General features: G+C 62.4%; 59 protein-coding genes and 1 tRNA gene (2 of these 60 running past the window's edge). 33 read left to right on the top strand and 27 right to left on the bottom strand.

The features are described from left to right. On the bottom strand, positions 1-243 hold the start of the coding sequence (locus tag ACSQ20_RS14590; RefSeq protein WP_436021099.1) for a glycosyltransferase family 2 protein. 567 nt of this gene lie to the left of the window's left edge; 243 of the gene's 810 nt are visible here — the first part of the coding sequence; its start codon is at positions 241-243; the stop codon falls past the left edge of the window. 167 nt (positions 244-410) lie between these two features. Here ACSQ20_RS14590 and msbA point away from each other — a divergent pair, with 167 nt between their 5' ends. After that, a complete protein-coding gene (msbA, locus tag ACSQ20_RS14585; protein ID WP_436023124.1) occupies positions 411-2,162 on the top strand; it encodes a lipid A export permease/ATP-binding protein MsbA in 1,752 nt (583 codons plus the stop codon). A 26-nt stretch (positions 2,163-2,188) separates the two neighbouring features. Here msbA and ACSQ20_RS14580 read toward each other — a convergent pair whose 3' ends face one another. Continuing rightward, the gene (locus ACSQ20_RS14580; RefSeq protein WP_436021097.1) at positions 2,189-2,515 is read right to left on the bottom strand and encodes a hypothetical protein; all 327 of its coding nucleotides are present in this window, start codon (positions 2,513-2,515) and stop codon (positions 2,189-2,191) included. A 44-nt stretch (positions 2,516-2,559) separates the two neighbouring features. Then, positions 2,560-2,709, bottom strand: coding sequence for a hypothetical protein (locus ACSQ20_RS14575; RefSeq protein ID WP_436021095.1), 150 nt, complete (start codon positions 2,707-2,709; stop codon positions 2,560-2,562). A 184-nt stretch (positions 2,710-2,893) separates the two neighbouring features. Between ACSQ20_RS14575 and ACSQ20_RS14570 the strand changes: the two genes are divergently transcribed. After that, on the top strand, positions 2,894-3,178 hold the full coding sequence (locus ACSQ20_RS14570; protein ID WP_436021093.1) for a hypothetical protein: 285 nt from the start codon (positions 2,894-2,896) through the stop codon (positions 3,176-3,178). 153 nt (positions 3,179-3,331) lie between these two features. On the opposite strand, the gene rng is transcribed toward ACSQ20_RS14570, so the two are convergent. The 9 genes from rng to upp all read right to left on the bottom strand — a co-directional run bounded on the left by rng (position 3,332) and on the right by upp (position 11,374). Next, positions 3,332-4,795, bottom strand: a complete 1,464-nt coding sequence (gene rng / locus ACSQ20_RS14565; protein WP_436021091.1) for a ribonuclease G — start codon at positions 4,793-4,795, stop codon at positions 3,332-3,334. 17 nt (positions 4,796-4,812) lie between these two features. Next, positions 4,813-5,448 (bottom strand): Maf family protein, encoded by a 636-nt coding sequence (locus ACSQ20_RS14560; RefSeq protein WP_436021089.1) that lies wholly within the window; start codon positions 5,446-5,448, stop codon positions 4,813-4,815. Between the two features lie 49 nt (positions 5,449-5,497). Continuing rightward, complete coding sequence (rlmH, locus tag ACSQ20_RS14555) at positions 5,498-5,968, bottom strand: 23S rRNA (pseudouridine(1915)-N(3))-methyltransferase RlmH (protein WP_436021087.1); 471 nt, start codon at positions 5,966-5,968, stop codon at positions 5,498-5,500. Between the two features lie 47 nt (positions 5,969-6,015). Beyond that, positions 6,016-6,516 (bottom strand): ribosome silencing factor, encoded by a 501-nt coding sequence (gene rsfS / locus ACSQ20_RS14550; RefSeq protein WP_436021085.1) that lies wholly within the window; start codon positions 6,514-6,516, stop codon positions 6,016-6,018. 2 nt (positions 6,517-6,518) lie between these two features. After that, on the bottom strand, positions 6,519-7,301 hold the full coding sequence (locus ACSQ20_RS14545; protein ID WP_436021083.1) for a nicotinate-nucleotide adenylyltransferase: 783 nt from the start codon (positions 7,299-7,301) through the stop codon (positions 6,519-6,521). Beyond that, complete coding sequence (hemF, locus tag ACSQ20_RS14540) at positions 7,298-8,227, bottom strand: oxygen-dependent coproporphyrinogen oxidase (protein WP_436021081.1); 930 nt, start codon at positions 8,225-8,227, stop codon at positions 7,298-7,300. Before hemF ends, ACSQ20_RS14545 begins: the two co-directional genes overlap by 4 nt. A gap of 141 nt (positions 8,228-8,368) precedes the next feature. Next, a complete protein-coding gene (purD, locus tag ACSQ20_RS14535; protein ID WP_436021079.1) occupies positions 8,369-9,643 on the bottom strand; it encodes a phosphoribosylamine--glycine ligase in 1,275 nt (424 codons plus the stop codon). 104 nt (positions 9,644-9,747) lie between these two features. Further along, entirely contained in the window at positions 9,748-10,476 is a 729-nt protein-coding gene (locus ACSQ20_RS14530) for a YebC/PmpR family DNA-binding transcriptional regulator (RefSeq protein WP_436021077.1), read from the bottom strand. A gap of 247 nt (positions 10,477-10,723) precedes the next feature. After that, positions 10,724-11,374 carry a uracil phosphoribosyltransferase gene (gene upp, locus ACSQ20_RS14525; protein WP_436021075.1) on the bottom strand — a complete coding sequence of 217 codons (651 nt, stop codon included), beginning with the start codon at positions 11,372-11,374 and terminating at the stop codon, positions 10,724-10,726. A gap of 135 nt (positions 11,375-11,509) precedes the next feature. On the opposite strand from upp, the gene ACSQ20_RS14520 reads away from it, so the two are divergent. The 10 genes from ACSQ20_RS14520 (at position 11,510) to ACSQ20_RS14475 (ending at position 22,731) form a co-directional block, all read left to right on the top strand. After that, positions 11,510-12,289, top strand: coding sequence for an SDR family oxidoreductase (locus tag ACSQ20_RS14520; protein ID WP_436021073.1), 780 nt, complete (start codon positions 11,510-11,512; stop codon positions 12,287-12,289). Positions 12,290-12,317: 28 nt separating this feature from the next. Next, positions 12,318-12,713, top strand: coding sequence for a methylglyoxal synthase (locus ACSQ20_RS14515; protein ID WP_436021071.1), 396 nt, complete (start codon positions 12,318-12,320; stop codon positions 12,711-12,713). 52 nt (positions 12,714-12,765) lie between these two features. Beyond that, positions 12,766-13,740: a quinone oxidoreductase family protein gene (locus ACSQ20_RS14510; RefSeq protein WP_436021069.1), complete on the top strand. Its 975-nt coding sequence runs from the start codon at positions 12,766-12,768 to the stop codon at positions 13,738-13,740. A 33-nt stretch (positions 13,741-13,773) separates the two neighbouring features. Next, positions 13,774-14,472: a two-component system response regulator KdpE gene (gene kdpE / locus ACSQ20_RS14505; RefSeq protein WP_436021067.1), complete on the top strand. Its 699-nt coding sequence runs from the start codon at positions 13,774-13,776 to the stop codon at positions 14,470-14,472. 135 nt (positions 14,473-14,607) lie between these two features. Then, a complete protein-coding gene (locus tag ACSQ20_RS14500; protein ID WP_436021065.1) occupies positions 14,608-15,225 on the top strand; it encodes a DUF4126 domain-containing protein in 618 nt (205 codons plus the stop codon). Between the two features lie 71 nt (positions 15,226-15,296). Further along, positions 15,297-17,861 carry an ABC transporter permease gene (locus ACSQ20_RS14495; RefSeq protein WP_436021063.1) on the top strand — a complete coding sequence of 855 codons (2,565 nt, stop codon included), beginning with the start codon at positions 15,297-15,299 and terminating at the stop codon, positions 17,859-17,861. Positions 17,862-17,905: 44 nt separating this feature from the next. Then, positions 17,906-18,316: a group II truncated hemoglobin gene (locus ACSQ20_RS14490; protein WP_436021061.1), complete on the top strand. Its 411-nt coding sequence runs from the start codon at positions 17,906-17,908 to the stop codon at positions 18,314-18,316. A gap of 83 nt (positions 18,317-18,399) precedes the next feature. Beyond that, positions 18,400-18,765, top strand: coding sequence for a DUF2946 domain-containing protein (locus ACSQ20_RS14485; RefSeq protein ID WP_436021059.1), 366 nt, complete (start codon positions 18,400-18,402; stop codon positions 18,763-18,765). Between the two features lie 80 nt (positions 18,766-18,845). Next, entirely contained in the window at positions 18,846-21,242 is a 2,397-nt protein-coding gene (locus ACSQ20_RS14480) for a TonB-dependent receptor (protein WP_436021057.1), read from the top strand. A gap of 19 nt (positions 21,243-21,261) precedes the next feature. Continuing rightward, positions 21,262-22,731, top strand: a complete 1,470-nt coding sequence (locus ACSQ20_RS14475) for a PepSY-associated TM helix domain-containing protein (protein WP_436021055.1) — start codon at positions 21,262-21,264, stop codon at positions 22,729-22,731. Between the two features lie 131 nt (positions 22,732-22,862). On the opposite strand, the gene ACSQ20_RS14470 is transcribed toward ACSQ20_RS14475, so the two are convergent. Next, on the bottom strand, positions 22,863-23,000 hold the full coding sequence (locus ACSQ20_RS14470) for a hypothetical protein (RefSeq protein WP_436021053.1): 138 nt from the start codon (positions 22,998-23,000) through the stop codon (positions 22,863-22,865). Between the two features lie 234 nt (positions 23,001-23,234). Further along, entirely contained in the window at positions 23,235-23,522 is a 288-nt protein-coding gene (locus ACSQ20_RS14465) for a DUF1488 domain-containing protein (RefSeq protein ID WP_436021051.1), read from the bottom strand. A gap of 489 nt (positions 23,523-24,011) precedes the next feature. Between ACSQ20_RS14465 and ACSQ20_RS14460 the strand changes: the two genes are divergently transcribed. Both ACSQ20_RS14460 and ACSQ20_RS14455 read left to right on the top strand, forming a co-directional pair. Then, positions 24,012-24,743, top strand: a complete 732-nt coding sequence (locus ACSQ20_RS14460) for an alanyl-tRNA editing protein (RefSeq protein WP_436021049.1) — start codon at positions 24,012-24,014, stop codon at positions 24,741-24,743. After that, entirely contained in the window at positions 24,740-25,396 is a 657-nt protein-coding gene (locus ACSQ20_RS14455; RefSeq protein ID WP_436021047.1) for a DUF924 family protein, read from the top strand. The genes ACSQ20_RS14460 and ACSQ20_RS14455 overlap by 4 nt, the downstream gene beginning before the upstream one ends. A 38-nt stretch (positions 25,397-25,434) precedes the next feature. Here ACSQ20_RS14455 and ACSQ20_RS14450 read toward each other — a convergent pair whose 3' ends face one another. The 10 genes from ACSQ20_RS14450 to ACSQ20_RS14405 all read right to left on the bottom strand — a co-directional run bounded on the left by ACSQ20_RS14450 (position 25,435) and on the right by ACSQ20_RS14405 (position 32,680). After that, positions 25,435-26,181 carry an SDR family oxidoreductase gene (locus tag ACSQ20_RS14450; protein WP_436021045.1) on the bottom strand — a complete coding sequence of 249 codons (747 nt, stop codon included), beginning with the start codon at positions 26,179-26,181 and terminating at the stop codon, positions 25,435-25,437. A gap of 17 nt (positions 26,182-26,198) precedes the next feature. Next, complete coding sequence (locus tag ACSQ20_RS14445; RefSeq protein ID WP_436021043.1) at positions 26,199-26,783, bottom strand: TIGR00730 family Rossman fold protein; 585 nt, start codon at positions 26,781-26,783, stop codon at positions 26,199-26,201. Next, the gene (locus ACSQ20_RS14440; protein WP_436023122.1) at positions 26,780-27,511 is read right to left on the bottom strand and encodes a TetR/AcrR family transcriptional regulator; all 732 of its coding nucleotides are present in this window, start codon (positions 27,509-27,511) and stop codon (positions 26,780-26,782) included. Before ACSQ20_RS14440 ends, ACSQ20_RS14445 begins: the two co-directional genes overlap by 4 nt. A 189-nt stretch (positions 27,512-27,700) precedes the next feature. After that, a complete protein-coding gene (locus ACSQ20_RS14435) occupies positions 27,701-28,177 on the bottom strand; it encodes a diacylglycerol kinase (protein ID WP_436021041.1) in 477 nt (158 codons plus the stop codon). After that, positions 28,174-29,205 carry a glycosyltransferase family 4 protein gene (locus tag ACSQ20_RS14430; RefSeq protein WP_436021039.1) on the bottom strand — a complete coding sequence of 344 codons (1,032 nt, stop codon included), beginning with the start codon at positions 29,203-29,205 and terminating at the stop codon, positions 28,174-28,176. The genes ACSQ20_RS14435 and ACSQ20_RS14430 overlap by 4 nt, the downstream gene beginning before the upstream one ends. Before the next feature lie 39 nt (positions 29,206-29,244). After that, a complete protein-coding gene (locus tag ACSQ20_RS14425; RefSeq protein WP_436021037.1) occupies positions 29,245-30,180 on the bottom strand; it encodes a UDP-2,3-diacylglucosamine diphosphatase in 936 nt (311 codons plus the stop codon). Between the two features lie 93 nt (positions 30,181-30,273). After that, the gene (locus ACSQ20_RS14420) at positions 30,274-30,828 is read right to left on the bottom strand and encodes an RDD family protein (protein ID WP_436021035.1); all 555 of its coding nucleotides are present in this window, start codon (positions 30,826-30,828) and stop codon (positions 30,274-30,276) included. Positions 30,829-30,913: 85 nt separating this feature from the next. Beyond that, positions 30,914-31,663 (bottom strand): DUF3106 domain-containing protein, encoded by a 750-nt coding sequence (locus ACSQ20_RS14415; protein ID WP_436021033.1) that lies wholly within the window; start codon positions 31,661-31,663, stop codon positions 30,914-30,916. 25 nt (positions 31,664-31,688) lie between these two features. Continuing rightward, on the bottom strand, positions 31,689-32,120 hold the full coding sequence (locus tag ACSQ20_RS14410; protein ID WP_436021031.1) for a DUF3619 family protein: 432 nt from the start codon (positions 32,118-32,120) through the stop codon (positions 31,689-31,691). Further along, positions 32,117-32,680, bottom strand: a complete 564-nt coding sequence (locus ACSQ20_RS14405) for an RNA polymerase sigma factor (protein ID WP_436023120.1) — start codon at positions 32,678-32,680, stop codon at positions 32,117-32,119. Before ACSQ20_RS14405 ends, ACSQ20_RS14410 begins: the two co-directional genes overlap by 4 nt. 380 nt (positions 32,681-33,060) lie before the next feature. Here ACSQ20_RS14405 and ACSQ20_RS14400 point away from each other — a divergent pair, with 380 nt between their 5' ends. From ACSQ20_RS14400 to pssA, 5 genes are all read left to right on the top strand, one after another. Then, positions 33,061-34,824 carry an acetolactate synthase 3 catalytic subunit gene (locus ACSQ20_RS14400; RefSeq protein ID WP_436023118.1) on the top strand — a complete coding sequence of 588 codons (1,764 nt, stop codon included), beginning with the start codon at positions 33,061-33,063 and terminating at the stop codon, positions 34,822-34,824. Positions 34,825-34,855: 31 nt separating this feature from the next. Next, positions 34,856-35,347, top strand: coding sequence for an acetolactate synthase small subunit (ilvN, locus tag ACSQ20_RS14395; protein ID WP_436021029.1), 492 nt, complete (start codon positions 34,856-34,858; stop codon positions 35,345-35,347). An 81-nt stretch (positions 35,348-35,428) separates the two neighbouring features. Further along, on the top strand, positions 35,429-36,445 hold the full coding sequence (gene ilvC, locus ACSQ20_RS14390; protein WP_436021027.1) for a ketol-acid reductoisomerase: 1,017 nt from the start codon (positions 35,429-35,431) through the stop codon (positions 36,443-36,445). Positions 36,446-36,582: 137 nt separating this feature from the next. Continuing rightward, positions 36,583-37,221 (top strand): phosphatidylserine decarboxylase, encoded by a 639-nt coding sequence (locus ACSQ20_RS14385; protein WP_436021025.1) that lies wholly within the window; start codon positions 36,583-36,585, stop codon positions 37,219-37,221. 24 nt (positions 37,222-37,245) lie between these two features. Then, positions 37,246-38,133, top strand: coding sequence for a CDP-diacylglycerol--serine O-phosphatidyltransferase (gene pssA / locus ACSQ20_RS14380; protein WP_436021023.1), 888 nt, complete (start codon positions 37,246-37,248; stop codon positions 38,131-38,133). 65 nt (positions 38,134-38,198) lie between these two features. On the opposite strand, the gene ACSQ20_RS14375 is transcribed toward pssA, so the two are convergent. Then, on the bottom strand, positions 38,199-38,825 hold the full coding sequence (locus tag ACSQ20_RS14375; RefSeq protein WP_436021021.1) for a hypothetical protein: 627 nt from the start codon (positions 38,823-38,825) through the stop codon (positions 38,199-38,201). A gap of 508 nt (positions 38,826-39,333) precedes the next feature. Between ACSQ20_RS14375 and ACSQ20_RS14370 the strand changes: the two genes are divergently transcribed. Then, the gene (locus ACSQ20_RS14370) at positions 39,334-40,878 is read left to right on the top strand and encodes a 2-isopropylmalate synthase (RefSeq protein ID WP_436021019.1); all 1,545 of its coding nucleotides are present in this window, start codon (positions 39,334-39,336) and stop codon (positions 40,876-40,878) included. Positions 40,879-41,325: 447 nt separating this feature from the next. On the opposite strand, the gene ACSQ20_RS14365 is transcribed toward ACSQ20_RS14370, so the two are convergent. After that, entirely contained in the window at positions 41,326-42,522 is a 1,197-nt protein-coding gene (locus ACSQ20_RS14365) for an EAL domain-containing protein (protein WP_436021017.1), read from the bottom strand. A gap of 607 nt (positions 42,523-43,129) precedes the next feature. On the opposite strand from ACSQ20_RS14365, the gene ACSQ20_RS14360 reads away from it, so the two are divergent. Beyond that, positions 43,130-43,459 (top strand): hypothetical protein, encoded by a 330-nt coding sequence (locus ACSQ20_RS14360; RefSeq protein WP_436021015.1) that lies wholly within the window; start codon positions 43,130-43,132, stop codon positions 43,457-43,459. 274 nt (positions 43,460-43,733) lie between these two features. Beyond that, entirely contained in the window at positions 43,734-44,465 is a 732-nt protein-coding gene (locus ACSQ20_RS14355; protein WP_436021013.1) for a hypothetical protein, read from the top strand. A 155-nt stretch (positions 44,466-44,620) separates the two neighbouring features. On the opposite strand, the gene ACSQ20_RS14350 is transcribed toward ACSQ20_RS14355, so the two are convergent. Continuing rightward, positions 44,621-45,130 carry a hypothetical protein gene (locus ACSQ20_RS14350; RefSeq protein WP_436021011.1) on the bottom strand — a complete coding sequence of 170 codons (510 nt, stop codon included), beginning with the start codon at positions 45,128-45,130 and terminating at the stop codon, positions 44,621-44,623. 191 nt (positions 45,131-45,321) lie between these two features. Here ACSQ20_RS14350 and ACSQ20_RS14345 point away from each other — a divergent pair, with 191 nt between their 5' ends. From ACSQ20_RS14345 to ACSQ20_RS14295, 11 genes are all read left to right on the top strand, one after another. Then, the gene (locus ACSQ20_RS14345; RefSeq protein ID WP_436023116.1) at positions 45,322-46,617 is read left to right on the top strand and encodes a branched-chain amino acid ABC transporter substrate-binding protein; all 1,296 of its coding nucleotides are present in this window, start codon (positions 45,322-45,324) and stop codon (positions 46,615-46,617) included. Between the two features lie 121 nt (positions 46,618-46,738). Further along, complete coding sequence (rpsO, locus tag ACSQ20_RS14340; RefSeq protein WP_436021009.1) at positions 46,739-47,008, top strand: 30S ribosomal protein S15; 270 nt, start codon at positions 46,739-46,741, stop codon at positions 47,006-47,008. Positions 47,009-47,583: 575 nt separating this feature from the next. Beyond that, positions 47,584-49,734, top strand: a complete 2,151-nt coding sequence (gene pnp, locus ACSQ20_RS14335) for a polyribonucleotide nucleotidyltransferase (RefSeq protein WP_436021007.1) — start codon at positions 47,584-47,586, stop codon at positions 49,732-49,734. A 133-nt stretch (positions 49,735-49,867) separates the two neighbouring features. Next, positions 49,868-50,884 (top strand): NAD(P)H-quinone oxidoreductase, encoded by a 1,017-nt coding sequence (locus ACSQ20_RS14330; RefSeq protein WP_436021005.1) that lies wholly within the window; start codon positions 49,868-49,870, stop codon positions 50,882-50,884. A 116-nt stretch (positions 50,885-51,000) separates the two neighbouring features. Then, positions 51,001-51,765: a triose-phosphate isomerase gene (gene tpiA / locus ACSQ20_RS14325; RefSeq protein ID WP_436021003.1), complete on the top strand. Its 765-nt coding sequence runs from the start codon at positions 51,001-51,003 to the stop codon at positions 51,763-51,765. Between the two features lie 80 nt (positions 51,766-51,845). Continuing rightward, positions 51,846-52,211 carry a preprotein translocase subunit SecG gene (gene secG / locus ACSQ20_RS14320; RefSeq protein WP_436021001.1) on the top strand — a complete coding sequence of 122 codons (366 nt, stop codon included), beginning with the start codon at positions 51,846-51,848 and terminating at the stop codon, positions 52,209-52,211. A gap of 122 nt (positions 52,212-52,333) precedes the next feature. Beyond that, positions 52,334-52,418 (top strand) — tRNA-Leu (locus ACSQ20_RS14315). A 167-nt stretch (positions 52,419-52,585) separates the two neighbouring features. Next, on the top strand, positions 52,586-52,945 hold the full coding sequence (locus ACSQ20_RS14310; protein ID WP_436020999.1) for an NADH-quinone oxidoreductase subunit A: 360 nt from the start codon (positions 52,586-52,588) through the stop codon (positions 52,943-52,945). 65 nt (positions 52,946-53,010) lie between these two features. After that, a complete protein-coding gene (locus ACSQ20_RS14305; RefSeq protein WP_006052903.1) occupies positions 53,011-53,490 on the top strand; it encodes a NuoB/complex I 20 kDa subunit family protein in 480 nt (159 codons plus the stop codon). Positions 53,491-53,510: 20 nt separating this feature from the next. Next, a complete protein-coding gene (locus tag ACSQ20_RS14300; protein WP_436020997.1) occupies positions 53,511-54,113 on the top strand; it encodes an NADH-quinone oxidoreductase subunit C in 603 nt (200 codons plus the stop codon). Between the two features lie 9 nt (positions 54,114-54,122). Further along, positions 54,123-55,303, top strand: the 5' portion of a protein-coding gene (locus ACSQ20_RS14295; protein ID WP_436020995.1) for an NADH-quinone oxidoreductase subunit D. It continues 73 nt past the right edge of the window; the window shows 1,181 of its 1,254 coding nt (coding positions 1-1,181); its start codon is at positions 54,123-54,125; the stop codon falls past the right edge of the window.

Below are 55,303 nucleotides of genomic sequence, written 5' to 3'. Positions count from 1 at the left end.
TTGCGGGCCGAACCCGGGCCATTGCGGCTCGACGATGACCCGCGCGCCGTGCGCCTGCGCGATGGCGACCGTCGAATCGGTGCTGCCGCCGTCGATCACGACGATGTCGTCGGCAAACGCAAGCGCGTCGAGACATTGCGCGAGCCGCGTTTCGCTATTGAGTGCGATGATGGCGACGCCGAGCGTCGCGCCGGAACCAGCAGCGGGCGTCGAGCGGGCGGTAGCGGTCGTCGTTGCGGACACGGCGTGTTCGGTCGCGGTTATGGAAAGTGAGCGGAGTATACAGGCCCACCTCCAGCGCGCGGCTATAATGCATCGTTTTTTCAAGGGCAAAACCGCGTTCGTCGAACGTGTTCGCTTGCCGGCAGCAAAGGAACCAGTTGGAAACCAAGAACACCCTGCGAAAGCCCATGGGCGCGACGGGCACCTCCCCCGCATCGGTCTGGAAGCGGCTGTGGCCCTTCATCAAGCCGAATCTGTGGGTCGTCGTGCTCGCCGTCGTGACGATGGGCGTGAGCTCGGCAACCGATGCCGGCATTCCCGCGCTGCTCAAACCGCTGCTCGATCACGGCTTCGGCGCGAAAGCAAGCGTCAGTACGAAATGGCTCGTGCCCGTTGCGGTCATCGGCCTCGCATTCATACGCGGCGCCTCGCAATACGCGTCGGGGTATCTGCTCTCGTACGTGTCCAACCGCATTTTGCTGCAACTCCGGTTGACGATGTTCGAGCGAATGATCCACACCGGCGCCTCGTTTTTTCAGCGCGAGACGGCCAGCACCGTCATCAACGCGATCGTCTTCGAGGTCAACCAGATTCTCGGGGTGCTGACCGGCGTCATGGTCACGCTCGTGCGCGATTCGCTGACGGTCATGTTTTTGCTCGGATACCTTTTTTATCTGAATTGGCGGCTGACGCTGATCGTCGCGGTGATCCTGCCGGGCATTGGCTGGATCGTCAGCAAAATCAACCGGCGTTTGCGTCGCCTCGGCCGCGAACAACAGACGCTGACGAACGAGCTCTCCTACATCGTCGAGGAGACGGTGGGCGGCTATAAGGTCGTGAAGGTTCATAACGGCGAGTCGTACGAGATCAACCGTTTCACCGCGATGAGCAAGCACTTGCGCGGCTACGCGATGCGGATGACGGTCTCCGGCGGGCTGGCCCAACCGCTCACGCAGTTTCTGGCATCCATCGCGCTTGCCATTGTCATCACGATCGCCGTCATGCAGTCGGCGAACGATCAGACGACGGTGGGTGGTTTCGTCGCATTCGTCACGTCGATGCTGCTCGTGATATCGCCGCTCAAGCATCTGATCGATGTCAATCAGCCATTGCAGCGGGGCATGACGGCGGCCGAACTGATTTTCGGATTGATCGACGAGCCCGCGGAGCCGCAAGGCGGCACACGCGCGTTGCCGAATGCGCGCGGCGAGATCGAGTTTCGCGATGTTTCGTTTAGCTACGGCACGAGCGAGCGCCCGATTCTCGACAGCGTCTCGATCAAGGTGGCGCCGGGCGAAATGATCGCGCTGGCGGGGCCTTCGGGCAGCGGCAAGACGACGCTCGTCAATTTGCTGCCGCGCTTTTTCGATCCGACCGACGGCTCGATTCTCGTCGATGGTGTGCCGATCGGCGAATACGATATCCACGCGCTGCGCAGCCAGATGGCGATGGTGAGCCAGGACGTCGTGCTGTTCAACGATACAATCGCGGCGAACGTGGCGTACGGGCAGACACCCGATCGCGAGCGGGTCGACGCCGCCCTGCAAGCGGCAAACCTCGCGGATGCCGTCGCGGCGATGCCCGACGGCATCGACACCGTCGTTGGCGGCAATGGCATGCGGCTATCGGGCGGGCAGCGGCAGCGTCTGGCGATCGCACGCGCGATCTACAAAGATGCGCCGATTCTGATTCTCGACGAAGCGACTTCGGCACTCGATTCCGAATCGGAGCGCCATGTGCAGGCCGCGTTGGAGACGCTGATGTGTGGGCGCACGACGCTCGTGATCGCGCACCGCTTGTCGACGATCGAGCGTGCCGACCGGATTCTCGTCATGGAGGCGGGCAAGATCGTCGAGCACGGCACTCATGACGAACTCCTGCGTCACAACGGCCTTTACGCGCATTTGCATCGCATCCAGTATCAGCAACAGGCTGCATAGCATAGCGAGGACGTCACAGCAGCGCCTCACACGCCGCCGGTGACGAGCGGCAATACCGTCAAATCCGGATGCGTGCCGTCGACGATCGTGCGGCCGATATGCACGGCCTCGTCCCATGCGGCGGTTTCGTTGTCGAACGTATCGTCGCCGTCAGCATGAAATGGCACGACATGGCCCGGGAGTTTGGGGTCCGCCCCTGGATGACAGACATAACCGACGTAGGTATAGCGTTCACCGGCCGGGGCCGGCGCATCGGCTGCGTGCGGATTGTCGTGCCGGACCTTCGACGTTGCCACGTGGATCTCGAAGCCTTCGTATTCGACCATCCGCCATGGAATATTTTCGTCTGACATGAGCGTCGCCTTAATCGGGGAGTGCGTTGGCATCGGGTGCGGGCTCAGTGACGATGTCGCACCTTGTCCCACAGGCGGTGTCCGTCGAGCCATCGTTCGCGGCGGCGCGCTCGCTGGCGATGCGAGGCAACGATAATGACGGCGGCGATGAGTATGACGAGTCCCGTCACGATGCTCTCGATCGATTCAGCCATCGAGACCTCCTTATGAATCGCCTGCATGAGGAAATTCTAGGCGATTTACGCTCGCATGCCGGCGGTATGCCAACCCGCGCGTGATGCACGGTACCCGAACCTTACGTTTGTTACCCGTCGACACAAACTCATTCCGAACGCAGTGACGCGTGTGACGATCTAACGTGTGTATAGGGGACATATCATGCTCAAATCATTCATTGCTGTCATGCTCGTCGGCGCACTGGCCGGTTGCGTGATCGATCCGGGGCCGCCTGCTTATTACTCGGGCTATTCCGGCTATTCCAGTTATTACGCACCGGGGTATTACGCGCCGGGGTACTACGCGCCTCAGCAGTACTACTATGCGCCGGGTTACTACGCCGGGCCATCGGTGGGCGTCGGCATTGGCTTCGGGGGAGGAGGCGGATGGCACGGCGGAGGAGGCGGATGGCACGGCGGCCATCACCACGGGTGGCACGGGCGGTAGGCGGCGCGCGGAGCGAAAGCGCTGACCGCGCGCTGGTGTGGTTCGAAAAAATCCGGAGAACCGATCGAATCTCAGCGCGCTTGCGAGGTCGAGAAAAGCGGCGGCGTCTGCGAGCGCGGTAGATGCGCGATAAGCATCGCGATCTTTTGTCGATCACATCAGCACAATATCGTACTGCTCCTGACTCAAATTCGATTCCACTTGCAGTGAAACAGGTTTGCCGATGAAGTCCATCAGCATCGCGAGATGCTGCGACTCTTCATCGAGCAACAGATCGATGACCTGCTGCGAGGCAATCACCCGAAACTCGCGCGGATTGAATTGGCGCGATTCACGCAGGATTTCGCGCAGTACGTCGTAGCACACGGTGCGCGCTGTCTTGACTTGCCCCTTGCCCTCGCATACCGGGCAAGGCTCGCACAGCACGTGGGCAAGCGATTCACGCGTGCGCTTGCGCGTCATCTCCACCAGCCCCAGTTGCGAAAAGCCGTTGACGGTCGAACGCGTGCGATCGCGCGACAACGCCTTTTTCAGCTCGCCGAGCACGGCATCGCGATGCTCCGCGTTCTCCATGTCGATGAAGTCGAGAATGATGATGCCGCCGAGATTGCGCAGCCGCAGTTGCCGAGCGATCGTATGCGCCGCTTCAAGGTTCGTCTTGAAAATCGTGTCGTCGAAATTGCGCGCGCCGACATAGCCGCCCGTGTTGACGTCGATTGTCGTCATCGCTTCGGTCTGATCGATCATCAGATAACCGCCCGACTTCAGATCGACGCGGCGCGACAGCGCCCGTTGAATTTCGGTCTCGATGTTGTAGAGATCGAACAGCGGCCGCTCGCCCGTATAGTGATGCAGCTTCGCGCTCACCGCCGGCGTGAACTCGGCGGCGAACTCGGAGAGCATCTGATATGTCTCGCGCGAATCCACTTGAATGCGCGCGATATCGTCGTTGACGAAATCGCGCAGCACGCGCTGCGATAAATTGAGATCTTGATAAAGCAGGCTGGTCGGCGGCAAACGTTGCGCTTGCGTGACGATCGTGATCCAGGTCTTGCGCAAATAGGCGACGTCCGCGGCAAGCTCTTCGCTCGTTGCATCCTCGGCAATCGTGCGTACGATGTAGCCGCCTTTCTCGTCGGTCGGCAGCACTGCCGATAAACGCGCGCGGATCGCCTCGCGCTCGGCTTCATCCTCGATCTTCTGCGAGATGCCGATATGAGGCTCTTGCGGCAGATAAACGAGCGTTCTGCCCGCAATGCTCACTTGCGTCGATAAACGCGCGCCCTTCGTGCCGATCGGATCTTTGATGACCTGCACCATCAGCGTCTGCCCTTCGAACACCGTCTTCTCGATCGGCTGCTGCGGCGGTGCATGTTCGCCGCTCAAACGCGGCTGCCAGATATCGGCGACATGCAAAAACGCCGCGCGCTCCAGCCCGATATCGATAAAGGCCGACTGCATGCCCGGCAAGACCCGCACGACCCTGCCCAGATACACGTTACCGACGCGCCCCCGGGACGCCGTTCGCTCGACATGAAGCTCCTGCACCACGCCTTGCTGGGTCAGCGCAACGCGCGTTTCCTGCGGCGTGACATTGATCAAAATCTCTTCGTTCATCTCGGCCTTTGGACGTCTTAAAAGTCGACGCGCGCTGCACGCAGTAACGTCGCTGTCTCAAAAAGGGGCAGACCCATGATACCCGAATAGGACCCCTCGATATGCGCGACGAACTCGGCCGCCCGGCCTTGGATACCATACGCGCCAGCCTTGCCGAGCGGCTCGCCCGTCGCGGCGTAGCGCCGCAACGCGTCGAGCGGGGCAGCAGCGAAGCGCACGATGGAGCGCGATAACGCGGGTGGCAAGATCCGTCCTGCGCCGTCGACTACCGCCAAGCCGGTCAACACTTCATGCTCGCGACCAGCCAGGCGCGCGAGCATGTCGATTGCATGCTCGACGTCGGTGGGCTTGCCGAGAATCGCGCCATCCAGCGTGACCGTGGTGTCCGCCGCGAGCACGGGCGCAGCCGGATGGCCGCTGGCGAGCAGCCTCGCACGGGCGGCTTCGGCCTTGGCAAGCGTCACGCGCCGGACGTATTGCTCGGCCGTCTCGCCCGCGCACTCGGCTTCGAGCGCTTCGGCATCCTCGTCGGGGCGCGGCAGCAGTAATTCGAAGCGCACGCACAGTTGACCGAGCAATTCCTGCCGGCGTGGGCTTTGGGAGGCGAGATAGACGAACGGATAAAGCGAAGGCTCAGGCGTCGGTTGAGGCATGTATCGTTCTCGTGTTGCGCCGCGGCGTGCCCCACGCGAGCGAGCTACGTCAGACGCGGTGATAAGGGTGATTCTGCGTGATGCTCCATGCGCGGTAAAGCTGTTCCGCAAGCAACACGCGCACCATGCCGTGCGGCAGCGTGAGACTGGACACGCGCAGCAGCCATTCGGCGCGCGCCTTGAGCCCGGCGTCGAGCCCGTCGGCTCCGCCTATGACGAAGGCGATGTCGCGCCCGTCGCGCTGCCAGTCGGGCAGGGCTTGCGCAAGTTGCATCGTGGTCCAGTCGCGCCCACGCTCGTCGAGTGCGACGACGCGCGCGCCTTTCGGTATCGCCGCTTCGATGCGTTGGCGCTCGGCCGCCATCACGCTTTGCGCCGTGCGTCCGCTCGTGCGCAACTCCGGTTTGATCTCGCGCAACTCGATGCGCAGTTCGGGCGGCATGCGCTTCACGTACTCGTCGAAGCCGGCGCTGATCCACTCGGGCATCTTGTGTCCGACCGCGAGGATATGCAGTTTCATGTCGGTGGGGAAAACAAGCCTGCGTCAGGCCGCCAAGATGGCGGCGCTCAGGATGGCTTGCCGCGCCGTTTGGCGGCCGTTTTGCGAGCGGGAGCGGACGCGCGCGGCTTCGGCTTGGCGGTGCCTTCATTCGCCTCGTCGTCGTCCTCTATGTCCTCTCCGTCGAGCGGTTCGCTCGCTTGCGCACCGCTAAACCCGCGAGCGGCCTCGAGCTTGATCCGCACGGGCTTGTCACCCCAGATTTCCTCGAGGTTGTAGTACTGGCGCAGCGCGGGCTGGAGGATGTGAACGACGGCATCGCCGCAATCGACGAGCACCCATTCACCGACGTCCTCTCCCTCCATGCTGATGATTTCGCCGCCGGCTTCTTTCACCTTCTCGCGCACGCTTGTCGCGAGCGCCTTTGTCTGTCGGTTCGACGTGCCGCTCGCGACGATGACGCGATCGAACAAATCGGTCAGATGGGAAGTGTTGAAGACTCTGATGTCTTGCGCTTTGACGTCTTCCAGACCGTCCACGATCACGCGTTGCAGTTTGCGAATGTCCATGATTACCGGTGGTACAGATGATGTTGAAGAATATAGCGCCACACGGCCTCGGGGATCGTGTCCGGCGCAGGCAGCGTGCTGAGCTGGCGTGCATCGTGTCGTGCAAGGAGTTCGCGCAACTCGGCGCGGATATCGGTGGCTGATACGGTGAGCGCGAGCGTGGCGTCGATCATCAAGTGCCCGGCCGGCGTCGCCTGCAACACGCAGGCATCGGCTTTGCGATGCGCGAGTTCGCGAGCGAGCGCGGGCGCCGCGCGCGACAGATCGAAGCCCGGCCGCGTTGCGGCGGCAATATGCGCGAACTCGAACAGGCGCGGCCAGTCGCGCCAGGTATCGAGCCGCAACAACTGATCGGCGCCGATCAAAAGTGATATCGAAACGTCCGCACCCTCTCGCGCGCGCCAACGCTCGAGTGTTTCGACCGTATAGGTGGGCCCGGCATGCTCGATTTCATCGGTGCCCACGGTGACGGCAGTGCCCGGCAATTTGAGCGAAGCCGCCGCCGCACGCGTCATGGCGAGCCGGTGATGCGCTTCGCTGACGTCGGCTTTTTGCCAGGGCTGCCCAGCCGGCAGCAGCACGAGTTCGGTCAGATCGAGCAGCGCGGCAAAGCGCCGGCCGAGCGCAAGATGTGCCTGATGAATCGGATCGAACGTGCCGCCCAGCAGGCCGATGCGCCGGGGCAGCGCGCGCAACGCGCCGTCGCGAGGGTGGGAGGCGGCAACGGCGTCAGCGCAAGACGAGGAGGGGACGATGGATGAAGTCAGGATGGCGCCTTCGCTCATTCGTCGAGCCACGCTCGCGGCCGCAGAAAGTCGGTATAGAGCCGGGCCTCCGGCGAGCCGGCTTCCGGCTGCCAGTTATAGCGCCAATTGGCCACGGGCGGCATCGACAGCAGAATCGATTCGGTGCGTCCGCCGCTTTGCAGCCCAAAATGCGTACCGCGGTCAAGCACGAGATTGAATTCGACGTAACGTCCGCGCCGATAATTCTGGAATGCGCGTTCGCGTTCGCCGTATGGGGTCGCGCGCCGTTTTTCGAGAATCGGCAGATAGGCGTCGACGAACGCATCGCCGACACTTCGCACCATCTCGAACGAACGCTCGAAGCCAAGCGCATCGAAGTCGTCGAAGAAGATGCCGCCGACGCCGCGGGTTTCGTTTCGATGTTTGAGGAAGAAATACTCGTCGCACCAGTGTTTGAAGCGCGGGTAGAGATCGGTGCCGAATGGTGCGAGCGCTTTGAGGCAAACAGCATGGAAATGTCGCGCGTCTTCTTCGTAGCCGTAATACGGCGTGAGATCCATACCGCCGCCGAACCAGAACACCGGCGCTTCGCCTTCTTTCGTCGCAACGAGCAGGCGCACGTTCATATGCACGGTCGGGCAGTGCGGGTTGCGCGGATGCATGACGAGCGAGACCCCCATCGCCTCGAAGCCGCGGCCGGCCAGTTGCGGGCGCGCCGCGCTCGCAGCGGCGGGCAGGGCGTCGCCGGCCACGTCGGAAAAACCGATGCCGCCACGCTCGATCAATTCGCTGTCTTCGAGAATCGTCGTGATGCCGCCGCCGCGCAGCCCCTCGCCGGGGGCGCGCTGCCAGGCATCGGCGGCGAACGGCTTGCCGTCGAGTGCGCCGATCGCATCGGCAATGCGTCTTTGCAGCCCCTGCAAATAGGTGCGAACGGGCGTGAAGTCGAAAGTTGGATCGGTCATGGTCGAGGGGGATAAGCCTGCGCGATGCCTGAAAGCAACGGGACGAAAAAGGACCCTCTGCGGTGATTCTAGCGGATGCGGGTGCGGCTGCGTCCGACGCGCGAATGACAGGCGCGCTGCGTCGGACGGGGCGTCAATGTGTCAATGCTTGCGGCTCACTGCGCGATAGCCGATGTCGCGCCGATATTGCATGCCGTCGAACGAAATCTGATTGACGGTGTCGTAGGCCGCCGATTGCGCGCCGCGCACCGAGTCGGCCAGACCGACCACGCATAGCACGCGCCCACCCGAGGTCACGAGTTTGCCGCCTGCCAGGGTGGTGCCGGCATGAAACGTGACGGCATGTTCGGTCTCCGCGGGAATGCCGTTGATGCGATCGCCTTTGCGCGGCGCGTCAGGGTAGCCGTGCGCGGCCAGCACCACGCCGAGCGCGGTGCGGCGATCCCACGTCAACTCGACGGTATCCAGCGTGCCCGCGATGGCTTGCTCGATCACTTTCGAGAAATCGCCCTTCAAGCGTGCCATGATCGGCTGCGTTTCCGGGTCGCCCATGCGGCAGTTGAATTCGAGCGTTTTGGGGTTGCCTTGCGCATCGATCATCAGCCCGGCATACAGAAAGCCCGTATAGCGAATGCCTTCTTTTTCCATGCCCCGCACGGTCGGCAAAATGATCTCGCGCATCACGCGTGCATGCAGTTGCGGTGTGACGATCGGCGCAGGCGAATACGCCCCCATGCCACCCGTATTGGGGCCGGCATCGCCATCCGACAGCCGTTTGTGGTCCTGGCTCGATGCGAGCGGCAACACGTGCTTGCCATCCACCATCACGATGAAACTCGCTTCCTCGCCTTCCAAAAACGCTTCGATCACGACGCGCGCGCCCGCATCGCCGAGCTTGTTGTCCGCGAGCATCATGTCGACTGCCGCGTGCGCTTCATCGAGCGTGGCCGCGACGACGACGCCCTTGCCCGCCGCGAGGCCATCAGCCTTGATGACAATCGGCGCACCTTGTCGATCGAGATACGCATGCGCGGCGGCGGCATCGAAAAACGTCTCGTATTCGGCGCTCGGAATGCCATGGCGCTTCATGAACGCCTTGGCGAAGTCCTTCGAGCTTTCGAGTTGCGCAGCTTCTTTGGTCGGGCCGAACACCTTGAGCCCGCGCCCGCGAAACAGATTGACGATGCCGGCGGCAAGCGGCGCCTCCGGCCCGACGACGGTCAGTGCAATCTGCTCTTTCTCCGCGAAATCGGCCAAAGCATCGAGATCGGTGATGTCGACGTTGCGCAGCCGGGCATCTTGAGCGGTTCCACCGTTGCCCGGTGCGACATAGACGATCTGCACACGCGCCGATTGCGCGAGCTTCCAGGCCAGCGCATGTTCGCGGCCGCCTGAACCGACGACGAGTAATTTCATATCAATTCCCGAACATCTAAAAGGGGCGGCCGGCGCTTGGACGCCGGCCGCCATATCAGCTTGGGATGCGCGCCGCGCTCGCCGGGGAGCCGTTGCGCTGCCCGTTATTCGTCGCCAAGCACAGCGTTCGTGTAAACCTCTTGCACGTCGTCGAGGTTCTCGAGCGCATCGAGCAGCTTTTGCATCTTGAGCGCGTCGTCGCCAGTGAATTCGACTTCGGTTTGCGGCTTCATCGTGACTTCGGCAAGCTCGGCCTTGAAGCCCGCCGCCTCGAGCGCCGACTTGACCTTCGAGAAGTCGTTCGGTGGGCACACCACTTCGATGCTGCCGTCGTCGTTTGTGACGACGTCGTCCGCGCCCGCCTCGAGCGCCGCCTCCATCAGCTTGTCCTCGGGCGTGCCGGGCGCGTAAAGCAGTTGCCCGACATGGTCGAACATGAACGCCACCGAGCCGTCCGTGCCCATATTGCCGCCAAATTTCGAAAAGGCGTGCCGCACTTCGGCCACCGTGCGCGTGCGGTTGTCGGTCATCGTATCGACGATGATCGCCGCGCCGCCGATGCCGTAGCCTTCGTAGCGAATTTCCTCGTAAGTGGCGCCGTCGACGCCGCCCACGCCGCGCTGGATCGCGCGGCTGATGTTGTCCTTCGGCATGTTGGCGTCTGTCGCTTTTTCGACGGCCAGGCGCAGACGCGGGTTGGTGTCGATATCGCCCCCGCCCATGCGGGCCGCCACCTGGATTTCCTTGATGAGGCGCGTCCAGACCTTGCCGCGCTTCGCGTCGGCTGCGGCTTTCTTATGCTTGATGTTGGCCCATTTCGAGTGACCAGCCATACTTTTCTCCGTCGAGCGCGCGTTTCGCGCACGCATCATGCGTTCTGTTGGGCGTTTGCGCGGGTCTGCAAAGGGTCGCGGTGCCGAGCGGTGCGTCGGGCGCGAGCCGTGCACGAATCGGGCGGAACATCAAGACGGGCCGCTCGAAGCGCAGAGCGCGATTTTACCACGCCGCTTTCGGCGCGCCGCACCGGCGCACGCATCGGAACGAACGTCGAAGCGGGGAGGCGGCAGGACGTCGATTTCGTCAGTTCTTTGTGCCGAACAGGCGGTCGCCGGCGTCGCCGAGGCCCGGCACGATATAGGCGTGCTCGTTCAGATGCGAATCGAGCGACGCCACGAAGAGCTTGACGTCCGGGTGGGCGCTTTGGAACACCTCCACGCCCTCGGGGGCGGCGACCAGCGCGAGAAAAAGAATGTTCTCGCTGCTCACGTTGCGGCGCTTGAGGACGTCCACCGCATGCACGGCCGAGTAACCGGTCGCGACCATCGGGTCACACAGAATGAAGATGCGGTCCTCGAGATCGGGCAGGCGCACGAGGTATTCGACGGGGCGATGCGTATCGTCGCGATACACGCCGATGTGCCCCACGCGCGCCGACGGAATCAGCTCGAGCAGCCCGTCCGACATCCCGATGCCGGCCCGCAGCACGGGCACGATCGCGAGCTTTTTGCCCGCGATGACGGGTGCATCGATCTCGACGAGCGGCGTGGCCACGCGCTTGGTCGTGATCGGCAGGTTTCGCGTGATTTCATAGCCCATCAGCAGCGTGATCTCGCGCAGCAGCTCGCGAAACGTGCGCGTCGATGTGTCCTTGTCGCGCATGTGTGTGAGTTTGTGCTGGATCAGCGGGTGATCGAGGATCACGAGGTTCGGAAAGCGGTTATCTTGTTTCATGGCGGGCGCGCGCAGCTGACGTTATTCGCCGCAGTGTACCGTGTACCGAAAGACCGGGCGCATACGCGGGCGCGGCGATTCTTCTACAATCCCCTGCATTCGTCGCTGCAACGGCCAGGAAACAGGAACATCGCCATGGATTTAGGCATCACCGGCAAGACCGCGCTCGTTTGCGCAGCCAGCAAAGGGTTGGGGCGCGGCTGCGCCGAGGCGCTCGCCGCCGAAGGCGTCAACCTCGTGATCGTCGCGCGCACGGCTGCGACGCTCGAAGCGACAGCGGCCGACATCCGCGCGCGCACCGGTGCCGAGGTGCGCACGGTGGCCTGCGACATCACGACGCCTGACGGACGTGCAGCCGCGTTAGCCGCCTGCCCGCAGCCCGACATCCTCGTCAATAACGCGGGCGGCCCGCCGCCGGGCGACTTTCGGCAGTTCACGCATGACGACTGGATTCGCGCGCTGGAGGCAAACATGCTGACGCCGATCGCGCTGATCCAGGCGAGCATCGACGGTATGATGGCGCGCGGCTTCGGACGCATCGTCAATATCACGAGTTCAGCCGTGAAAGCGCCGATCGACGTGCTCGGTCTTTCCAACGGCGCACGCTCGGGGCTGACCGGCTTTGTCGCAGGCGTGGCGCGCAAGGTCGCCGGGCACGGGGTGACGATCAACAACTTGCTGCCGGGCCTGTTCGACACCGACCGCATCGCCACGACGTTCACGGCGCAAGCTCAGGCCAACGGCATCAGCGTCGATCAAGCGCGCGGCGAGCGCATGAAAACGATCCCGGCAGGCCGCTTCGGTGAGCCGGCCGAATTCGGCAAAGCCTGCGCGTTTTTGTGCAGCACGCATGCGGGGTACATCACCGGGCAGAACTGGCTCATCGACGGCGGCGCCTATCCGGGCACGTTCTGAATAAGCATCGACTTAGAAGGAGTTGGGCATGACCCCACGCGTTGCACTGATTGCGCACGATCATAAAAAAGATGACATCGTTGCCCTCGCGGGCGAATACGCCGAGGTGCTGCGCCGTTGCGAACTGGTCGCGACGGGCACCACGGGCGGGCGCATCGCCGACGCGCATGGCTTGAGCGTCGAGCGCATGTTGTCGGGGCCGCACGGTGGCGACTTGCAGATCGGCGCACGGCTGGCCGTGGGCGGCGTCGACATCGTCATCTTTTTGCGCGACCCGATGACGCCGCAGCCGCATGAACCCGACATCAACGCGCTCGTGCGCGCTTGTGACGTGCACAACGTTCCGTGCGCCACCAATATCGCAACCGCGCGCCTGATCCTCGATGCGCTGGTGCGGCGTCTCGACGAAGGCAAAAGCGCTTGAACGAGCCCTGCATCGAAGAAGATTGAACGGTAGTCGAACACAGGAGAGAACAATGGCGAAAGCAATTCGATTCGAACGCACTGGCGGCCCCGAAGTGATGCAGTGGGTCGATGTCGAAGTGGGCGAGCCCGGCCCGGGCGAAGTGCGGATCAAACAGCATGCAGTGGGGCTCAACTACATCGACGTCTATTTCCGTACCGGCCAGTACCCCATGCCGTTGCCGGCCGGTCTCGGTATGGAGGCGGCGGGCGTCGTCACGGCCATAGGCGAGGGCGTCACGCGCTTTGCTGCGGGCGAGCGCGTCGCCTATGTCGCTCGGCCACCGAACGCGTATGCCGAAGAGCGCCTGTTGCCTGTCGACACGCTGGTCAAGCTGCCCGACTCCATCTCGTTCGACGATGCTGCGTCGGCCATGCTGCAAGGTCTCACTGCGCAGTATCTGCTGCGCAGGACGTATCGCGTCGAGCCCGGCCAGACGATTCTGATCCACGCAGCGGCGGGGGGCGTTGGCCTGTTCGTCTGCCAGTGGGCCAAGGCGCTCGGCGCGACCGTGATCGGCACGGTCGGCTCGGACGAGAAAGCGGAGTTGGCCCGCGCGCATGGCTGCGATCACCCGATCGTCTACACGCGCGAGAATTTCGCCGAGCGCGTGCGCGAGCTCACGGGCGGCGCCGGCGTGCCGGTGGTCTACGACTCGATCGGCAAGGACACCTACAAGGGATCGCTCGACTGCCTCGCGCCACTCGGTTATTTCGTCAGCTTCGGCAGCGCGTCCGGCCCACTGCCGCCGCTCGATGCCTCCGAATTCGCCAATCGCGGCTCGCTGTTCTTCACGCGGCCGACACTTTTTAGCTACACGGCCAAGCGCGAATGGCTCGACGCAATGGCGGACGAACTCTTCGAGGTGCTGGGTTCGGGCAAGGTGAAAACCAATATCCGGCAGCGCTATGCGCTAAAGGACGTGGCCCAGGCGCATCGCGATCTCGAAGCGCGCAAGACCACCGGCTCGACGATTCTCGTGCCCTGATGCAAGCGCGCCAGCAATAACAACACAACGACGATGAGTGAGCTCACGACTACGGTCGTCCTGATCGAAGACGAAACGCAGATTCGCCGTTTCGTGCGCGTGTCGCTGGAGGGGGAGGGTATCGGAGTAGTCGAGGCCGAAAGCGGCAAGCAAGGCCTCGTTGCGGCGGCCACGCGCAAGCCCGATCTCGTCATCGTCGATTTGGGTCTGCCCGACACCGATGGGCTCGATGTGATCCGCGAGCTGCGTGGCTGGAGCGACATGCCCGTCATCGTGCTGTCGGCGCGCACGCAGGAAGCCGAAAAGGTGGCGGCGCTCGACGCGGGTGCCGACGACTACCTGACCAAACCATTCGGCGTGTCAGAGTTGCTGGCCCGCATCCGCGCGCATTTGCGCCGGCGCAATCTGGGCGAGGCAAACGAATCGGCACAGGTGTGCTTCGGCGCCGTGGCGGTGGATCTCGCCCACCGGCTCGTCTCGCGCGACGGCGTGCCGGTCCACCTCACGCCGATCGAATACCGGCTGCTCGTGGCGCTCGTGCGGCATGCGGGCCGCGTGCTCACGCACCGGCAATTGCTCAGCGATGTGTGGGGGCCGTCTCATGTGGAAAGCAGCCACTATCTGCGCATTTACATGGCCCACTTGCGGCAAAAACTCGAACGAGACCCGGCGCAGCCCGAGCACATCGTGACCGAGACGGGGGTGGGTTACCGGCTCGTGGGCGTCGAATAAGCGCCGCTGCCCCGGCTTTTTACGACAAGTTTTTGATTTGGCTTAAGCGGTGCTCGCGCTGCCGTGCCTATAATGAGACAAAAGCCGCGCGAGCGGACGCGCGGCGTTCGCGGGCCTGGCAAGAAGGGAGGAGCGATGCTCGAGGCATTTTCGCTCGGTGCAGGCCTGTCGTGGGCCAGCGGCCTGCGGCTATATCTGACGGTGCTCGTCGTCGGTGTGCTCGCGCGCCTCAATATCGTTCATCTACCCGATTCGCTTACGGCGCTTTCGTCCGGTTGGGTGATCGGCGCCGCGGCCGTGCTGGCCGTCGTCGAGTTCCTCGCCGATCGCGTGCCGGCTTTCGATACGCTCTGGGACGCCATCCATACGTTCATTCGCATCCCGGCCGGCGCGTTGCTCGCGGCTGGCGCGCTGGGGCACGCCGATCCGGCACTGATGACGCTCGCCGCGCTGGCGGGCGGTACGCTCGCGGGTTCCGCACATCTGACGAAAGCCGGCACACGCGCGCTGATCAATCTTTCGCCCGAGCCGTTGTCGAATTGGATCGCGTCTTCGACAGAGGACGTACTGGTCTGCATTGGGCTTGCGCTCGCGTTGTTCGTGCCGGTGCTCTTTCTGGCTTTCCTGTTCGGCTTTCTGCTCTTCGTCGGTTGGGCGCTGCCGCGTCTTTGGCGCGGCGTCCAAGGCGGCTTTCGTGGCATGGCCTCGCACATGGGCTCGCGGCTCGGCTCGCTCGGAGGCAAGCGCGATTGAGCGAAGCGAGCGCTGACATACGTCCTTCCGGGCGCCGGGGGTTTGTCCATCTTGCGCGCCAGGCGGCACGGATGACCGCGCGCGACTGGCGCGCAGGCGAGTTGAGCGTGCTCGCGCTCGCGTTGGTGCTTGCTGTCGCCGCGCTCGCCAGCGTTGGCTTTCTCGCCGATCGTTTGCAACAAGGGCTCGAGCGCGATGCACGGCGGATGATCGCCGCTGACTTCGTGGTACGGGCCGATCATCCCGTCGATGCTGTCTTTGTCGACGAGGCGCGCGCGCTCGGCCTGAGTACAGCAAGCACGGTTATTTTCCCGAGCATGGTGGTGGCTGGCGCCACGGACGCGAGCGCAGGGGCAGGTGCAAGCGCAAGCGCGGTTGAAGCGCCGCCGAACGCGCGGCTGGCGGCCGCCAAGGCCGTGTCGCCCGGCTATCCGTTGCGCGGCGCGCTGCGCATTGCGGCCGCGCCCGGCGTACCCGATCATCCCGCCGACGACATCCCGGCGCGGGGCACCGTATGGGTCGACGCGGAGTTGCTCGGTGCGCTGCACGCACGCGTCGGCGAGCGCGTGACGCTTGGCCAGCGCAGCTTCGTGGTCGGCGCGGTGATCACGCGCGAGCTCGACCGCGGCTTCTCCTTCGTCAACTTTTCGCCGCGACTGCTGTTGCGTGTCGACGAACTCGCGTCGACGGGGCTCATCGGTTATGGCAGTCGTGTCACCTATCGGCTGCTCCTGGCCGGCGACGATCGCGCGGTCGCGCGTTTTGCGCAGTTCGCGCACGCGCGTGTCGACGGCGGCAAGATGCGCGGCGTCGCACTCGAATCACTGCAAGACGGCCAGCCGCAGGTGCGTCAGACGCTCGATCGCGCAGGGCATTTTCTGCGCCTCGTGGCGCTGCTCACAGCGTTGCTCGCGGCTGTGGCGATCGCCATGGCGGCGCATCGTTATACCCGCCGGCATCTGGACAGCTGCGCGGTCATGCGTTGCCTGGGTCTCAGTGCGCTCGCGCTGCGTACGATCGTCGTGCTGGAGTTCGTATTCGTCGGGCTCGCGGGCGGCATCGCGGGCGCGGTGCTCGGCTATGCCGGGCATTTCGCGCTGCTCGCCTGGCTTGGCCAATTGATCGCCGTCGATCTGCCGCAGCCGAGTCTGCTGCCGGCGCTCGAGGGCGTCGCCGCGGGGCTCGTGCTGCTCGTCGGTTTCGCGTTGCCGCCGCTGATACCGTTGACGCGCGTGCCGCCGGTGCGCGTCTTGCGCCGCGAGTGGGACGGCCAAGCGCGCGCGGCCTGGTTTGCCTACGCCATCGGCATCGCGCTTTTTGCCGCGTTGCTCGTACTGGCAGCCGGCGAGCTCAAGCTTGGCGGGATCGTCGCCGGTGGCTTCGCGGCGGGCCTGCTGCTTTTTGCGGGCCTCGCGCGCGCTGCGTTGTGGGCCGCGTCGCGCGTGGCGCGCAGCGAGCGCACGGCTGGCCGTCTCGCGGCGGGCGTCGGTTGGCGCTATGCGTTAGCGTCGCTCGAGCGGCGTGGGCCGGCAAGCGCATTGCAGATTACCGCGCTCGCCATCGGTTTGATGTGTCTGTTGCTGATTGCGATCACGCGCAACGATCTCGTCGAAGGATGGCGTAAATCGACGCCACCCGATGCGCCCAACGAGTTCATCATCGACATCCAGCCCGATCAACGGCAAGCGGTCGCGGCGTACCTCGCCGGCCATGGCGTGGGCAATGTGGTGCTCGAGCCGATGGTGCGCGGCCGGCTGACGATGATCGACGGCAAACCTGTCGATCCTGCGGCGTATCAGAACGACGATGCGCGCCGCCTCGTCGATCGCGAATTCAATCTGTCGTACCGGACGAGTTTGCCGCAGGACAACCGGATCGTCGAAGGCCGATGGTTTGGTGCGGCGGCCAACGCATCCAACGCAGCGAGCCCGCAAATCTCGATTGAAGCCGGCTTGGCCAAACTGATCGGCGTGAAACTTGGCGATGTGTTGCGCTTCGACGTGGCGGGGCAGAGCGTCGAGGGTCTGGTCACGAGCGTGCGCAAGCTTGATTGGGGATCGTTCAAGGTCAATTTCTTCGTGCTGATGCCGCCCACGACGCTGCGTGATTTTCCCGCCACCTACATCACGAGCTTTCATTTGGCTGCTGAACGCCGCGCGGCGCTCGACGGCTTGATCGCGACCTACCCGAACCTCACGGCCATCGATATCGGCCCGATCCTCGCGCAGATTCAGCACGTGCTCGAACAGGTGATCGGCGCCGTGCAGTTTCTGTTCGCGTTCACGCTGGCGGCAGGGGTGCTCGTACTGTACGCGGCCCTGGCGGGCACGCGTGACGAGCGTATGCGAGAATCGGCGCTTTTGCGCGCGCTCGGCGCATCGCGCCGACAGGTACGGGTTGTGCAGGCGGCGGAATTCATCGTCGTCGGCACGCTGGCTGGCTTGATGGCGGCACTCGGTGCGCAGGCGCTTGGCGCGGTGCTCGCCACGCGGGTATTCGATTTTTACCTCGCGTTCGATCCGTGGATGGTGCCGGCTGGTATCGCGGCCGGCATTGCTTGCGCGGGTGGCGGCGGGTGGCTGAGCCTGCGGCGCGTGTTGAGCCGGCCTGCCGGGCAAACCTTGCGCGATGCTTGATCGATCAGCGCGCGCATTCGATCCATTTATTTTTTGACCCACGCATGACCGATAACACCGACGACGGTACGCCGTCTCAGCCGAGCGCATTCGAACTCGTGGGCGGCGAGGTGCGCGTTCGCGAGCTCGTCGACCGCTTTTACGACTTGATGGACCTCGAACCGGATTTCGCTGGCATCCGGGCGCTGCATCCGCATTCACTCGACGGTTCCCGCGACAAGTTGTTCTGGTTCCTATGCGGCTGGCTTGGCGGGCCCGATCATTACATCGAACGCTTCGGGCATCCGCGGCTGCGCGCCCGTCACTTGCCGTTTGCGATTGCGACGCCCGAGCGCGATCAGTGGCTGCGCTGCATGGCATGGGCGATGGAAGATATCGGGCTACCGGAAACGCTGCGCGAGCGGCTGTTGACGTCGTTTTTCGATACCGCGGATTGGATGATTAATCGACGTTGATCAGTGACGATAGCGGGTATCGTGCTGGCGCACCCGTCTCTTCCGGTGATAGACTCCACCGCGCGTTATTTCGCCCTCCGACCATGACTCTTCGGCTTCGCAAACACTTGACCGCATGGCTTGGCCTCGTCGCCATGTGGCTCGTCGTGGTTGTGCCGCTCGTGAGCCAGTTGGTCGTCGCGGCAGACCGCGACAATTCGACGCCCTCGATCTGTTCGGCCACGCAGCCCGCGGGGGACGCCGTCCATGCGGCGCTCAGCGACCCGCTCGCGGCCTGCGGCTATTGCGATTTGCTCGCTGATCAGATGGCGATACCAACGCTGCAGCGTTCGTCGCTCGTGGCTGTCATGCTCGTCGTGCCGGCGAGGGTGCCGGTGCTCGCCGTTCGCTTCACGCCGCTCGGCGCATTTCCGTCCGGCCGACCTCGCGCTCCCCCCGTTTTTTCCTGATCTCCGTTATTCGCCGCCTCCTTCGACACACGCATTGAAGGCGCGCGCGGCGTTCGTTCAACGACTTCAGGAAAAATTCAATGCTGCACTTCGTCATGCGAAGGCGGCGCGCTCGCGCGCGTGGCCGGCCGCGGTGGATCACGCTCGGGCTACCGCTTTTTTCATTCGTCTCCCAGACTGCGTTTGCAGCGGCGGCCGACGGCGCGGCTAGCGAAGCGTCCGGCGCTCCGACGCCCGCTATTGCTATCGCGCCAAACAAAGCGGTATTGCCGACCGTCACCGTCAGCGCGAGCAGCGACGCCAGAAGCAGCGGCGCGGCTCCCGCCGTCGATCCGAACCTACCTGCGACGGTTGAAACCATCACGCGCAATCAGTTCGACAACTGGAACGTCGTCAATACCGAGGACGCGCTGAAGTACATGCCGAACCTCGCTGTCCGCAAGCGCTTCATCGGCGATTTGAACTCGATCATCGCCGTGCGCGGTACGAGCAACACGCAAAGCGCGCGCGGCCTCGTCTACGCGGACGGCCTGCTGCTTTCGAACCTGCTCGGCAACAGCTATTCATTCCCGCCGCGGTGGTCGATGGTGTTTCCCGAGGAAATTCAGCGGATCGACGTGATCTATGGGCCGTTCTCGGCGCTCTACCCGGGCAATGCGCTCGGTGCGACTGTGCTGATCAACACACATATGCCAGCAAAATTCGAGGCTGATGCCGACGTGAAAGCGTTCACGCAGCATTTCAGCCTTTATGGCGTCAATCGGAACATCAACGGCAGTAAGACGAGCGCGTCGATTGGCAACCGCATCGGCAAGTTCTCGTTCTTCATTGGCGCGAATCACCTCGAAAACACCACCCAGCCGTTGCAGTTCGCGACGCTCGCAAAGTCGACGACACCGGCCAAGCCCGGCGACATACCTGTAGGCGGCGCGTACTTCTACAACAACCAGACCAATTCGCCCACGACGGTGATCGGCGTGAATGGCGAAGGCATCGCGCACACGGTCCAGGATCAGCTCAAATTGAAGATGCAGTACGACTTCACGTCGAGCGTGCAAGGCGCGTTCACGCTTGGGTATTGGCATCAGACATACAACGGCCGGACGTCCACATTCCTCTTCGATACGAAGGGCAATCCGGTGTACGCGGGCCCGGTCGATATCGGCGGGTACGAGTACAGCATTCCCGCGTCGGCGCTCGCGCCGAGCCAGGGGTGGAGCGAGAACTGGCTCTACGGACTGTCGCTGAAAACGCGCAACGCGACCGGCTGGAACGCCGAGGCGATCGTCTCGTACTACGACGTCGCGAACAGCGTCGCGCGCACGGCGAACGCGGGCGGTCCCGGCAACGGCCCGGGCGTCGTCACGTTCGGCGACGGCACGGGCTGGAAGACGCTGGATCTCAAGGCCACCTGGACGCCGCCGTCGCCGCAGCCGGGCTTGGCCAACCATGCGGTCACGTTCGGCTACCACTACGACAGCTATTTCCTCGACAACGAGACGTACCACACGGCGGCCTGGATCGACGGTACGGCAGCCGCCTTTGCGAATGCGTTCAAGGGCCGCACGCAGACCCAGGCGGCCTACGTGCAGGACGCATGGCGCTTCTTGCCACGTTGGAAATTCGTGTATGGCGCGCGTTACGAGGATTGGCAGGCTTATGGCGGCGGGCAGGCCGTGGGCAGCACGGCCGTGCGTTACCCCGGTGCCGGCCAACGCCACGTCTCGCCCAAAGCATCGCTGTCGTTCGACGTGACGGATGAATTGACGCTGCGTGCCTCGATTGCGCGCGCCTATCGCTTCCCGACTGTGGGCGAACTGTTCCAAGGGCAAATCAATGGCTCGTCGATCGTCAACAACAACCCGAACCTCCAGCCCGAGGACGACCTGTCGAAAGAGTTGACTGCCGAATGGGCGCACGGCAACGGGCTATTCAGGTTGTCGCTGTTCCAGGACGACGTGAAGAACACGATCTTCAGCCAGACCGATACGACGATGACCCCCAACGTGACGAACTTCCAAAATATCGGCAAGGTCCGCTCGCGGGGCGTTGAACTCAGCTATCAGGGCGAGGACGTATTCGTGCGCGGACTCGACCTGATCGCGAGCGTCGCCTACACGCGCTCGAAGATTCTTGCGAACGCGCGCAACCCGGCAACGATCGGCAAATACTTTTATCGCATTCCGCTGTGGCGGGCCGATCTTGCCGCGACCTATCACATCGGCGAACGCTATGCGCTGACGCTGGCCGGCCGCTACTCGGGCCGCGAGTACAACACGCTGACCAATGCCGACACGAACCGTGGTGTGTTCGGCGGTACCAGCACCTATACGGTGGCGGACGCGAAGTTCACGTTCCGGCCGACAAAGCAAAGCGAGATCGGTGTGGGCATCGACAACATTTTTGACGCCCGTTACTTCGTCTATCACCCTTATCCGGGCCGTACCTTCTATGTCGAAGGTCGTCTGCGGATGTAAAGGAAAGGAGGCACACCTCATGTCCACGACAGCAACCCCTGTGCGCACGACACCGACCGTCACCGGCGCGAACTGCGCATACCGTACGCTCTGGCGTTGGCATTTCTACGCTGGCTTGTTCGTCATGCCGTTTCTGGTGGTCCTCGCGATTACCGGCACGGTCTACTGTTTTCAGCCGCAGATCGAACCGCTGCTTTATCCGCATCGCCTTGTCGTGACACCCAAGGCGTCGCCGCGGCTTGGTGAAGATGCGTTGCTCGCGAGCGCCCGCGCCGTGCTGCCGTCGGGCGCTCTGGCGATAACGGCGCGCATGTCGTCGCAAGCGGAGCGCAGTGCCGAGTTCATCTTCCGGCTGCCGGACGGCCGCAAGCAGAGCGTGTACGTGAACCCATACGACGGGGCCGTACTGGGCACGCTCGACGTTGATCGGCGCTTCATGCAGATCGACCGGATGATTCACCGCAAGCTGCTGCTGGGCAAGCCCGGCGAATTGCTGATGGAGTTGGTCGCGTGCTGGACGCTCGTCATGATCGGCACCGGCATTGCGCTATGGTGGCCTCGCGAGGCGAGTTCGCTGCGCGCGGCGCTGATGCCCGATTTCACACGCCGGGGGCGGCCGCTATGGAAGAGTATTCATGCAACGCTCGGCATCTGGCTTGCAATTGGCGCGTTTGCGTTCGTGATGACCGGATTGCCATGGACGGGCTTCTGGGGCAAGCAATTCAAGGCGCTCGCCACCAGTGTGAAGTTGGGCTCGCCGCCGGGCGCGTGGGGAGGGCTGCCGCTGCACTCGAAGGTGGCCGGGCAAGCGGCCGCTTCCGGCACGGTTCCGGAGCGGCACGCTTCGTCACCGTCGATGGACGCGATGCCGGGCATGACGATGGACGACATGCCTTTGCCTCAAGTGCCCTGGGCGGTTGGCGCCGTGCCCGTGCCCCGTGCGCCCGGCGCCGGCGCGTCCGACACCAGTCCGTTGCCGCTCGGGCGGATCATCACGCTCCTGCGTGCGAACGGGCTCACCGACAGGTACGACATCGCACTGCCTGCCTCACCCGACAGCGTGTACACGGTGTCGTACTTTCCGGCGGACCCGAAGCTCGAACGCACGCTGTACATCGACCAATACAGCGGCGCTGTGCTGAAGGACATTCGGTACAGCGACTATGGCGCCGTCGGCAAGGCGGTGTCGTACGGCACGTCGTTGCATATGGGCCGCTATTTTGGTCTGGCAAATCAGATCGTCTGTGCTGCCCTTTCACTCGGGCTGGCGGCGCTCGCCATTACCGGCTGCGTGATGTGGTGGAAGCGCCGGCCGTCGGGCGCGCTCGGCGCCCCGGCGCGCGAGCGCTTCCGCGCGCCGATGCGCGGATGGGCCGCGGCGCTCGTATTGCTTGGCGTCGTGTTTCCGCTGATGGGCTTGACGCTCGTCGCAGTCTGGATGATCGACCGAGCCGTGTGTGGCAGCGCGACAAAAACGGCGGCATCGTGAGCGCAGCCCCTGCCGCTAAATCCTCTGCACAATCGGCCCGGCGCGCTCGCGGCCTTAATCGTTATACCGGCCGCGCGCGGAAGAGGCGTCGGAGTATCGCGCCAACCTTTATCTGCGTCGTCAGGCGCATGCTATTTTTTCTTTGCGCCTTCGCCGGCTGCTGACTTCACATTTGCACCCCAGGGCACATCTGCTACAGGAGACGGCAATTTTTTAGGTTGTTTAGGCTTCTTTGCCTCGCGATTGCCGCGTAGTTGACCTTTTGCCATCGTACTTCTCCAATGGTCGTCCGCCGCGAAAGCGACAGTCGTAGCAGCCATTCTGAATGCATTTATAGATGCTGTCGCGATCTATTTTTCATGGACGGCGAAAGCAGGTTTTCCAGATGAGATGCACCGTGAAAGAAACCGATTAATCATCACGTCTGGCCGGCGACGCAATCGGTGGCCGATGCTTCGCCGCGAATTCAGGCGGCGACTGAGAACCCAATGCACAGGCGCAGTTCACGAAATCGAATACCGATTCTGCGGACCGCCGACGTATTGCTTCTTGGCGATTTCGAGAACCTTTTCGCGAAGCTCGTCAAAGGCACTCAGCACCGACTGCTCGTCCGATCCAACGTCAGGCTGCAGATTTCTGAGTACGGTGTCGTCAATCATGAAAGTGATTTCGCGCGAATTGTCGTACCCCCAGAAACACACGCAATGCCGGGAGGCATCGTAGCTACGGCTGGGGTTGGGAAATTCAAGCACCGCGATCAGCCTTTCTCGCACACCGCCGAGTAGCGCCACTTACGGGCGTTGGTGTCGATCTTGGCGAAACTTACGCGTCTTTTCTCTGCTCTCAAAGCATCCGCCGTGTCGAGTATATGAGTACGCGTTCTGCGTTCGACGGCGTACTCGCTTTCGCCGCCAATGGCAGCCGAAGCAGATTTGAGTTGCGATCGCATGGGGGCCCCGAAGCAGGAAGTCGCTCGTTGGCGACCAGTCCGACCACTGTATACCCTTTGGCCGGCGCCGACGTCTTTTTTACCTGCGGTCCTTGGCGTTCGCCGCGGTTTCGATCTCGAGTTGCCGCATCGCGAGCCCCCCGAACTGACCGCGCAACCGGCCCGGTTGACTGGCCGGTACAGTGCCGATGGCCGGCGAGCCGAAGACGGCCTGTTCCGACGAGCGCGCTCGCTGCGATAATCGTGATCGAATGACAAGTGACCATGTCGCGTTCGGCCAACGCCAGCACGACACGTTCGCCGTAGAACCCGATTTTCGAGGAAACGAGCAATGGCGACACAGGCGTTATTTCGAGAAGACGCGTACCTGGTCCGCTGCGACGCGCAGATCGTATCGATCGGCGAGGAGGGCATCATGCTCGATCGCACGGTTTTCTATCCGCTGGGCGGCGGGCAAGCGGGCGACACCGGCGCGCTCATCCTCGCCGACGGCACGCGAGTCGAGATTGCCGACACACGCAAGGCGAAATTCGAGGGCGCGACGCCCGACGACGCGCTGCACGTGCCCGCGCCGGGCCAGGCGGCCGTGCTCGAGCGGCTGCGTGCCGGCGAGCCGGTGAATGCGGAAATCGACTGGACGCGACGCTACCGGCACATGAAGCTGCACACCGCGAGCCATCTGATGTGCGCGGTGCTGCCATACCCGGTCGACGGCTGCAGCATCACGGCAGGCTACGCGCGACTCGACTTCGCCACGACCGAGCCCATCGAGCGCGAACATGTCGAGGCGAGGCTTGCCGAGCTGGTGAGCTCGCAACATCGCGTCGCCACCGAGTGGATCACCGACGATGAAATGGCCGCGCGGCCGGACCTGGTGCGCACGATGAGCGTGAAGCCGCCGATGGGGCTTGGCCGCGTGCGGCTGTTGCGGATCGAGAACGTCGATTTGCAGCCGTGCGGCGGCACGCATGTACGCAACACGGCGGAGATCGGCGCGCTGCGCGTCGCCAAGCTGGAGAAAAAAAGCGCGCGTACGCGCCGGCTCGTACTGGAGTTCGCATGACAACGTCGACTAACGAAGGCACCACGCCGCATCCCGAGCGCACGACGGCTGCTGCCGATGACTACGCCACGCTCGAACCGTCCGCGCAAGCGGTGCTCGCTTTCTGGTTCGGCGAACCCGGCTCGCCGCGTTTCGGACAGGAATGGGACCGCTGGTTCGCGCGCGACGACGCGTTCGACGCGACGCTGCGCGAGCAGTTCGGCGCGACGCTTGCAGGCGCCAGCGGAGGCGAATGCGACAGCTGGCAGCGCTCGCCGCTCGGCACGCTGGCGCTGATCATCGTGCTCGATCAGTTCTCGCGCAATATCCATCGCGGCACACTCGCGGCGTTCGCGGCCGATGGGCGCGCGCTTGCTGTGGCCCGCGGCCTCATCGCGAGCGGTGCGGATTTAACGTTGCCGTCGCTGCATCACCGCGCGTTCGCCTACCTGCCGTTCGAGCATGCGGAGTCGCGCGAGGCCCAGTCGGAATCGGTTCGGCTTTTCAGCGAACTCGCGCGCGAAACGGGCGAGCAAGGCTATTTGCGATACGCGCGTCAGCACGCGGTGATCATCGAGCGGTTCGGGCGTTTTCCGCATCGCAATGCGGTGCTCGGCCGCGTGTCCACCGAGGAGGAACTTGCGTTCCTGCGCGAGCCCGGTTCGTCGTTCTGATCGATGCGATAGACGCTCGGCGCACGGTACTCGGCGGCTCAGCGTCCGCCGCTCACATCGAGCAGCGCGCCGTTGACATACGACGCTTGCTCGTCGAGCAGCCAGACGATGGCGGCGGCCACCTCATCGGCGTGGCCAGCCCGGCCAAGCGGCGTTTGTGCGCCGAGCACGCTCGCGCGCTCGGGCCGACCACCGCTTGCGTGAATCTCGGTTTCGATGAGGCCGGGTCGAACGGCATTGACGCGCACGCCGCGCGGCCCGAGTTCCTTGGCCAGGCCGATCGTCATCGTGTCGACAGCGCCTTTGGAGCCTGCGTAGTCGACGTATTCGTTCGGCGAACCGAGCCGCGATGCGGCCGACGACACATTGACGATCGCCCCACCGCGCCCGCCGCGATCGGTCGACATGCGGCGCGCCGCCTCGCGTGCGCAGAGATAGGCGCCGAGCACGTTGACTTCGAACATGCGAGCGAGCCGCGCGGCGTCCATGTCCGCGAGCGGCATCGATGCCGCAACGATGCCGGCATTGTTCACGAGCGCGTCGATATAGCCGAAGCGCTCGGCAAGTGCGTCGAACATCGCGGATACTGCGCGCTCATCGGCCACGTCTGCCTGCAAGAGCAAGGCTTGGCCGCCCGCCGCTTCCACATCCGCCGCCGTTTGTTGGGCCGCCTCCATACGACGCGTGTAATTGATGCCCACGGCCCATCCGATCGATGCCAGCGCGAGGGCCGTCGCGCGGCCAATTCCGCGACTCGCACCGGTAATGAGAGCAACGCGCGGCATCGTGTTCGGCGCCCGCTTCAAATTGCCTCGCGCCCGCTGGCCCACTTATCGCGGGCGCGGGGCTGATAACGACGCAGCTTGTCGACGAGGCCAGGTGCATCGGCATCGATTTGCAGCACGTCCAGATAGGCTTGCTGCATAAAGCCTTCGCGCACCGTATGTTCGAGCATGGCGAGAAGCGGCCGGAAGTAGCCGTCGACATCGAGGAGTCCGGTGGCTTTCGCGTGATAGCCGAGTTGCGCCCACGTATAGACCTCGAACAGTTCTTCGAGCGTGCCCGCGCCGCCGGGCAGTGCGACGAACGCATCGGACAAATCGGCCATCATTTTCTTGCGCTCGTGCATGTCGGGGACGACGTGAAGCTCGGTCAACCCCGTATGGCCGATCTCTTTATCGACGAGCAGCTTCGGAATGACGCCCACCGCGCGCCCGCCTGCCGCGAGCACGGCGTCGGCGACGGTGCCCATCAGCCCGACGCGCCCGCCGCCATAAACGAGCGAGCAGCCTGCCGCGACGAGTGCGCGGCCGAACGCCTCGGCGGCTTGTGCGTAGACGGGCCGCACACCCGGCGACGACCCGCAGTAGACACACACTGCCTTCATGGCTGCATTCCCTTGGCTGCGCCCTTGGCGGCCGCGGTATCGCGCGGCGGCAGATAGTCGTGGAATTCGCGCATCGGCAGCTTGCCCGATACGAGGTCGTCGAAGATCTGCCGCGAGCGGCCGCGCAGATACGGCGCCATGATCGAAATGACGTGCACGCTCACCTGATGCAGCTCCACGCGAATCGTTTCTTGTTCGTTGTATTTGCGCGGATGCATGACGAATTGGTAGGACAGCCAATACGTGGCGATGACGCCCATGTTCGTCGCGATGACTTGAATTTCTTCGGGTGTGGCGACCATTTCGTCATCGGCCACGAGCAGTTCACACAACTCGCGCGCGAAGCGCACCTTATGGCTGATGATCTGCTTGAAATGCGTCTCGAGCGTGCGATTGCGGGCGAGCAGATCGTTCAAGTCGCGATAGAGAAAGCGATATTGCCACATGAAGTCGGCCATATATTGCAGATACGACCAGGTCTCGTCGATCGTTGGACGATGATCCTCGGGAAACCGTAAGCGCTTTTCGATCGCCTGCTCGAACTGGGCGAAGATGCTGTTGATGATGTCGTCTTTATTGCGGAAGTGGTAATAGAGATTGCCGGGGCTGATCTCCATTTCCTCTGCGATCGTCGTTGTCGTGACGTTCGGCTCGCCGATTTCGTTGAATAGTTTCAACGACAATTCGAGTATCCGTTCGCGCGTGCGGCGGGGAGTTTTCGCTTCCATGTCGTCCGGCCCAGTGGTGCCCGGCAGCGCGCGGTCCACACGGGACCTGCGTCTTTCTGCCCGGCTTTGGTTATATGTCTCGGTTATTGTGGGCCGATTATAAACCGGTCGTTCTCTTTCTCGACCGGTCCTGGGGTTTTCATGGATTAGTACGATCGTTCGCAACGCCGTGCCGCGCCGAACTGCGGTTTAGCCGATCAATCGGGCAACCCACGCGGCAACGAGGGGCCCGGCGAGGAGTCCCCACGTCAGCGCGCATACGAGCAGCGCAACCGTTACGGCCGCGCTGCCGAGGTCTTTGGCGCGACGCGAGAGCTCGTGACGCTCGAGCGAGATGCGGTCGATGGCCGCCTCGACGCTCGAATTCAGCAACTCCACAATCAGAACGAGCAATACTGAGCCGATCAACAGCACGTGCGACACCGCGTCCACCGGAACGAGCACGCCCGCCGGCACGAGCAAGGCGGCGAGTGTCAGTTCCTGGCGAAACGCGCTTTCCTCGCGAATGGCGACGCGAAACCCGTTGACCGAATTCTTGAGCGCATGCCATGCACGCGTGACGCCGCGGTTGCCCTTGTAGGGGTTGAACGGCGGCGGCGCGAGCGGATCGTCGGGGCCGAGCGGCTCGTGCGGCTCGTGTTGCGTGAGCGGGTCGTCGCGTTTCATGCGGCGGCACTTTCCTCGCGCCGAAGCACTGGTGTGAGCGGCTTCAAATGCGTGGCGAACTGCTCGGATGCCGCGCGCCACGAGAACCGTTCTGCCCAGGCACGTGCATCGGCGCGTTCGATCTTCAGCGCATCGAGGCAGGCTTCGCGCAGGTCTTCGTTCATCGCACCGGCGGGGCCGTCGGCGAGCACGTCGATCGGCCCGGTGACCGGATACGCGGCCACCGGTGTGCCGCACGCGAGTGCTTCGAGCAGCACCAGACCGAACGTATCGGTGCGGCTCGGAAAGACGAAGACGTCGGCTGCCGCATAGACCTTTGCCAATTCCGCTTGCGTCAGCACACCGAGATAGTTGACTTCGGGATAGCGCGATTTGAGCTCGGCTGACGCCGGCCCTTCGCCGGCCACCCACTTCGAGCCGGGCAAATCGAGCTTCAAAAACGCCTCGACGTTTTTCTCGATGGCAACTCGCCCGACGTAGAGGAAGATCGGCCTGGCCGTGTTGAGCACCTTCGACTCCATCGGATGGAAGATCTCCAGGTCGACGCCGCGGCTCCAGAGCACGACATTCGTGAAGCCGTAACGTTCGAGGTCCGCCTTCACCACGGGCGTGGGCGCCATCACCGCGAGCGAAGGCCCATGGAACCAGCGCAAGAAGCGATACGTGAGCGCGGCGGGCAGCGCGAAGCGTGCCTCCACATACTCGGGAAAGCGTGTGTGGTAGGCGGTAGTGAACGGCAGCCCGTGCTTGATGGCGTACCGGCGCGCGGCAAGGCCGAGCGGGCCTTCGGTGGCGATATGCAGCGCATCGGGCGCGAACTCGTCGATACGCGCATGCAGGCGTCGACGCGGAAAGAGCGACAGGCGGATCTCCGGATAAGTCGGGCACGGCAGCGTGCGAAACTCGAGCGGTGTGAGCAGCTCGACGCGATGGCCGAGCGCGGTCAACTCGCGCGTGGTGTTCTTGAGCGTGCGGACGACGCCGTTGACCTGCGGTTGCCACGCGTCGGTCACGATCATGATTTTCATGCGAAAGTCTCCGGTGCTGTCAGTCGTGCTGTAGTGGGTTCAAGCCGTTGCTTTGGCTTTGCGCGATTGGGCTTGCGGCGAGCGCAGGACGGTCCAATAAACCACCTGCAACTCGCCCTCCATCGTTTCGACCAGCGCCGACAAGCTCTCGACCCAGTCACCGTCGTTGCAATAGAGCACGCCGTCCACGTCTCGAATCTCGGCTTTATGGATGTGACCGCAGACGACGCCGTCGCAGCCGCGCCGCCTTGCCTCGTCAGCCATCACGTGCTCGAACGACGAGATGAAGCTGACCGCGTTTTTGACTTGATGTTTGAGGTACTGCGAGAGCGACCAGTACTGAAAGCCGAAGCGGCTGCGCGCGCGATTGAACCAGCGGTTGAGCACGAGAATGGCGGTATAGGCGGTGTCGCCGAGGTAGGCGAGCCACTTGGCGTGCTGAATCACGCCGTCGAACAGGTCGCCGTGCACGATCCACAGACGTTTGCCCGAAAGCGTCGTATGGAAGGCTTCGCCGCGCACGTGGATATCGCCGAAGGCGAGGTCGCAGAACTGACGCGCGCCTTCATCGTGGTTGCCGGGAATGTAGGTGACTTGCGTGCCCTTGCGCGCTTTGCGCAGGATCTTCTGCACGACGTCGTTGTGTGCTTGCGGCCAGTACCAGCCTTTTTTCAGCTGCCAGCCGTCGATGATATCGCCGACGAGATACAGATATTCCGAGTCGTTATGGCGCAGAAAATCGAGCAGATAGTTTGCCTGGCAGCCGCTCGAACCGAGGTGAATGTCGGAAAGCCAGATGGTCCGATATCGATGCGGCTGATCGGTATCGTCGTCATCGCGAGGGTCGACGTCCCTTGCGCGCGCCGTCTCGTGCGTTGGCGGCGAAACGCCGGGGGCGGCGGGATGAAAGGGTACGGCCTCGATCGTTGCGCCGAGCTGCCGAAGAAGGGAAGTCGCGGCCGTCGTGCGGTCCATGGCTTCTCGCGTCGAGTTGGACATTCGCCCATTGCGCCACGCGAGCGTGACTGCAACATGACAGTCACGCGAATTTCTTTTTACGGCTTAAGGTTACGAAGCGGGGGCGCTGGCTGTGTCGGGTACGGCTGCAACGGCAACGAGCCGTGTGCCGGCAAGCCGATCATGCGGAAACTGGCGGGCAGGGTCGAACCGGGCGGCAGCGGCCCAGAGCACGAACCAGACGAGCGCGACGACGAGCGTCACCGGCAACGGCAGATGCAGCAGCGGATGTAGCGCAAGCGGCGGCAAAAACCAAAGCCAGGCGAGCAGGTAACGCGCAATGGCACGTGCGGGGCGCACGGGCGCCCCGAGCGGCCCGACGACGCGTAACCGCCAGGTTTTCATCGGCAGCGTCTGGCCGCCGTGCGTCCAGCACCAGACGAAATAGACCCCAACCACGAGCGCGATCCATGCATCGAGCAAGTTGCGATGCGTGAGCCCGCTGCGTTGCTGGGTCAACGTGCCGAACAAATAGCCAGCGAAAAACACGATGCCAAAGAGAATCAGCCCTTCGTAAAGGAGCGAGGCAAGCCGGCGGCGCACACTCGGCGGCGTCGGCGCGGCATCGTCATGGGCCGTTTGGGGGGTATCAGCGGACGCATTCATGCGATCAGTCCGTCTCTGTCAGCGTCAATCATTGTTGATCGACGAATCGGGGGATCGGACATGGGGGCGAGGGCTGCAAAACGCATCACGCACCGCGAAAGACCGAAGGCGCTTCGGAGGGGGAGAGCGGCGTCGGGGCGACGGGCGGGCTGCCTGCCGGCGCCGACGCGGGCGGTTGCGCCGGCGCCGCGCCCGACGCCGTGCCGGCAGCGCTTGCTGCCGCGCCGCTGCTGGCTGCGGGCCCGGCATCCGCCAGCCGGTTCAGACCGTGAATTTCATTTTTCAGCCCGGAAGGCGGGGCGCTGACGACGGTCGGCCGCCGCTTGCGTTCGAGCGCTGCCAAGTGTGCCTTTTGCTCGGGGGTGAGTTCCTGATAGGCCTTCCATGCCTTCTGGCGAGCCTGCGGAGGCAGGACTTTCGAGACCTGATAGTTCTCGCGTGCGACGCGCCGCTGCTCGGGCGTCATGCCGACCCACTCCTGCATCCGTTCGTGCAGCCTTTTTTGCGCTTCTGGCGACATCTTCGCGAAACGCGATGCGATCTTGATCCATTTACGCTTTCGCTCGTCGCTAAACCTGTCCCACTCGGTGGCGAACGGAGCCAGTGCGGCGTGTTGCTGCGAGCTCAAATGAGCCCACGACAACGGATTGTTGTCGACAACCAGCGGGGCCAGATCGATGGAGAGCGTCGCGGGCGAAGACGGCGCGCTCGCGGGGGCCGCGCCAACCCGACTGACCGGCGCCTCGCCGAAAAAGCGTGGGTAGGTTGCGGCGAACACGACCGCTGATGCGATGGCACACGCGAAAACGACGGCCAAGCCGCGCTTGTAGCTCACCCCGATATCCTCCTGCGCATGCTAGTCAGCGTGCACGCGACAGATACGCGTTGAACCCGTGATCCAGATACGCGTTGAGCGGAAGATCGTCGTTCAGCATGGCCGCGTCGATATCGGCCAATTCGGCTGCGCGCTGCAGGTTTTCCCAATAAGCGATGACGGCGACACTGGCCACGAGGACCACGACGGGCCACACGCGCATGAAGCGGCGCAGCGGCGTGACGGGACGTTCCGGGCGTTCGCGGCTGGCGTCGCGCGGTACTGCGCCGGCATGGGCGAGCACCGGCGCGAACGCCGCGGCGGCGACGGTCTCGGGTTTTTTGCGCGCGAGCGCCACGCGCCGCGCGGCGGCGAGCCGGTCGACGGCCGAAGCGGGCAAGCGAGCGGCGTTCTCGTCGAGCGCGCGACACAGCTTGTGCGCGAAATCGAGTTCGGTGGTTTCGGGGGCGGAGCTCATAGCGTAATTCCTTTGGCCTTGAGCGCAACCGCGAGCGTATGCGTGGCCCGGGAACAGTGCGTCTTGACACTGCCTTCGGAGCACCCCATTGCGGCGGCAGTCTCGGCTACATCCATATCTTCCCAATAACGCATGAGAAACGCCTCCCGTTGACGTGCCGGTAACTTTTGGATCTCTTTGTCGATCAGCGCCAGCACCTGCTCGCGTTCGAGCTTTTGCTCGCTGCTCTCCGAGCCGCTCTTGTGCTCCAGCCCTTCGATGGTCTCGAGCGGGTCGAATTCGTCGTCGTCGGCGTTGCTGAACGACGAGAACAAACTCACCCAGGTATTGCGTACTTTCTGCCGACGAAAATAATCGTGCATGGCATTTTGCAGAATACGCTGAAACAGCAGGGTGAGCTCGGCAATAGGCCGATCGCCGTATTTTTCGGCGAGCTTGATCATCGCGTCCTGCACGATGTCGAGGGCGGCATCGTCGTCGCGCACAGCGTAGACGGTCTGCTTGAACGCGCGTCTTTCGATGCTCGTCAGGAAGTCAGCGAGTTCCTTGTCTGATGCCATCCCTGGGAACGCGGCGCCAAGCGCGCGCACGTCGTTGTAATCGATTGAAAAATGTCGCAAAACCCGCCGATGCTAGCAAACTTTCGAGACAAATGGGGCGCCAAAGGCGGCTCGCGGTGGTTCTGTCGTCGTTTTGCGGCTGCATTCGGGGCGCATTCCGGGTCAGTTCCCGCTGCATCTATCGTGCCAGATTGCGAATTTTCGCTTGACCGCAGCAGCGCCAGCAGCTAACTTCTCCGGTTCGCAACATACGTGACCTGTCTTTTTGGGGCGGACCCATGAAGTCCGCCAGTCAAACTGGACGCGCCGCTTGAACCCGAGCCATAAGCCCGGCAGAGAGCACCCGATCAATTTTTTGCCGAAAATTCGAAAGGTGAATGATGAACATGCCCAGCGCGGAATTCTCCACGTCGGATACCACGCCTTCCCATGAAGCCTCGTCAATAGGCGCCACCGTGCTGATGCGCGCGCTGGCCGACGAAGGCGTCGAAGTGCTGTGGGGCTATCCCGGCGGCGCAGTGCTTTACATCTACGACGAACTCTACAAGCAGGACAAAGTCCAGCACGTGCTCGTGCGTCACGAGCAAGCCGCGGTGCACGCGGCCGATGGCTATGCGCGCTCCACCGGCAAAGTCGGTGTGTGTCTCGTGACGTCCGGCCCCGGCGTGACGAACGCCGTGACGGGCATCGCCACCGCCTATATGGACTCGATCCCGCTTGTCATCATCAGCGGCCAGGTGCCCACGGCCGCCATCGGCCAGGACGCCTTTCAGGAGTGCGATACCGTTGGCATCACGCGTCCGTGCGTGAAGCACAACTTCCTCGTGAAGGACGTTCGCGAACTCGCCGTCACGGTCAAGAAAGCGTTCTATATCGCGCGCACGGGTCGGCCCGGCCCGGTACTCATCGATATCCCGAAAGACATCTCGAAGCACGCTTGCCAATACGAGCCCGTCAAGAGTGTGTCGCTTCGTTCGTACAACCCGGTGACGAAGGGCCATTCGGGGCAGATTCGCAAGGCGGTCTCGCTGCTGTTATCTGCCAAGCGCCCGTACATCTACACTGGCGGCGGCATCGTGCTGGCCGATGCGGCGCGCGAGTTGAATCAGTTTGCCGACCTGCTCGGCTATCCGGTCACGAACACGCTGATGGGCCTGGGCGGCTACCGTGCGAGCGATAAAAAGTTCCTGGGCATGCTCGGCATGCACGGCACCTACGAAGCCAATATGGCGATGCAGCACTGCGACGTGCTGATCGCCATCGGTGCGCGCTTTGACGACCGCGTGATTGGCGATCCGCAGCATTTCTCGTCGCGTCCGCGCAAGATCGTTCATATCGATATCGATCCTTCCTCGATCAGCAAGCGCGTGAAGGTCGATATTCCGATCGTCGGCGACGTGAAGGAAGTGCTGAAGGAACTCATCGAGCAGTTGCAGCACGCCGAGCACGGTCCCGACACCCAGGCGCTGGCCGAATGGTGGAAAGAGATCGAAGGCTGGCGCGCGAAGGATTGCCTCAAGTACGACCGCGAAAGCACGATCATCAAGCCGCAGTATGTCGTCGAAAAACTGTGGGAGCTGACTGACGGCAACGCCTTCGTCTGTTCCGACGTCGGACAGCACCAGATGTGGGCCGCGCAGTTCTATCGCTTCGACAAACCGCGCCGCTGGATCAACTCGGGCGGCCTCGGCACGATGGGCTTCGGGCTGCCGGCGGCGATGGGCGTCAAGATGGCTCACCCCGATGCCGAGGTGGCCTGCATCACGGGCGAGGGTTCGATCCAGATGTGCATTCAGGAGCTGTCGACCTGCAAGCAGTACGACACGCCGATCAAGATCATCTCGCTCAACAACCGCTACCTGGGCATGGTTCGCCAGTGGCAGCAGATCGAATATAGCCAGCGTTATTCGCATTCCTACATGGATGCGCTGCCTGACTTCGTGAAGCTGGCCGAGGCCTATGGGCATGTCGGCATTCGCGTCGAGAAATCGGCGGATGTCGAACCCGCATTGAAGGAGGCGCTGCGTCTCAAGGATCGCACCGTGTTTCTCGATTTCCAGACCGATCCGACCGAAAACGTCTGGCCGATGGTTCAAGCCGGCAAGGGCATCAGCGAGATGCTGCTGGGCGCCGAGGACCTCTAACGAGACACGGACGATAAACGGGAAACACGACATGAGACACATCATCTCCGTCTTGCTGGAAAACGAACCGGGTGCGCTCTCGCGTGTCGTCGGTCTTTTTTCGGCACGCGGCTACAACATCGAAACCTTGACGGTGGCGCCGACCGAAGATCAATCGTTATCGCGCCTGACCATTGTTTCCATCGGCTCCGATGACGTGATCGAACAGATCACGAAGCACTTGAATCGCCTGATCGAGGTGGTGAAGGTGGTCGATTTGACCGAAGGCGCGCATATCGAGCGCGAGCTGATGCTGATCAAGGTAAGAGCAGTCGGCAAGGAGCGGGAAGAGATGAAGCGGATGGCGGACATTTTCCGCGGCCGCATCATCGACGTGACCGAAAAGACCTACACGATCGAGCTGACAGGTGCGAGCGACAAGCTCGATGCCTTCATCGGAGGGCTCGATACCACGGTGATTCTCGAGACGGTCCGCACGGGCAGCTCGGGAATCGGCCGCGGCGAGCGCATCCTCAAGGTGTGAGCGCCGCTTTGACCGGCGCCTCGTCTACGAGCCGGGGTGCCCCCAAGAATTTCATTGAATCGATTACGCGAAGGAACCAACATGAAAGTTTTCTACGATAAAGACGCCGACCTCTCCCTGATCAAGGGCAAAGACGTCACGATCATCGGCTACGGCTCGCAAGGCCATGCCCACGCGCTGAACCTGAAAGACAGCGGCGTGCGCGTGACGGTGGGCTTGCGCCGCGACGGTGCATCGTGGAAGAAGGCGGAAGGCGCTGGCCTGACGGTCAAGGAAGTGGCGGAAGCGGTGAAGGGCGCCGATGTCGTCATGATGCTGTTGCCCGACGAGCAGATCGCCGAAGTCTATAAAAACGAAGTCCATGCCAACGCCAAGCAAGGCGCGGCGCTGGCGTTCGCACACGGCTTTAACGTTCACTACGGCCAGGTCATTCCGCGTGCCGATCTCGACGTCATCATGATTGCCCCGAAAGCACCGGGCCACACGGTGCGCGGCACGTATTCGCAAGGCGGCGGTGTGCCGCACCTGATCGCCGTGGCACAAGACAAGTCGGGCGCGGCGCGCGATATCGCGCTCTCGTACGCAGCGGCGAACGGCGGCGGCCGTGCCGGCATCATCGAAACAAACTTCCGCGAAGAGACCGAAACGGACCTCTTCGGCGAGCAAGCCGTGCTGTGCGGCGGCACTGTCGAGCTGATCAAGGCCGGCTTCGAGACGTTGGTTGAAGCCGGTTATGCGCCCGAGATGGCCTACTTCGAATGCTTGCACGAGCTCAAGCTGATCGTCGATCTGATCTATGAAGGCGGCATCGCCAACATGAATTACTCGATCTCCAACAACGCCGAATACGGCGAGTACGTGACCGGCCCGCGTGTCGTCACGGAAGAGACGAAGAAGGTCATGAAGGACGTCCTCAAAGACATCCAAACCGGCGAATACGCCAAGAGCTTCATCCTCGAGAACCGCGCCGGTGCGCCGACGCTGCAATCGCGTCGCCGTCTGATGGGCGAGCACCAGATCGAGCAAGTCGGCGCGAAGCTGCGCGCGATGATGCCGTGGATCGCGCAGAACAAGCTCGTCGACCAATCGAAGAACTAAGCAAAGCGAACGCTGACGCCGGCCAGCGGTGCATGTGGCCCGGCGCAGCTTGCTCGCACTCGTGAAAGCCGTCCCGCGCGCTCTTGCGCCGGACGGCTTTTGCTATCCTACGGTTTTACAAAAAGACTGAACGACCCATGAATTACCCACATCCGATCATCGCGCGCGAAGGCTGGCCGTTTATTGCGATTGCCGCGGTCGTCGCGCTGTTGATCCATGCGATTGCGGGGTTCGGCCTGGCCTGGCCGTTCTGGCTGCTTCTGATTTTCGTCGTGCAGTTCTTCCGCGATCCGCAGCGCCCGATTCCGAGCGAGCCGAACGCGGTGCTGTGCCCGGCCGATGGCCGCATCGTTGCGGTGGAGACGACGCGCGATCCCTATGCCGATCGGGAGGCGCTCAAGATCAGCGTATTCATGAACGTGTTCAACGTGCATTCGCAACGTTCGCCCGTCGATGGTGCGATTGCGAAGGTCGAGTATTTTCCCGGCGCTTACCTGAACGCGGCAATCGATAAGGCATCGGTCGAAAACGAGCGAAATGCGATCGTGATTCATACGGGCAGCGGGCATACTGTCACGTCCGTGCAGATCGCCGGCCTGATCGCGCGACGCATTCTTTGCTACGTGCGCGCGGGAGAGCCGCTCACGCGTGGCCAGCGCTACGGCTTCATCCGCTTTGGTTCGCGCGTCGATGTCTATTTGCCGCTCGGCAGCCGCGCCAAGGTTTCGATCGGCGAGAAGGTGTATGCCTCCTCGACGATTCTCGCCGAGCTATAAGCCAGGCCTTTCGAGGAGAGTTCGATGGCCGCATTCAAACCGCGTCGCCCGCGTGGCGGCGCTTCGCCGCTGCCGCGGCCTTTTCGCCGGCACAAGGGGATTGCCGCGGATGCCGCGTCGGCGCCCGCGCCGGCCGAGCGTCGGCGTGCCGCGCGCCAGCAGTTCCTGCGCAAACGCGGCATCTACTTGCTGCCCAACGCGTTCACGACGGCCGCGCTCTTTTGCGGGTTTTTCGCCGTCGTGCAGGCGATGAACGTGCGTTTCGAGATTGCAGCGATCGCGATCTTCGTTGCGATGGTGCTCGACGGCATGGACGGTCGCGTGGCGCGTATGACGCACACGCAAAGCGCATTCGGCGAGCAATTCGACAGCTTGTCGGACATGGTGTCGTTCGGCGTGGCGCCGGCGCTCGTCATGTACGAGTGGGTGCTCAAGGACCTCGGGCGCTGGGGCTGGCTTGCCGCGTTCGTTTATTGCTCGGGCGCCGCGTTGCGGCTCGCCCGTTTCAACACGAATATCGGCGTGGTCGATAAGCGGTTTTTCCAGGGGTTGCCGAGCCCGGCGGCGGCGGCGCTGATTGCCGGGTTCGTGTGGCTCGCCACGGACAACCGCGTGCCGCTCAAGCTTGTCTGGCTGCCCTGGGTGGCGTTCGCGCTGGCCGTCTATGCGGGCGTGACGATGGTATCGAACGCGCCGTTTTACAGCGGCAAGGCGCTCGATGTGCGCCACCGCGTGCCGTTCGCCGCGATTTTGCTGGTGGTGATGGCGTTCGTACTCGTCTCGTCGGATCCTCCGCTGATGCTCTTTTTGCTGTTCGTGCTCTACGGCCTTTCGGGCTATGCGTTCTGGGCCTATTTGGCGCTGCGTCGCCGCGCGAACCCAGCGCGCTCGGCGCCGCACGATCATCATTAGCGGCGGGTTTTCCCTCGCGAGGCTGCGGGGAACGCCAATCTCACCGGGCCGTACCCGGAGCGATCTCACTCAACGCGGGGTGGTTCGAGTTGAATCTGATCGCACCCTGAATACGTAAACCAGTAAGGGTTGTCTTCCCACTTCCAAGAGGGGACATCCATCGCCACAATATTGTTACCTTCGTATGTCAATAGGGAAGTGGTTGGATTCCATTCGAACTGTATTTGCATACCTTGCAGGCCTATCCCATACGAAGACGGCATGTGGGAACATTGAACGAGATTCGATGAGACAGGGGCCAGATATTGACCGAAATATGAACTCTCGTCCTTTGCATAGTCGATGCCAATCACGACTCTGAGAGAAAGCGCTGTATTATCGAACTCGAACTGATCTGCGTCGTCAACGTTCGAAGTCAACACAATGAAGCCGTTGTTATCGATCGTCCAGTAGTAATTGTTATCGGTCTTGAGTTTAAAGACATAAGTCGTCATCATGGTCTCCTTGCGATGCTTCCGGTGCGGCGGAATTGTGAGGGAAGTCGCGGCATTGAATATCGATTTAGTGTCGTGAATCGTAGCAATGATTGATTCGCTCGAACTACCAATTTTGCTAGGTTTATCCGAAGGAGCAGGGATATTTTTCGAATAACGCACTATTTGAGATAAATCGAGAAGCGTGGCGCGCTGCATGTAAATTCCCCAAGTATTTCCAGTTGTAATGCGAAATCCGCTGAGAGTTGGCTGACGGCCAAAGCCGCAATGCGCGTAGTGCCGCGGTAATCAAGTTCCGCGGTACGCCGCGGTGTTCCGCATCGCTGACCACCCGCGGCCAGAATGAGCCCGGGTTGCTGACCATGACCGCGCCCTTCGGTTGATGGTAATCCGAGTGACCATCCCCGCCGGTCCGAGTGCCTTCGATTGCCGGTCATCGCGAGGCAACCTACGATCGAGGCGCTTGCCGATTGCACGTTTTTCCGAATGCCGTTATATTCGGCGGCATGTCGAATGCCGCCTTTCCCCGCCTTTCCTTCCTCGCCGGTGCGCCGCTATGCGGCCTAGCACTAGCGTTGGCGCGCCTACCGCGCTGACCGTTTCCGCCCCGTCTGCCTCGTTCGTTATTCGGCGTTGCCAGCGGTGGCGCTGGATTTCCCGCTGAATTGCCTGTTCCGACTGTATATATCGCCCCTGGAGACCCGAGATGGCAGACAAACTGATTATTTTCGACACGACGTTGCGCGATGGCGAGCAGTCGCCGGGTGCGTCGATGACGAAAGAAGAAAAGATTCGCATTGCGAGGCAGCTCGAACGGATGAAGGTCGACGTGATCGAGGCCGGCTTCGCGGCAAGCTCGAACGGTGACTTCGACGCCATCAATGCCATCGCCTCGATCGTGAAAGAGAGCACCGTTTGCTCGCTGGCGCGCGCGAACGACAAAGACATCCAGCGGGCAGCGGATGCGTTGCGTCCGGCGGAACGCTTTCGGATTCACACGTTCATCGCCACTTCGGCTCTGCATATGGAGAAGAAGTTGCGGATGACGCCTGATCAAGTCTACGAACAGGCACGCCTTGCCGTGCGCTTCGCGCGCCAGTTCACCGACGACGTGGAATTCTCGCCCGAAGACGGCAGCCGCACCGATATGGACTTTTTGTGCCGTGTGCTCGAGGCCGTGATCGCCGAAGGGGCCACGACGATCAACATTGCCGACACCGTCGGCTACGGCGTGCCGGAACTCTACGGCAACCTCGTGAAGACGCTGCGCGAGCGCATTCCGAACTCCGATAAGGCCGTGTTCTCGGTGCATTGCCATAACGATCTTGGCATGGCAGTGGCGAACTCGCTGGCGGGCGTGAAGATCGGCGGGGCGCGTCAGGTCGAGTGCACGATCAATGGCTTGGGCGAGCGCGCCGGCAATACCGCGCTCGAAGAAATCGTGATGGCCGTCAGAACGCGCAAGGATTATTTCAACCTTGAACTCGGGCTCGATGCCACACAGATCGTGCCGGCTTCGAAGCTCGTCTCGCAGATCACCGGCTTCGTCGTGCAGCCGAACAAGGCAGTGGTCGGTGCGAACGCCTTCGCTCATGCGTCGGGCATTCACCAGGATGGCGTGTTGAAGGCGCGCGATACGTACGAGATCATGCGCGCCGAAGACGTGGGCTGGTCGGCCAACAAGATCGTGCTGGGCAAGCTGTCGGGCCGCAATGCGTTCAAGCAGCGTTTGCAGGAATTGAACATCGCGCTCGAAAGCGAAGCCGAGGTCAACGCGGCATTTGCGCGCTTCAAAGAACTAGCAGACCGCAAAGCGGAAATCTTCGACGAAGATATCATCGCGATCGTCTCCGAAGAATCGGCGCAGGCGCAGGAGCGTGAACACTTCAAGTTCGTGTCGCTGGCCCAGCGCTCGGAAACGGGTGAGCAGCCGCATGCACGCATCGTGTTGTCGGTCGGCGGCAAGGAACTGGTGGGCGATGCTCACGGCAACGGTCCGGTCGACGCGACGCTCAACGCGATCGAAGAGCGCGCCAGCAGCGGCGCCGAGCTGCTGCTGTACTCCGTCAACGCGATCACAACGGGTACACAGGCGCAAGGCGAGGTAACGGTGCGTTTGTCGAAGAGCGGGCGTATCGTCAACGGCGTCGGCACGGACCCGGACATCGTTGCCGCTTCGGCGAAGGCCTATATTTCGGCGCTCAACAAACTGTACTCGGGCACCGACAAGGTCAACCCGCAGCGTTCGTGAGCGGCGGGCCGTTCGGTAGGTTCGGGGCTTAGAACGAATGGCACTTACTTAAGCCTGAGGCGCATGCCCATATTTTCGGGGTAATCGTTCGATTCGTGCAAAATCTGGCGCTTTGACGTCATGAAACCATACGGACCAGTGGCTTGCGCGATCGCTGATTGCGCGGAAGCCACCGAACCGCAAAGCCTTGCTGCAAGCGGCTCTGCGCGATGCCGCCGCCAGATTTTGCACGGAAAGTACGCCCCCCAATCAGCCTGCGCTTGCCCTCGGCGTCAAACTTCCGCTTGCCCGCGGCGGTCACGCCGGTCACCCGCAGCGGCAAGAAATCAACTTAGTTCTCTGTCATCGATTGAGTCCGCAAGTTGTAGTTGCGGACGCAAGCCCGTGCTCGTTCAGTCGCGAATCTTAGGTGCGCTTAAATTCCCGGAAGTCATACTGACTTACCGATCACGCAATGCTCGGGGTGGGCCTCGGCTTCGAGTGTCCGAATCCCTGTTGAATGTCCACATTGGCGCAATCGAGCAATGCCGCTTCAATGCGGTGCTTTACGCCTTCGGCGGCTACGCGAAGGCCCATTCGATGCATGTCGTCGACGAAGGTGACGAAAGCGTTGAACGCGTCGCGCTGGACCTCCTGGACGTCGCGCCACTGACTGATCGTCAACGGAGCCCACGGATCGTCGATGATTTTCAACTCGCGCTGAAGCATCGGATATTTCGAGAGATTCATGAGCTCCACGTATTCCCGATCGATCTTGACGAGATCGCATAAAGGGGAATGGAGCGGCCCATCGCGCAGGGCGGAGATGTAGAGTCTGGTGTGTCCCAGGTCGTAATCGTCGATTGCGATTTGATGCCCGGCTTCTCGCAACGCGTAGAGCGTGCTCCGCATGCGATGTACATTGGGGAGCGGGCCGGTTTCTGTCACCTCGATCAAGATGCGACGCGTTTCGACACCCGCCTCGGCGATTGCCTTCGCGACCAGCGAGGGCAGTCTCTTATCGTTGAATGCGGTACCTGGCATATTGACCGCCAATGCCGCATCCGGATATCGCGCTGCCGCCTGAGCCGTGATACGCAAAGCGAGCAGCGCCAATTCGACGGGCGCCCACTTTTCGACGGCGGGGATAAACTCCTGCGGCGTATAGTGCGGATGCCGGATCAAAGCCTCGTAATGCGAGACTTTGCGCGCGGAGGTCGGATGGCCGGGCGCGCTCGGCTTGTTGTATAGCGGCTGGAAACGCATCGAGAAGTGTTCGGCGGCTTCTTCCTGCTGCAACCACTCGGCCACGGCACGTTTCAATTCGCTGTCGCCGGCGACGCCGGTCTCCTCGAGCGATTGCACGACGTCGGCGAAATTCGTCTGCGCCGGGATCGGGACGATTCGATGCGCAGCCAGCGCGAGTGGGCGTCGCGTGTCAGCGGCATGATTTTGCGAGGCGGTGATGACAGGGAGAGCGGGTGTCGAAGACCGTCTGCCGTACTCGTGCGTGCAAGAAGGCTCGAAGGCACTCAACGCTTGAAGTACCGTCGCCCTCGCTCCGATATCGCTGCGCAAGGCTGCGCGTTCGATTTCGGGCGGCTCGCCAGCAGGGGCAAACGGTAGATAAGAGGATAAACCTAGCTTGTTGTAAAAGCGGATCATCAGTATTTTTGAAAGCTCGTTGCCTCGAACGCAACGCTAAGCGCTTGACGGGAGTTTGTTCGATCGATCGCGAAGGAGTGCTCTTCGAAGCGAAACCAATGATGCGGCAGTGCAGCGATTTTTCGGCGGCTCTCTCGCTTTCTTTGCTTATTGTTGGGGTTCGTAAATTCTGCTAGCCGTGATCACAAAATATGCTAGCGAGAAATCTCCGCAAACTATTGATCTACATGTGATTTCCGTTGCTCACGTGTCGCTCGCGCCGTAGCGATTCAGCAACATTTCCGTCGGGCCGTTGACTTGCTAGCGGCCGAACTGTCGTCTTAAATTCCGCTATCAACACTTTCTTTCGGAGACGCTATGTCACTGTCGGCTACCGCTAGATCGAGATCGCGCGCGTGCTCCACCCGCTAGGTACCAAGCCGATGACGCGTCTGCAGGCTGCGATGGCCCTGTCTGCCATTCGCGTCAAACCATCGGCACCACAGCCGATGCTAGCGAATTTCGTGCGCACCGCCAGCGGGTTTCGTGATCATGGCTAGCAGAATTTGCGAACCTCAACAACAGCAGCGGGATGAAGTTTGGCCGGGCCAGCGAATGGCATCGGCAAATGTACGGCCGCGATGCGCGCCAGACGCCGTGGCGCAAGATGCATCTGTCGATCGATCCGGAGATGAATGTCCACCAGATCGCGATCATCGAGGATCACGCCTTTGACGAGGCGAGTCTGGATGCGGTGCTGGCGGTCGACGTGAACGTCGACTGCGTGATCGCAGACGGCGCGTATTACAGCATTGCGCAGACCGGGGCGTGGTCAGCCTGCGGCGTGCTGCCGGTGACTCCACCACCGGCCAATGCGGTTGTTCATGACCAGCCGGCGACACGCTGGCACGACCATCTCGTTTGGTACATCAAGAGTCGCAGCAGCGCGAGGGCGTGATCATCGGCAACCTACTGAACCTGTGGAATTCGTTCGGCAGGCCCGCTCGCGTCAAAAATGCATAGTTGTGTCCACAACCAAGTGGGTGGGCTCCTACCCTGCTGAACAAAGCCGCGCAACAGCACCTTCCAAACTAATCACGTTCACCGAAACGGCCGATCATCATCACCGAAAGTATCTTTTTCGCACCGGCGGACTCGGCTACGTGGCTGGAGGCTTCGAGCAAGCATGTGGTGGTAGAACGAGAGTGACCGCGTTTGTGGGGGGAGTGGTGATGAAACTGAATGGTTTGGCGAGGAGGCTGGTGGGTCGCGCCGATGATGGAGGTGGCGCCAACAACCGCGCCGATGAGCAAAGAAAGGAAGGCTCTGAGCGTCCGAGTATCGGTGCCGCGCTGGCAAGGTTGGTCTTCCGCAACGAACGGGGGCCGGACGCACCCGCGTGCAAAGCGACGTTCCGCGCCGCAAGGCCGGCCGCCGAGCCGGTAGTTTATCCGGGTCCGTCGGGCGTAAAGCTCGAGCTTTTGCCCCCATACTTTGACAATCCAACGGAATTTAAGCGGCAAGCATTCGGCGAGGGGCCGTCTGACAAACCGATCAGCATACCGGGGCGTATCCCCGACGTCACCGCGCAGTGGACTGCCGATATCCGGCGGCAGCCGGTATATACGAATCTGTACGATGGGCCGTTTATCCCGCGCGTAATGATTCCACCCTCCGATAGACCGATGAGGCCCGGCTCGATCGACGACTGTCTCGACGCCCTCCCCGAGCGGCGCCCGCTGTTCATTGACTTTGCCCGGATGATCGACCGCACAATCGATGAACTGAAAGGCCGCGACCTTCCGGCGTCGGGCGTCGCCATCTCTGCCCGGCGGGTCCCCGTCTTATCGAACGAACTCACGCAATGTCTGCAAAAAATGGCTGACGAGCTGCAGGTTCCAGTAGCGGTTCGGGCTGATATGGCATTTCTGCCGGACCCGTTCGTGGTGCGTCCCACGAAGTGAAGTTGGAGCATCGCCCCCTAATTTAGAGGCTCCTAATTCGGCAATTCGTCTGGTCGTTGCACCGGACTTTACTTTCCACCAATGCGAACTAAACATCGATCTTGCGTGTAAAGGGGAAGTCAAGTCGTGACTTCATGAAGTAAGTGCCATTCGGCTTAGAACCCGAACCGATTGCGATCGGGCTCGTGCAGTGGATCGGGCGTTTTCTGCGTGAGCCGCAAGATGCCCTGATCATCGAAGTAAAAGCTATAGAGCAGGTACCAGACGTTATCTTCGAGATAGCGATAGGTCCATACCTCGCGCTTCATCAGCGGAAAGTACGAGGTTTCCACCGGGCGGCCGAAATTGACGAGTACGTCGCGCTTGGTCCATTGCCCGATCTGCGCCTTGTAGAACTCGTTCGGCTGCAGTACCTGGCGCAGGCTCACGACTTTGCCGGTGCGATCGATGTCGGCCGCTGTCGTGACTTCGCCCATTGGCTGGGTCGGCCACATCAACCGCTTGCCGCCGTCGGGCAGGTCGTACACCTCGCGCGGTGGGCCGAAGCGTGCGACGAGCGCCGATTGGTCCTCGCCCGGTTGAAAGCGCTGCCAAGGCTGGACGCAACCGGCCAGTAGCAAAGCCGTGCAGGCGAGCGTGGCTGAAAGACGCTTTCGCATCGACATGAAAAAACCCTCCGTTTCCTCGAATTCGCGCGGACACATCGACCAACGCGCGCGTGCTTCAGGCGGTTTTATCACGGCTTCGCGCTGCGTGCACGCTTAGCGCGCTTGCTCCGAGGTGCCCGCGCGGCCTATGATCCGCGCTTCGATTGATTTCAAGCGCAGAGGCGTCGATGAGCAACGGGTTGTTTCGCATGACGATGGCGGTCGTGATGGGCGCAACGCTCGGGTGTGCGGTCGCGGCCGCAGCGGCTGGCCCTATGGGCGAGCCGGTCCGGCTGGCGTTGATCGAGGGGATGTCGGGGCCGTTCGCCAACGCGGGCGCGGCGGTCGAGCGCAATGTGCGCTTCGGTATCGAACGAGTGAATGCGCGGGGCGGCGTGACGCTTGCCGACGGCGCGCATCCGCTGGAGCTTATCGTGCTGGACAGCCGTGGCAGTGTCGACGAAGCGCTAGCCCAACAGCGCGCGGCGGCTGACCGCCACATCCCGTTCATTCTGCAAGGCAACGGCTCGGCGGTGGCGGCGGCGCTCATCGGCGCCGTGAACAAGCACAATGCGCGCGAGCCGGACAATCGCGAGCTATTTCTGAACTACTCGGCCGATGATCCCTCGCTGACGGGGGCCGGCTGCAGTTTCTGGCACTTCAGGTTCGACGCGCACGCCGGCATGCGGATGAATGCGTTGGCGGACGTGCTGTCGCGAGATCGTTCGGTCAAGAAAGTCTACTTTCTCAATCAGGACTACAGCTTTGGCCGCGATGTGAGTTCGCTTGCGCGCGCGGCACTTGCGCAGCGGCGCTCGGACATTGCGATTGTCGGCGATGAATTTCATCCGATCGGCCGCATCAAAGATTTCGCGCCTTACATCGCGAAGATCCGCACGAGCGGCGCTGACGCGGTGGTCACCGGCAACTGGGGGAACGATCTGACGTTGCTCGTGAAGGCGGCGCGCGAGCAGGGCTTCGACGGCAAGTTCTATACGTTTTACGGCAACAGCCTGGGAGCGCCGGCGGCGCTCGGCGACGCCGGCGTCAAGCGCGTGCTGGCTGTGGCTGACTGGCACCCGAATGCGGGCGCGTCGGCGCTGTTTCCGAATCGGGCCGCGGGCGCGAATCCTGGCGCTTCGGATGCTTACTATGCTGCGTTTCGCGCGCGTTTCCCGGCGGTTCGCGACGATTACCCGATTTTGCGCATGGACATCATGGTGGAAATGCTTGCCGCTGCGGTTTCGCGCGCGCGCTCGACGCAGGCGGCGGCCGTGGCTCGTGCGCTGGAAGGCATGACTTACGACAACGGTTTTCAGCGTGCGACGATGAGCGCTGACGATCACCAACTGCTTCAACCCCTTTATGTAATGGAAATGGACCGCGTTGGCACGCCGGGCGTCCGGTTCGACAACGAGGGCTCCGGCTACGGCTTTCGCACCGTGCTGGCGCTTGCGCCGGAGCAGAGCGCCGTGCCCAGCGTTTGCCGGCTCAAGCGGGAGTAGGGGCAGTAGCGTCCGCGTGCTACAATGCGCGCTTCGCCTGTTTTGCAGGCGTTGTTTGTTTGTCGTACTCCACGGCACGGCCTTTCTTCCGTGACCGCTTGTTTGTATCAAAGGAAACCACATGTCTAACGCTGATATCAAGAAGTCCGAAGTTGTTGCGAAGTTCGCGCGCGCCGCGAACGACACGGGTTCGCCCGAAGTGCAGGTTGCGTTGCTGACCGCGCGCATCAACGAATTGACGTTCCATTTCAAGTCGCACACGAAGGATCATCACAGCCGCCGCGGCTTGCTGCGTATGGTGAGCCGTCGTCGTAAGCTGCTTGACTACTTGAAGGGCAAAGATGCCGACCGTTACCGTTCGCTGATTGAGCAGTTGGGTCTGCGTAAGTAATCGGTGGTCGTCGTTTTATGCGAGATGCCTGTGTCAGTTTGCTGATACGGGCATTTTGTTTTTTGTCGACAGCAGTTAGCGCTTTAGCGCTTACTGCTGTCCCATCCAGCGGTCGATCGGGCTTAGCGCTTTAGCGGTTAGTCCGATCCCGCGCTGGAGTCGGCGGCAGTTAGTGCTTTAGCGTTTACTGCTGTCCCATCCAGTGCGGGACCGGCCTTAGGGCTTTAGCGCTTAGTCCGATCCCGCGCTGGAAGTCGGCGCCGCAGGCAGTGCACCCCAGCCTTACCCAAAGCACTTCCTGCCGCCCGACGAAACAAACCGGCACGCCATCCAGCGTGCCACGAACCCGCCAGCGCCGAATGGCGCGCCGGGTTTCACCTCAAGGCCGTCCCGTAGCGGGCAGAGCTTTGTGTCATTCCAGTACGACGCACGCGTATTTCGCGAGCATGGCGCTGGAATGGCATAACACTTCTCTTCCCGCCGACGTGTCGGCCGCCGGCGCAGTGTTTGCCTGATCGAAGGCAAGCGTTGCGATTCGAGCGATGAAGCAGCACAAAAAGTGAGAAGGAGTGACCATGTCCATATTCAATAAAGTCGTCAAAGAATTTAAGTGGGGGCAGCACAACGTTCGCCTCGAGACGGGTGAAGTCGCCCGTCAAGCAAGCGGCGCCGTCATCGTCGACATCGAAGACACCGTCGTACTCGCCACCGTGGTCGGTGCGAAAACCGCCAAGCCGGGTCAGGATTTCTTCCCGCTGACGGTCGATTACCTCGAAAAAACCTACTCCGCCGGTAAGATTCCGGGCGGGTTTTTCCGCCGCGAAGGCCGTCCGTCCGAGCACGAGACGCTGACTTCGCGCCTGATCGACCGGCCGCTGCGCCCGCTTTTTCCGGAAGGTTTCTACAACGAAGTGCAGGTCGTCGTGCACGTGCTGTCGGTGAACCCCGAAGTGCCCGCCGATATTCCCGCATTGATCGGCGCGTCGGCCGCGCTCGCAGTGTCGGGCCTGCCGTTCAACGGTCCCGTCGGTGCCGCGCGCGTCGCCTACGTCGACAATCAGTACGTGCTGAACCCCACCCGTACGCAAAGCAAAGCGTCGCAACTCGACCTGATCGTCGCCGGAACCGAGCGTGCCGTGCTGATGGTCGAATCCGAGGCCGATCAACTGCCCGAGGACGTCATGCTCGGCGCGGTCGTATTCGGACACGACCAGATGCAAGTCGCCATCGACGCCATTCACGAACTCGTGCGTGAAGGCGGCAAGCCTGAATGGGACTGGCAGCCGGCGGCCAAGGACGAAGCGCTGATTGCCCGCGTGACGGAACTCGCGCACGCCGATCTCGCGGCAGCGTATCTGTTGCGCAACAAGCAGGCGCGCTCGGCGAAGCTGAAGGAAATTTACGCCGCCACCGGCGTGAAGCTCGATGAGCAAGCGCTTGCGGCCGGCAAAATGCCGATCGACAAAGCCACCCTCGGCAACGTGCTGTTCGATATCGAAGCGAAGATTGTCCGCAGCCAGATTTTGAACGGCGAGCCGCGCATCGACGGACGCGACACGCGCACCGTGCGCCCGATCGAAATCCGCACGGGCGTGCTGCCGCGTACGCACGGCTCGGCGCTCTTTACGCGCGGCGAGACGCAAGCGCTCGTCGTGGCCACGCTCGGCACGCGGGGCGACGAGCAGATCATCGACGCGCTCGAAGGCGAATATCGCGAGCGCTTCATGCTTCACTACAACATGCCGCCGTTCGCCACGGGCGAGACGGGCCGCGTCGGTTCGCCGAAGCGTCGCGAGATCGGCCATGGCAGGCTCGCCAAGCGCGCGCTGGTGGCGTGCCTGCCGAGCGCCGAAGAGTTCGGCTATTCGATCCGCGTCGTGTCGGAAATCACCGAGTCGAACGGTTCGTCGTCGATGGCGTCGGTGTGCGGCGGCTGCCTCGCGTTGATGGACGCCGGCGTGCCGATGAAGGCGCACGTGGCCGGCATCGCGATGGGCCTCATTCTCGATGGCAACAAGTTCGCGGTGCTGACCGACATCCTCGGCGACGAGGACCACCTCGGCGACATGGACTTCAAGGTGGCCGGTACGGCTGACGGCATCACCGCCTTGCAGATGGACATCAAGATCCAGGGCATCACGAAGGAAATCATGCAGGTCGCGCTCGCACAGGCGAAGGAAGGCCGTCTGCACATTCTCGGCAAGATGAAGGAAGCGGTGGCCGGCGTGAACACGCAGCTTTCCGAGTTCGCGCCGCGCATGATCACGGTGAAAATCAACCCCGAGAAGATCCGCGACGTGATCGGCAAGGGTGGTTCGGTGATTCGCGCGCTGACCGAGGAAACGGGTACGACGATCGATATCTCCGACGACGGTGTCGTGACGATCGCGAGCACGAGCAGCGAAGGCATGGCCGAAGCGAAGCGCCGCATCGAGGCAATCACGATGGAAGTCGAGGTCGGCCAAGTGTACGAGGGCACGGTACTCAAGCTGCTCGAGTTCGGTGCAATCGTCAATATTCTGCCGGGCAAGGACGGTCTGCTGCACATTTCCGAGATTGCGAACGAGCGCATCAAGGACATCAAGGACTATCTGAGCGAAGGTCAGCAGGTGAAGGTCAAGGTCATTCAGACGGACGAGAAGGGTCGCGTGCGTCTGTCGTCCAAGGCGCTCCTGAACGATCCCGCATCGGGCTCGGCGCAGCCGGAACCGGCTCCGCAGCAATAATGTGATGAGTCGCCAAAAACGGCCGGCTATGCTTCGTGCGAGCCGGCCGTTTTTTTTATGAAAATGTGCTTTTGCGTGAGTTGAGCGTGAGCCGATCGATGACCGTTATGTCCGTTGCCAGGAGGTCGCACCCATGAAAGCAATCGAAATCACCGAGTTCGGCGGCCCCGAGGTGCTCGCGCTGACCGAACGGCCGATGCCCGAGCCGAAAACCGGCGAGGTGCTGGTCAAGGTCGCCGCATCGGGCGTCAATCGCCCCGACGTGTTTCAGCGCAAGGGGTCGTATGCGCCGCCGCCCGGCGCATCGGATCTGCCGGGCCTCGAGGTGGCGGGCGAGATCGTCGGCGGCACGTTCGATGAAAAGCACAACCCGTTCGGGCTGAAACTCGGCGACCGCGTTTGTGCATTGCTGGCTGGCGGCGGTTACGCGCAGTACGTGACGGTGCCGCTTGAACAATGCTTGCCGGTGCCGGCCGGGCTGACGGACGTCGAAGCGGCGTCGTTGCCGGAGACTTTTTTCACGGTGTGGAGCAACGTGTTCGAGCGCGGTGCGCTGGGTGCCGGAGAAGGCGGCGCCAATGAGACGCTGCTCGTGCAAGGCGGCTCGAGCGGCATCGGCGTGGCAGCTATCCAGCTTGCCCACGCGGCGGGGTTTCGTGTTTTCGCAACGGCGGGCACAGCCGAAAAGTGCCAGGCATGCGAGGCGCTCGGCGCGGAGCGGGCGATCAACTACAAGTCGGAAGATTTCGTCGAAGTGGTGAAATCGCTGACGAACGATCGCGGTGTGGACGTCATTCTCGATATGGTGGCGGGCGGATACGTGCCGCGCGAGTTGTCTGCCCTGGCCGACGGTGGGCGGCTCGTGATCATCGCGCTCTTGGGCGGTGCGAAGGCCGAGGTCAATCTCGGCGAGGTTCTGCGCCGACGCCTGACGATCACAGGCTCCACGCTGCGCGCGCGTTCGGTCGACTTCAAGGCGAAGGTCGCGGCACAGCTCAAGACGCACGTATGGCCGCATATCGAAGCGGGGCGGATCAAGCCGATCCTCTACCGCGTGCTGCCCGCGCACGAGGCGAAAGACGCGCATGCGTTGATGGAAAGTGGCGAGCACATCGGCAAAATCGTGCTCGACTGGTCGCTGACGGTTTGACCCGGTCCGGTTGCCCGCAGTAAAATTGCGTGTTTTGCGCAATGCCACCGTAGTTGGCAAGGGCGCCGCGGTCGCAACGCGGGGTAGCGGCACGAGGTAGCAACTCAAGGCGAAACATGTCCAAGCAACGAGCGAAGTGGGTGGTCGGTAACTGGAAGATGCATGGGCGGCTCGCCGAAAACGAGGTGCTTTTGCGTGCGCTCGTCGATGGCGCCGGCACGGCGGCTACTGGCACGGTGCGCGTTGGCGTGTGCGTCCCGGCCCCGTACCTGGCGCAAGCCGAGGCACTGCTTCGGGAGGCGCCGCTCGTGTGGGGCGTGCAAGACGTATCGGCTTATGCCGAGGGCGCGTACACCGGTGAAGTGGCAGCTGGAATGGCGGCCGACTTCGGCGCCACGCTCGCCATCGTCGGTCATTCCGAACGGCGCGCCTATCACGGCGAGCGCTCGGAGGTCGTTGCGCTGAAAGCGCAGCGGGCGCTGGACGCGGGTCTGACGCCCATCGTCTGCGTGGGCGAAACGCTCGAGCAGCGCGAGAGCGGCGCGACGCAGGCGGTTGTCGGTGCGCAGATCGATGCGGTGCTGGCCGCGTTACCTGTGGCCGGGCTTGCGCGGATCGTCGTGGCCTACGAACCGGTGTGGGCGATCGGCACTGGTAAGAGCGCCACGGCCGAGCAGGCGCAGGAAATGCACGCATTTTTGCGCGCTCGGCTCGCGAGCAAGGATGCAGCGCTTGCCGACGTGCCGCTTTTGTATGGCGGCAGTGTCAAGCCGGACAACGCTCAAACGCTGTTCGGGCAAAAGGACATCGACGGCGGCCTGATCGGCGGCGCGTCGTTGAAAAGCCAGGATTTCCTCGCGATCTGCGCGGCGGCTCGCTAATAAAGCGGTTGCTCCGATAGATCGCGCTAAGCATCGGGCGGGTGGCGCCTGGTGCCTAAACCATAACTCGGGTGGGTGTGATGCTGTATTTGAAAACGTTGATCATTGTCGTGCAGCTGCTGTCGGCGCTCGGTATCATCGGCCTCGTGCTGCTGCAGCACGGCAAGGGCGCGGACATGGGTGCGGCATTCGGCAGCGGTGCGTCGGGCAGCCTCTTTGGCGCAACCGGCTCTGCCAACTTTCTGTCGCGCACGACGGCGGTGCTGGCGGCCGTATTCTTTGTCACGACGCTTGCGCTGACCTACCTCGGTTCGTACAAATCGAGGCCTTCGGCAGGCCTGCTCGGCGCCGCGCCCGCGGTGACGGCTCCCGCTTCGGCGGCGGCAGCGCCGGCGAGCCCCGCGTCGGCTATCCAAAGCGCGCCGGGCCAGACGGTGCCGAAATAATTTTAGTTCCACCGTGCGTTTGTGCGTTGAACAATTTTTGCGGGCAGGTTAAAATTTAAGTCTTGAAGCGATTCGCGGGTCTTTCAAACTGGTTGTATGAGTTGTCCCGGGTTGCAGACAGTGCCGACGTGGTGAAATTGGTAGACACGCTATCTTGAGGGGGTAGTGGCGAAAGCTGTGCGAGTTCGAGTCTCGCCGTCGGCACCAACGTTATCCAATGCCAGCCGCTTGCATCGCTTCGGCTGGCATTGTCACTTCTGGACTTCAGCTTGCGGCATCCTTGCAATGCCGAAATGCAATTGAAGTCGAGGTGATTTTTCAACGGGGATGCGCCAGTCTCCGTGGCACTGAGAACCAACCGATAGAGGATAGTTGTGAACCTCGCAGCCTACTTCCCTGTTTTCCTGTTCCTTCTCGTGGGCCTGGGTTTAGGCATCGCACTTGTCAGCATTGGCAAGATTCTCGGTCCGAACAAGCCCGACAGTCAAAAGAATTCGCCTTACGAGTGCGGCTTCGAGGCCTTCGAAGACGCGCGCATGAAGTTCGATGTGCGTTACTACCTCGTGGCTATCCTCTTCATCATTTTCGATATCGAGACCGCCTTCTTGTTTCCGTGGGGTGTTGCCCTGCGCGACATCGGCTGGGTCGGCTTCATGGCGATGATGATTTTCCTGCTCGAACTCCTGTTGGGCTTTGCCTATATCTGGAGGAAGGGCGGACTCGAGTGGGAGTGATGGGTTAATCGCCGGTTTCTCGCGGGCGGCCAAGCGCATGCCGTTCCGTTTGGAGTGCAAAGCAAATGAGTATCGAAGGGGTCTTGAAGGAAGGGTTTGTCACCACCACGGCTGACAAGCTGATCAACTGGACGCGCACGGGTTCGCTCTGGCCCATGACGTTCGGTCTCGCCTGCTGCGCGGTCGAAATGATGCATGCGGGCGCGGCCCGCTATGATCTCGACCGGTTCGGCGTGGTGTTTCGCCCGAGTCCGCGTCAGTCGGATGTGATGATCGTGGCCGGCACGCTGTGCAACAAGATGGCGCCGGCACTGCGCAAGGTTTATGACCAGATGGCCGAGCCGCGCTGGGTGATTTCGATGGGTTCGTGCGCCAATGGCGGCGGCTATTACCACTACTCGTATTCCGTCGTGCGCGGGTGCGATCGCATTGTGCCGGTCGACGTCTACGTGCCCGGCTGCCCGCCGACCGCCGAGGCGTTGGTCTACGGTGTGATCCAGCTGCAAGCGAAGATTCGCCGCACCAACACCATCGCCCGTCAATAAGCCAGAGGCTTCCCCACAATATGGCAAGCAAACTCGAGACCCTCAAAGCGACCCTCGAGACGGCCTTCGGCGGCCGTCTGTCGAGCATCACCGAATCGGTCGGTGAATTGACGATCGTCGTGAAAGCGAGCGATTACCTCGAAGTCGCACAACGCCTGCGCGACGAGCGCTCGCTCGGTTTCGAACAGTTGATCGACCTCGCCGGCGTCGACTATCAAACCTATGGCGACGGCGCCTATGACGGCCCGCGCTTCGCAGCCGTGCTGCATCTGCTTTCGGTGTCGAACAACTGGCGTTTGCGCGTGCGCGTGTTCGCCCCCGAGGACGACATGCCGATGGTTCCGTCCGTGGTCGAGATCTGGAACTCCGCGAATTGGTACGAGCGCGAGGCGTTCGATCTTTATGGCATCGTCTTCGACGGTCACCCCGATTTGCGTCGCATCCTTACCGATTACGGCTTTATTGGCCATCCGTTCCGCAAGGATTTCCCCGTCTCCGGTTACGTCGAAATGCGTTACGACCCGGACGAAAAGCGCGTCGTCTACCAGCCGGTGACGATCGAGCCGCGCGAGATCACGCCTCGCGTGATTCGCGAGGATCGCTACGGCGGTTTGAAACACTAAGAGGGCGCCATGGCAGAAATCAAAAACTACACGCTGAATTTCGGCCCGCAGCATCCGGCAGCGCACGGCGTGCTGCGCCTCGTGCTCGAGCTCGACGGCGAAGTCATCCAGCGCGCCGATCCGCACATCGGCCTTCTGCATCGCGCCACCGAGAAACTGGCCGAGAGCAAGACGTTCATCCAATCCGTGCCGTATATGGACCGTCTCGACTATGTGTCGATGATGGTCAACGAGCACGGCTATGTGCTCGCAATCGAAAAACTGCTCGGCGTCGACGTGCCGATCCGCGCGAAATACATCCGTGTGCTGTTCGACGAAGTCACGCGCGTGCTGAATCACTTGATGTGGATTGGCGCGCATGCACTCGACGTCGGTGCGATGGCTGTGTTTCTCTATGCGTTTCGTGAGCGCGAAGACCTGATGGACGTCTACGAAGCCGTTTCGGGCGCACGCATGCATGCGGCTTACTATCGGCCGGGCGGTGTCTATCGCGACTTGCCTGACGCAATGCCGCAATACAAAGCGTCGAAGATTCGCAATGCGAAAGCGCTCGAACGGATGAACGAGGCGCGCCAAGGCTCGCTGCTCGACTTCCTCGACGATTTTTTCACGCGTTTTCCGGGCTGTGTCGACGAGTATGAAACGCTGCTCACTGATAACCGCATCTGGAAGCAGCGTCTTGTCGGTATTGGCGTAGTCAGCCCCGAGCGCGCGCTGCAATTGGGGATGACGGGGCCGATGCTGCGTGGCTCGGGCGTCGAGTGGGATTTGCGCAAGAAGCAGCCGTATGAAGTCTACGATCAACTCGATTTCGATATCCCCGTTGGCGTGAACGGCGATTGCTACGATCGTTACCTGGTGCGCGTCGAAGAGATGCGGCAGTCGACGCTGATCGTGAAGCAGTGCATCGAGTGGCTGCGCAAGAATCCGGGGCCGGTGATGATCGACAATCACAAGATTGCGCCGCCCTCGCGGGTATCGATGAAGTCGAACATGGAAGAGCTGATTCACCACTTCAAGCTCTTCACCGAAGGTTTCCATGTGCCGGAAGGCGAGGCGTATGCAGCCGTCGAGCACCCGAAAGGGGAGTTCGGCATCTACTTGATTTCGGACGGTGCGAACAAGCCGTATCGCCTCAAGATTCGTGCGCCCGGCTATGCGCACCTCGCCTCGCTCGACGAGATGGCGCG

The organism is Trinickia sp. LjRoot230 (assembly GCF_964253315.1).
GTDB lineage: Bacteria > Pseudomonadota > Gammaproteobacteria > Burkholderiales > Burkholderiaceae > Trinickia.
The sequence above is the reverse complement of the archived record's forward strand: the minus strand, read 5'-3'. Positions and strand labels throughout refer to the sequence as shown.

Bases quoted from the DNA above. Each gene is read 5' to 3' on its own strand.
- ACSQ20_RS14440 (WP_436023122.1), bottom strand. From the start codon at position 27,511: ATGGAAGCGAAAACTCCCCGCCGCACGCGCGAACGGATACTCGAATTG.
- ACSQ20_RS14300 (WP_436020997.1), top strand. From the start codon at position 53,511: ATGGCAAGCAAACTCGAGACCCTCAAAGCGACCCTCGAGACGGCCTTC.
- ACSQ20_RS14485 (WP_436021059.1), top strand. From the start codon at position 18,400: ATGACTCTTCGGCTTCGCAAACACTTGACCGCATGGCTTGGCCTCGTC.
- upp (WP_436021075.1), bottom strand. From the start codon at position 11,374: ATGAAACAAGATAACCGCTTTCCGAACCTCGTGATCCTCGATCACCCG.
- ACSQ20_RS14560 (WP_436021089.1), bottom strand. From the start codon at position 5,448: ATGCCTCAACCGACGCCTGAGCCTTCGCTTTATCCGTTCGTCTATCTC.
- ACSQ20_RS14420 (WP_436021035.1), bottom strand. From the start codon at position 30,828: ATGAATGCGTCCGCTGATACCCCCCAAACGGCCCATGACGATGCCGCG.
- ACSQ20_RS14385 (WP_436021025.1), top strand. From the start codon at position 36,583: ATGAATTACCCACATCCGATCATCGCGCGCGAAGGCTGGCCGTTTATT.
- rsfS (WP_436021085.1), bottom strand. From the start codon at position 6,516: ATGGACATTCGCAAACTGCAACGCGTGATCGTGGACGGTCTGGAAGAC.
- ACSQ20_RS14480 (WP_436021057.1), top strand. From the start codon at position 18,846: ATGCTGCACTTCGTCATGCGAAGGCGGCGCGCTCGCGCGCGTGGCCGG.
- ACSQ20_RS14345 (WP_436023116.1), top strand. From the start codon at position 45,322: ATGACGATGGCGGTCGTGATGGGCGCAACGCTCGGGTGTGCGGTCGCG.
- ACSQ20_RS14365 (WP_436021017.1), bottom strand. From the start codon at position 42,522: ATGATCCGCTTTTACAACAAGCTAGGTTTATCCTCTTATCTACCGTTT.
- rng (WP_436021091.1), bottom strand. From the start codon at position 4,795: ATGAACGAAGAGATTTTGATCAATGTCACGCCGCAGGAAACGCGCGTT.
- kdpE (WP_436021067.1), top strand. From the start codon at position 13,774: ATGAGTGAGCTCACGACTACGGTCGTCCTGATCGAAGACGAAACGCAG.
- rpsO (WP_436021009.1), top strand. From the start codon at position 46,739: ATGTCTAACGCTGATATCAAGAAGTCCGAAGTTGTTGCGAAGTTCGCG.
- pssA (WP_436021023.1), top strand. From the start codon at position 37,246: ATGGCCGCATTCAAACCGCGTCGCCCGCGTGGCGGCGCTTCGCCGCTG.
- ilvN (WP_436021029.1), top strand. From the start codon at position 34,856: ATGAGACACATCATCTCCGTCTTGCTGGAAAACGAACCGGGTGCGCTC.
- pnp (WP_436021007.1), top strand. From the start codon at position 47,584: ATGTCCATATTCAATAAAGTCGTCAAAGAATTTAAGTGGGGGCAGCAC.
- ACSQ20_RS14495 (WP_436021063.1), top strand. From the start codon at position 15,297: ATGACCGCGCGCGACTGGCGCGCAGGCGAGTTGAGCGTGCTCGCGCTC.
- ACSQ20_RS14450 (WP_436021045.1), bottom strand. From the start codon at position 26,181: ATGCCGCGCGTTGCTCTCATTACCGGTGCGAGTCGCGGAATTGGCCGC.
- ACSQ20_RS14520 (WP_436021073.1), top strand. From the start codon at position 11,510: ATGGATTTAGGCATCACCGGCAAGACCGCGCTCGTTTGCGCAGCCAGC.
- ACSQ20_RS14410 (WP_436021031.1), bottom strand. From the start codon at position 32,120: ATGAGCTCCGCCCCCGAAACCACCGAACTCGATTTCGCGCACAAGCTG.
- ACSQ20_RS14435 (WP_436021041.1), bottom strand. From the start codon at position 28,177: ATGAAACGCGACGACCCGCTCACGCAACACGAGCCGCACGAGCCGCTC.
- ACSQ20_RS14360 (WP_436021015.1), top strand. From the start codon at position 43,130: ATGTACGGCCGCGATGCGCGCCAGACGCCGTGGCGCAAGATGCATCTG.
- ACSQ20_RS14470 (WP_436021053.1), bottom strand. From the start codon at position 23,000: ATGGCAAAAGGTCAACTACGCGGCAATCGCGAGGCAAAGAAGCCTAAA.
- ACSQ20_RS14500 (WP_436021065.1), top strand. From the start codon at position 14,608: ATGCTCGAGGCATTTTCGCTCGGTGCAGGCCTGTCGTGGGCCAGCGGC.
- tpiA (WP_436021003.1), top strand. From the start codon at position 51,001: ATGTCCAAGCAACGAGCGAAGTGGGTGGTCGGTAACTGGAAGATGCAT.
- ACSQ20_RS14375 (WP_436021021.1), bottom strand. From the start codon at position 38,825: ATGCAGCGCGCCACGCTTCTCGATTTATCTCAAATAGTGCGTTATTCG.
- ACSQ20_RS14545 (WP_436021083.1), bottom strand. From the start codon at position 7,301: ATGAGCGAAGGCGCCATCCTGACTTCATCCATCGTCCCCTCCTCGTCT.
- purD (WP_436021079.1), bottom strand. From the start codon at position 9,643: ATGAAATTACTCGTCGTCGGTTCAGGCGGCCGCGAACATGCGCTGGCC.
- ACSQ20_RS14580 (WP_436021097.1), bottom strand. From the start codon at position 2,515: ATGTCAGACGAAAATATTCCATGGCGGATGGTCGAATACGAAGGCTTC.
- ACSQ20_RS14530 (WP_436021077.1), bottom strand. From the start codon at position 10,476: ATGGCTGGTCACTCGAAATGGGCCAACATCAAGCATAAGAAAGCCGCA.
- secG (WP_436021001.1), top strand. From the start codon at position 51,846: ATGCTGTATTTGAAAACGTTGATCATTGTCGTGCAGCTGCTGTCGGCG.
- ACSQ20_RS14350 (WP_436021011.1), bottom strand. From the start codon at position 45,130: ATGTCGATGCGAAAGCGTCTTTCAGCCACGCTCGCCTGCACGGCTTTG.
- ACSQ20_RS14475 (WP_436021055.1), top strand. From the start codon at position 21,262: ATGTCCACGACAGCAACCCCTGTGCGCACGACACCGACCGTCACCGGC.
- hemF (WP_436021081.1), bottom strand. From the start codon at position 8,227: ATGACCGATCCAACTTTCGACTTCACGCCCGTTCGCACCTATTTGCAG.
- ACSQ20_RS14460 (WP_436021049.1), top strand. From the start codon at position 24,012: ATGGCGACACAGGCGTTATTTCGAGAAGACGCGTACCTGGTCCGCTGC.
- ACSQ20_RS14515 (WP_436021071.1), top strand. From the start codon at position 12,318: ATGACCCCACGCGTTGCACTGATTGCGCACGATCATAAAAAAGATGAC.
- ACSQ20_RS14400 (WP_436023118.1), top strand. From the start codon at position 33,061: ATGAACATGCCCAGCGCGGAATTCTCCACGTCGGATACCACGCCTTCC.
- rlmH (WP_436021087.1), bottom strand. From the start codon at position 5,968: ATGAAACTGCATATCCTCGCGGTCGGACACAAGATGCCCGAGTGGATC.
- ACSQ20_RS14370 (WP_436021019.1), top strand. From the start codon at position 39,334: ATGGCAGACAAACTGATTATTTTCGACACGACGTTGCGCGATGGCGAG.
- ACSQ20_RS14490 (WP_436021061.1), top strand. From the start codon at position 17,906: ATGACCGATAACACCGACGACGGTACGCCGTCTCAGCCGAGCGCATTC.
- ACSQ20_RS14570 (WP_436021093.1), top strand. From the start codon at position 2,894: ATGCTCAAATCATTCATTGCTGTCATGCTCGTCGGCGCACTGGCCGGT.
- ACSQ20_RS14405 (WP_436023120.1), bottom strand. From the start codon at position 32,680: ATGGCATCAGACAAGGAACTCGCTGACTTCCTGACGAGCATCGAAAGA.
- ACSQ20_RS14445 (WP_436021043.1), bottom strand. From the start codon at position 26,783: ATGAAGGCAGTGTGTGTCTACTGCGGGTCGTCGCCGGGTGTGCGGCCC.
- ACSQ20_RS14330 (WP_436021005.1), top strand. From the start codon at position 49,868: ATGAAAGCAATCGAAATCACCGAGTTCGGCGGCCCCGAGGTGCTCGCG.
- ACSQ20_RS14430 (WP_436021039.1), bottom strand. From the start codon at position 29,205: ATGAAAATCATGATCGTGACCGACGCGTGGCAACCGCAGGTCAACGGC.
- ACSQ20_RS14575 (WP_436021095.1), bottom strand. From the start codon at position 2,709: ATGGCTGAATCGATCGAGAGCATCGTGACGGGACTCGTCATACTCATC.
- ilvC (WP_436021027.1), top strand. From the start codon at position 35,429: ATGAAAGTTTTCTACGATAAAGACGCCGACCTCTCCCTGATCAAGGGC.
- ACSQ20_RS14510 (WP_436021069.1), top strand. From the start codon at position 12,766: ATGGCGAAAGCAATTCGATTCGAACGCACTGGCGGCCCCGAAGTGATG.
- ACSQ20_RS14355 (WP_436021013.1), top strand. From the start codon at position 43,734: ATGAAACTGAATGGTTTGGCGAGGAGGCTGGTGGGTCGCGCCGATGAT.
- ACSQ20_RS14425 (WP_436021037.1), bottom strand. From the start codon at position 30,180: ATGGACCGCACGACGGCCGCGACTTCCCTTCTTCGGCAGCTCGGCGCA.
- ACSQ20_RS14305 (WP_006052903.1), top strand. From the start codon at position 53,011: ATGAGTATCGAAGGGGTCTTGAAGGAAGGGTTTGTCACCACCACGGCT.
- msbA (WP_436023124.1), top strand. From the start codon at position 411: ATGGGCGCGACGGGCACCTCCCCCGCATCGGTCTGGAAGCGGCTGTGG.
- ACSQ20_RS14455 (WP_436021047.1), top strand. From the start codon at position 24,740: ATGACAACGTCGACTAACGAAGGCACCACGCCGCATCCCGAGCGCACG.